Below are 57671 nucleotides of genomic sequence, written 5' to 3'. Positions count from 1 at the left end.
GCAGCATCTGGCGCGGCCAGGGGGCGACCGGCGCCCTCCGCTGTTCTCGGTAGGGTGCTCCAGCCGCACGGGTGGTCGGCGTGACCGCCGGCGTGGCGACGTCTTCACACTCAGGAGGGTGGCCGTCGTGACGAAGGAGCCTGTCCCTCAGGGCACCTCCGGGGTGGCCACGGTGGTCGCGCTCGGCTTGATGTCGTCGTTCGGTCCGCTGTCGATCGACCTCTACCTACCGGCCTTGCCCCAGGTGGCGCGGGATCTGGGCGTCTCTCCGGGTGGCGTGGCCCTCACCCTGACCTCGTGCACGCTCGGACTCGGTATCGGCCAGCTGGTCGTCGGGCCGCTCTCGGACCGCTGGGGGCGGCGCCGGCCGCTGGTCGCCGGGATCGTGCTCTTCACCGTCTTCTCGCTCGTCTGCGCGGTTGCCCAGACGCTCCCGCTGCTCGTCGCCGCGCGGTTCGTTCAGGCCCTGGGTGGATCCGCCGGGATCGTGCTCGCCCGCGCGGTGGCACGCGACCTGCGGTCCGGTGCAGAGCTGGTGCGGCTGTTCTCGCTCATGCTCGCGGTGAACGGCCTCGCGCCGGTGCTGGCGCCGGTGCTGGGCGGTCAGCTGTTGCGGGTGGTGTCGTGGCGGTACTCGTTCGTCGCCCTCGCCGTTCTCGGTGCGCTCATCCTCCTCCTCGTCTGGCGGGCGGTTCCCGAGTCGTTGCCCCCCGCCAAGCGCCGGGTCGGCGGCCTGGCCGATGCGTTACACAGCTACCTCTTCCTGATCGGCGACCTCCGCTTCGTGGGCCAGGTGCTCTCCGGGGCGTTCGCGTTCGCAACGCTGTTCGCGTACATCTCGGCGGCACCGTTCGTGCTGCAGAACCACTACGGCTTCTCCGCACAGCTGTTCAGCCTGGTGTTCGGCACCAACGCCGTCGGGCTGATCATCGGCACCCGCTGCGCGGCGTACGTGGGCCTCGCGCGAGGCCTGCTGCTCTTGACCGTAGGCGCGGTCGCCGTCTGGCTGAGTGGGCTCACCGGCGCCGGGCTGCTCCTGCTGCTACCGGGCTTCTTTCTCGTGGGTACGGCGTTCGGACTCTGCATCCCCTCCATCAGCGCCAACGCGATGCAGGCCCACCCGCACAGTGCCGGGGCGGCGTCGGCGCTGCTGGGCGCCACGCAGTTCGTCATCGGCGGTGGGATCGGTCCGCTCGCAGGGCGCGGCGCCTCAGACGGGCCCCTCTTTCTCGGGACGGTCATGACCGGTTTGGCGCTCATGGCGCTGGCCGTGGGCTGGGCGAGCCGTGGCAGCCACCCGCTCGCCGAGGGCCGGTAGTCGCTACGGCCGGCCCGTTGCGTCGCTGGGGTCTGGGACCGGCAGAGGTCGGTCAGCCCGGGCGGCGGAGGTCGAGCACGTTCGGGAGCCTCTCGAAGCCCGCCGACACGTAGGCCGCCACACCGCCGAGGTTGCTGCTGGGGGTGCACACCGTGACGCTCGATGACCCCATGTCGCGCAGCGCAGCGGCCGCGGCCACGGTGATGGCTCGGCCGTATCCGTGGCCACGGTGGTCTCGGTGCCCGCCCAGCGGCTCGATCAGGCCGGGACGGCCGGGCCCCGCCGACCACACCGTCGCGGCCGCCACGGCGTTGTCGTCGTGGTCGTAGGCCACCAGGCAACGAGCCCGGCGGTATGCCGCGGAGCCGGCCATCGCACTCCAGCGGTCGACGGTGAAGGTCGAGCTCGGGAAAGAAGCACGCTGCACCGCGACTCGATCCCGCACGATCTGATCCCGCACGTGATGCGCGTCGACCGCCTCGATGCGAAGGCCGCAGTCCTCTACGGCTTCGGTCAGGTCACGCCTGAGTGGGGTCCAGGACTCGTCGGCGACCCAGCCGCTGCGGCGTAGGAGTGAGCGGAACGCGGTGCCGGACCGGGCCTCGACAGACCCCTGAGTGGCGGGCAGCACCCCGCGCCCCGGATCCGACAGGTCGGCCAGAAGCTCGCCGGCGAAGGTCTCGTCGTCGTTGACGGTGGGGGCGATCGCCATCCGGATCAGCCTGCTCTCGTCGTCCACCATGCCAGCGGCCAGGATCTGCCCGTCACGGCGCCACACCCGAACGACGTCGGCGAGTGCCTGGGCGCCGAAACGCCAGTTCCAGCCGAGGTCACCAGGGTGAACCTGGACCGGCGCCCCCTCCTGCTGCCAGCTCGCGACGGCGTCGACGACTTCCTCCAGCATGGCGGCCGTACCGGACTGGAAGGTGGTTGCCATGCGCCCATCAAACCCAACGCCTCGCTAGCGCGCACATGGGTTTTCGGCCGATCAGTGCCTAGACCTTGCCCGTGAGGTTCACGCGCCGGTGGAAAGAGCATGGACCGGCCCTCGGCAGGCGCGACCAGAACGAGAACGCGGGTCAAGCGACGAGAGCGAGCACCGCGACGCGGTCACCGGTAGGGTCCCCGAGCATGGACATGCTGAGGGGCGAGGAGATCACCGGGGCCAGGCTGGCCGACTGGCGCAAGCTGGCCCAGGGCCTGCACGCCCGCTTCCTGGTCGCCGACTTCAGCACCGGCGCACGGTTCGTCACCGCGGTGGGCGAGGCGGGCGACGCGATCCGACATCACCCGAGCGTGTCGATCGGCACCGGCTACGTCGACCTCAAGCTGGTCAGTCCCGACGCCATCTACCGCGACGACGAAGGCACCGAACACGTCGTCGAATGGGTGACCCAGCAGGACATCGACCTGGCCCGACGGATCACCGAGATCGCCGCCGACCACAAGATCGGCGCCGACCCGGCCTCGGTCAGCGTCATCGAGCTCGGCCTCGACACGGCGCACTCTGCGACCATCGCCCCGGTGTGGGCTGCCCTGCTGACCGGAAGCGCCGAGGCCCAGGGCCACGGGTCGCCGAGCGATGAGATCAGGGACGCCACGGGGCGGGTACCGAACCTGTGGTTCGGCGACGCCGACGAGCACGAGACCCCGCGTCAGCGGTTCCACGTCGAGGTCTACGTGGCGCCCGAGGCAGCCGAGCAACGAATCGCCGCAGCGGTCGCCGCGGGTGGGACCGTCGTCGATGACAGCGACGCACCGTCGCTCACCGTGATCGCCGACCAGGACGGCAACACGGGAGTCGTCTGTGTCGCCGAGTCCCCTGCGTCGACGGACTGAACCCGCCGACCCCGCGTAGCAGCATCCGTGCCCCACTCAGCTGAGGATGTCAACCCTACGGAAGCGCCGGTAGGCCAGCATCGTGAACGCGACCGTCCACACCAGGGCCCACAGCGACCCGTGCAGCATGTTGCTGTAGTCGGGGCTCACGGCCAGGGCGTCCTGCCAGGATCGCCCGTAGTGGCCCGGGAAGGCGTTGCGGTAGGGCTCGAGAGCGTCGAGCTGGTCGAGGATGTTGAAGACGATCGAGACGAGCACCGCCCCCCCGACCGCAGCCAGTGGTGCGTCTGATCGCACCCCCAGCCAGAAGGCGATGGCCGCGATCGGCAGCAGCGTGACGAAGATGTAGGCCATCGCCAGGGCGAGCCGGGGCAGGAACTGGCCCCAGGTGAGGTTGTCACCGAGCGGGTTGGTGAGCGGGTCCCAGCCGTAGGCCACACCCCCGACGAGCAGGCCCCACGCCGGCAGCAGGAACGTCGCGAACAGGGTCGAGGCGACGCCGATGAACAGCTTGCTCGTCAGCAGCCGGGCCCGTCGCACGGGGGCGATGAGCAGGTAGCGCAACGATGACCACGACGCCTCCGCCGGCACGGCATCCCCGCAGAAGAGGGCGGCGAGCAGGATGAGCAGCAGCTCGGACGCGAGGAACACGAGCACGAGGCTGAAGTTCGCGGCCCCGCTCTGGGCGAGGTCGAAGATGCGGCTGCTGGGGCTGCTGCGGTTGGGGTTGCCGTTGCGGTCACCGAACGCGAAGGAGGCGACGAGGATGAGCGGAAGGGCGAGCAGGAGCCCGAAGGCCCAGAGGGTGCGACGCCGACCCCACTGCCGCCTCAGCTCGGCCCGCCACGAGAGCGGGTCGTGCACCTGCACGATGGGCTCGGTCGCCGCGTCGGTGAGAGCCGGGGCCGACTCCATGACCTCGAGCAGCGCTTCGCCGGGCCGGTGGTCGGTTGAGTGCCGGGAGCCTGGGTTCTGATCGGCCGCGTCGTCGGTCGAACCGCTCGTCTGCTGGTCGGTCATCGGGCCCTCACCTGCCTCAGTCGCTCGACGAGCGAGATGTTCTCGTCGATGGGTTCGCCGCCCGGTGTCGCGGACGCCGACGAGATGACGCCGAGGAAGACCTCCTCGAGGTGACGCCGGCTGCTGACCCCCACCACGGGCAACCCGGCCGCGACCGCGGCCTGCACGACCGCCACGCGCGACAGCTCGCCCACGACGACGAGCCGGGATGCCGTGTCGACCCTCACCTCGTGGATGCCGTCGTGCCGCTCGAGCGCGTGCACCCCGGCTCGCACCAGCGCGGCATCCGCGTCTTCGGGCAGGTCGAGGATCGTCGTGTCGTCGGAGTCGACGAGGTCAGCCACGAGGCCCTGCGTGACGACCCGGCCGGCGTGCATGACCACGACATGGGTGCAGGTCATCTCGACCTCGGCCAGCATGTGGCTCGAGACGACGACCGTGCGACCGGTCTCGGCGTAGCGCCGCAGGATCGGGCGCATCGCGGCGATCTGGGGCGGGTCGAGTCCGTTGGTGGGCTCGTCGAGGATGAGCAGCTCAGGCAGCCCGAGCATGGCCTGGGCGATACCGAGCCGTTGCTTCATGCCGTGGCTGTAGCTCTTCATGGGCCGGTCAACGGCTCCCCCTAGGGCGGCCACGTCGAGGGCCTCGTCGAAGTGCGCCTCCTCGGGTGCCCGCCCCGTCGCGGCCCAGTAGGCCTCGAGGTTGGCCCGGCCGGTGAGGTGCGGCAAGAACCCCGGCCCCTCGATGAGCGCACCGACCCGAGCGAGCACCGCGGAGCCGGCCGACACCGGCTCGCCCAGCACGTGCACCGAACCGGCGTCGGAGGAGATCAGCCCCATGACCATGCGCATGGTCGTGGTCTTGCCGGCGCCGTTGGGCCCGAGCAGGCCCACCACCTGGCCCTTCTCGGCTCGCCACGACACGTCGTCGACGGCGCGGTGACCGTCGGAGTAGGTCTTGACCAGCCCCTCGATCACAAGCGGGATGTCCGCGAGGTCGGGGCGCGACGGCAGCAGGCGGCGACGCCGCCGCCGCACGAGGAAGCCCCCGAGCGCGAGCAGCAGCAGGGCGCCGAGAGCAGACAGCGCGAGCACGACCTCGGTGTCGACCACCGAGACGGTGGTGCCCGGGGCGGCTCCGTCGAGCTGCGACACGGGCAGGATGAGGCTGCCACCGGCCTGCACGGCGATCTGGCTGGGTTCGCGCGCGTTCGAGAACGTCGACTCGGTGCTCGTCAGCAGCACCCGGAGCCGGCTGCCCGACGGCAGGTCGTAGGTGGCGCCAGGCAGCGACAGGGTCACCGGCGTGGGCTGCCCGGGGGTGACCTTCAGCCGAAGCGGCGCCACGAGCGGGTTGGCCAGGGTGACGGACGAACCGGTGACCCGCCACACCGACCCGAACAGCGTCACGTCGGCGGTGTCGGAGGTGACCGTCATCGTCAGGGTCGGTGACCCGACCACGGTGCGGGCCTCGGTCAGCGGCTCGGTGTCGAAGGCGGTCGACTGTCCCGGCAGCGCGGCCACCTGGTAGGTCGAGAGGCTGATACCGAGGGCGGCGAGGCCGGGCACTGCGATGATCGAGGCCGGCAACCCGCCGGGAGGGTGCACCAGCGCTCCCTGCTTCTGCGCGAGAGGGACGCTCTGGGTCGCCAGACTCGTGCCCGACAGGCCTGGGTAGGCGGGCAGGGTGTGCAGCGTGGACGGCTGACCCGCCCGGGTGGCGGCGATGGGGTAGGTGAACTTCGCGGTGGGCAGGGCCGAGTCGCGTGGGGCCTTGTCGCGGACGTAGTGGTCGAGCCAGGCGTAGGAGGCCTCGGTCTCTTCGGCCTCGTGGGTGCTCGGGGCGTCGTGGCCGCCATCGCTCCAGCGCACCGCGTAGGGGGTGCCACCGGCGTCGAGGGCGGCGGCGGTCGCGTCGGCCTGGTCGAGCCCGAAGAGCGAGTCGCCGATGCCCTGGATCAGCATCGTCGGCGCCTTCACCCGGGCCAGGCTGGGCTTGGGGCTGTGCGCGGCCAGCAGCGTCAGCAGCTCGGGGCTGGCCACTCCGGAGTCGGAGGCCTTCAGGAAGAGCCGGCACAGCGCCGTGTCGAACCGGCCGCACGAGTCGGCGGCTGTCGGCGCCCCGGTGGCCGGGCCACGGGAGGCACCCGACCCAGCCGCTGCTCCCGGCGCGGGCGTGGCCTCAGCGGTGGTGGCACCGGGGGGCTGACCCCCGGGTGCACCCGTCGCCGCCCCGGCGCCGCCATCGACAGCTCCGGCGCTGCCGCCCCCTCGGGCCGAGAGGAAGAAGGTGCTGGCCCAGACCTGCTTGAACGGGCCCGCGACGGCGATCGGGTCTCGCCCGGCGGCCGTCGTCGGAGCGGCAGCGAGCGCCGACTGGGGGAAGAACGCCTGGGCCAGGTCGTTCCACGTGATCGCCGACACGACGGCATCCACGCGGGGGTCGGCGCCGGCCAGCATCAGCCCGAGCGCGCCGCCGTACGAGCCGCCCATGACGCCGAACCGCGGGTCTCCGGCGCCGTCGAGCTCGACGTCGGGTCGCTTGGCGGCGAGGTCGACGAGTGCCTTCGCGTCGTTCACCTCGTAGTCGGGGTCGTCGAGATGGATGCGGCCTCCCGAACTGCCGTGCCCGCGAGCGCTCCACGTGGCCACCACGTAGCCGCGCGCCTGCAGCGCGGCGGCCTGGCCGGCGACGGAGTCCTTGCTGCCACCGAAACCGTGGGCCAGCAAGACGAGCGGATGCCGGGTGCCGTCGGACTGTCCGTAGAAGGAGATGTCGAGCTGGACCGCGGATCCGTCGGGCTCGGCGCGCACCGGGAGCTTGGCCGCCACGGGGGCCGGCTGGTCGGCCTGCGGGCGCAGCGCCGGCACACCGAGCGCTGCTCCGGGTCGGCTCACGCTGGGCGAGCTCGCGGCGTGGGAGTCGACCGCGCCGGCCGCGTAGGCCGTCGCCGGGGCCACGGCCGACACGGTCGGTGCCGCCAGAGCCGCGGCGGCGAGCCCGACAACGACGAACGACCGGGCCATCACGCGACGGGCCGGCCGATTTCTGAGTGATCCGCCCCGCGGCCCGACCGGCATACCACTATCAGATCACGGCAACCGTGCTCGGCGTGCGGGCAGTCGACGGGCAGGGCCCCCAGCCGGGCGGCGGGAGGGGCCGCGCGCGCCGCCCTGGTTCGTTCCCGGCTCAGTCGTCGTCGGAGCCGCGCTCCAACCAGTAGGCGACCGCGATGCACACCACGAGCACCATCACCGGTGGGATGAACCGGGCCCCGCCCTCGAGCGCAAGCCAGCGGTAGGGGGCGTCGCTGAACGCGAGGATGTCGCTGTCGAGCAGGTAGCGCAGCACCGCCAGCGCCCCGAACACCAGGCCGATGACACCGACGATGTTGATCACGAACCGACGGCCCGCACCCGAGGTCTCCGCTGGGCCTGCCACCGGCTCAGGCCTGTTCGCTGTCGGGATTGTCAACCGGCAGCTCGAGCAGGCCGGCACGGCCGAACATCGCGGCGGTCTCGCGAGCGCTCGGGCTGCCGGAGTCGAGGTCGGCGCCGGCGGCCACCAGGGCGCGCACGACCTGCTCCTCGCCCTTGAAGATGGCACCGGCGACCGGAGACTGGTTGCGGTCGTTGGCCAGGTCGACATCGGCCCCGTGCGAGATCAGCGCGTCGACCGTGTCGGGGTGACCGTGGTAGGCGGCCAGCATGAGCAGGGTGTTTCCCTGCGCGTCGCGGGCATCGACCGGGAAGGAGTGCTCGAGAAAGGCAACCAGCTCGGAGGTGTTGCCCTCGCGGGCGAGATCCATGGCGACGGCCACGATGCGGGCTTCGTCATCGGCGCTGATGGGTGGCTCGGTCATTGTCCAAACCTACGCACTGGCGCCCCGCGACCGCTCTCGCGCTCATCCCGTGGCGCGGAGGTGGTGCGTGGCGGACCGCTCCGACGTGCGCCGCATCCGGATGCTAGAAATGCAGCATGGCTACCACTGCACTCGGAGATACTCCCGCCCACACCGTCGGCGACCTTCCCGCCGTCGGCGATCAGGCTCCTGACTTCACGTTGACCGGCGTCGACCTCGGCGACGTCACGCTCCCCACCGGAGGCACCCGGGTGGTGCTCAACATCTTCCCGAGCGTCGACACCGGGGTCTGCTCGGCGAGCGTGCGCAAGTTCAACGAGCTGGCCGCCGGCCTCGACAACGCGACGGTCCTCTGCATCTCGAACGACCTGCCCTTCGCGATGAACCGCTTCTGCGGCGCCGAGGGCATCGAGAACGTCACCGTTGCCTCTGGCTTCCGCTCGTCGTTCGGCGACGACTACGGCCTCACCCTCACCGACACCGGCATGCGGGGCCTGCTGGCGCGCGCCGTCGTGGTGCTCGACGAGACGGGCAAGGTGACCTACACCGAGCTCGTGCCGAGCATCGGCCAGGAGCCCGACTACGACGCAGCCGTGGCCGCCCTCGGCTGAGAGCGGCATCCAGACCTCGCTCAGGCGCCGGCTGGGGGCGCCTCGGCGTCTTCCGGTCCGGCGATGTTGACCATCCAGGAGTTGCCGAACTTGTCGGTGACCATCCCGAAGTGGTCTCCCCACATCTGCTCCGCCAGCGGCATCGTCACGGTTCCGCCGTCGGACAGCTTGGCGAAGTAGCCGCTCAGCTCGTCGACGTCATCGCCGCTCAGGCTGACCGCGATGGTGTTGCCGGCGGTCACGTCACCCATGGCCTCCGGGGTGTCAGACGCCATCAGCGTGTAACCGCTCGGGGTATCGAGCTGGGCGTGCATGACGCCGTCGGCCGCCACCCCGTCGGTGGGACCGAACTCGCCGAACGTGCTGATCGCCAGGTCGCCGCCGAAGACCCCTTGGTAGAACTCCATCGCCTCTCGGGCGTTGTCACGAAAGCTGAGGTAGGGGTTGAGCCGGGATCCCATGGCGTGCTCCTTCGCTGTGCTGTCGTCGACCATCGCAGACTAGGCCCAGCGAGACCCCGCCGACGGGGTTTTCCGCGAGAAGTTCACACTGAACACATCTGGTGGGCTCAGCGGGCCCGCGGTGATCGCTTCGTGCTGCCCTCCGAGCCCAGGGGTCGCTGGCGGTTGCCGTCATCGGTGGGCCCCAGCCCGCCCTGGCACCCGGGGCAGTAGAACATCGTGCGTTCCTGGGGTGGCCGACCGATCGGGGCGACCCGCACGGTCGCTCCACAGCGGCGACAGGGTCGCCCACTTCGGGCGTGCGCGTAGTGCGCCTCGCCCAGGCGGTAGGAGCCGGTGCTCGACTGCACCGCATGGTTCTTGCCGTTGTCGATGAGCCGGTGGGCGCGCGCGACGATCCGCTCGAGACGCCCACGACCCAGCTCGGATGCCGTGAGCCACGGGTTCACCTTCTCGAGGAAGAGGGTCTCGGCGCACCACATCGTGCCGACCCCGGCGAGGTTGCGCTGGTCGAGCAGTGCCTGCCCTACCGGCACCGCCGCGCGGGCCAGGTTGTCAACGGCCTGAACGGCATCCCAGTCGGGGCCCAGCACATCCGGCCCGAGGTGGCCGACGAGATCGTCTTCGCGCGACGTGGGTACGAGGTCGAGCATTCCGAGGCGCAGCCCGAGCGCCGTCCAGTCGGAGGCCGCGACCAGCGCCCGGAGACCCGAGTTGGCGCGCCACCGCCTCGGCAGCCCCGGCGTCGCCTCCACTCGCCACTGCCCCTCCATCCGAAGGTGCGAGTGCAGGGTCAGTCCACCCTCGAAACGGTGCAGGATGTGCTTTCCTCGGCTGACCACCTCGAGGGTGTGTCGGCCGGTGAGGTCTGCGGTCGAGATCTCGGGCCAGCGCAGGTCGCTCTCGACGGTCTGTTTTCCGCCCAGCGCCTGGTGCAGGCGCGTAGCGGTGCGCCAGACCGTGTCACCCTCAGGCATCTGGCTCCGCTCTCGCTCGGTTCGAATCCGTCCGTCGCCATTGTCTCAGTTCGTCGAACGACGGGTTGATGAGCGAACGACGCGGTACACCAGCGCGTTCGACCTCGAACGAGTCGTTCGCGGGGAAGCGGGGGGGGTGGGGTCAGCGGCGCAGGCGCAGGCCGCGCGGGGTCATGTGGAACCCGGCTTGCGAGAGAGCCTGCACCAGAGGGTGGTCGGAGCCGAGCAGAGACGCGCCGTCGGCCTTCTCGACGGTGAGGCGACCGAGCGCCCCTTCGCGCACCGACAGCGCAAGCGCGTCGGCGGCGGCCTGCAGCTGTTCGACGTCGTCAGACCAGCACAGCATCGTCTTGCCGCCGCGCTCGACGTAGAGCACGAGCTCACCGTCGACGAGCACCACGAGCGCGCCGGCCTTGCGCCCCGGCTGATGGCCCTTGCGGCGTGACGTTCGCCGCACTGGCCCAGCGTCGGATGCCGCTGCCACGGCGGAGCCGCTCGAGCCGGCACTGACCTCAGGCCCGTCGTCGGGGTCGGTGGCGTCGGTGGCGGGCCGCTCGGGCCAGCCGAGCGCGGCCCCGTACGGGTTGGCCGGGTCGCTCGCCGCGAGCACCAGCGCGGGGAGCCGGGACGCCTCCCGTCGGCTGTCGTGGTCACGACCGGTGCGCGGCGGCGGCCGGAGCCATTGGTCGTCGGGCCCCGAACCTCGCGACACCCCGTCGCGGCCCTCCGTCGACCCCGCACCCGATCCCGATGTGGCGCCGGGCAGTCGGGTCAGGGAACGCAACCGGTCAACAGCTCCGGTGGGGGCGAACTGAGAGGCGCCGAGCCCCTCGACGAAGTAGCCGCGTCGCACCTTGCCGGCCTCTTCGGCAGCGGCCAGCACCCGGTAGACGGCGGCGAAACCGCCGGGCACGTCCTCCGACATCACCGACCCCCGGGTCAGCACTCCGTAGCGGTCGAGCAGCAGCTCGGCGGTGGTGACGGCCCGCACGGTCGGGTCACTCTCGGCCACGGGAAGCAGCGCCCATCTCCCGACGCCGGATGCCGGACCCGAGCTCGCTGCCCGACCGGCATGCAGGCTGGCAGCCTCCGCCTTCGACTCGGCCGCCCCGACCTGCTCGGGGGTGGTGCCGGCGAGCGCACCACGCAGCGAACCGAACCGCCCCAACGACCCCCGACGCCCGGAGTACCGGGTCGACCTCGGTGCGGTGACGGTGCGCTTGTGGGCGGTGCGGCCGCCGGCGAGCAGCGCTCGCAGGGGCGCCGCCGTGTCGTTCGTGACGCGCCCCGACCACACCAGCGACCACAGCGCCTCGAGCACGTCGGCATCGCCCCGGTCGACGCGGCTGGCGAGGGCGCGGAAGAACCACGCGCCACCACCGGCAAGAGCGTCGAGCACGGCATCCTCGGCGTCGGTGAGATCGAGCGACTCGGGCGGGGTCAGCGTGAGATGGGCCGCGTCGGCGAGGTGCAGGCTGACCCAACCGTCGTCGCCGGGCAGCGAACCGTGGCCGCGCCAGACCACCTCGCCCGCGCTCATCACCTCGTCGAGCAGCGACGGACGGTAGTCGGCGACCCGAGCGGGCAGCACCAGGGTCTCGAGGGCGCTCGCGGGCACCACCGCTCCGGTGAGCTGCTCGACGGCGCGCAACAACCCGTCGCGCCCGCGCTGGCCGCCGCCGACGCCCTGCCACTGCGGCAGGAAGCGCGCGAGGTCGGCCTGGTCGACCGGCTCGACCTCGTGACGCAGCGCGGCGAGCGACCTACGCCGCAGCAGCCGCAGCACCTCGGCGTCGCAGAACTCGGGGCCGTGGCCACCGCCGTTCTCGGTGGGCAGCAGCTCGCCCTCGACCACCCGGCCCGCCGACACGAGCCGGCGCAACGCGTCGTGCACCACAGCCGGCCCGAGCCCCCACCACGACGCGACCGTGCCCACCGCAAAGGGCCCGTGGGTGCGGGCGAACCGCGCGACGAGGTCACCGAGGGGGTCGGGCACCGACTCGAGGAACGCCCTCGGCACGCCGACCGGGAGGGCGGTGCCGAGAGCGTCACGCAGCCGAGCGGCATCCTCGATGGCGGCCCAGCGCTGCTCACCGCCGACCCGCACCGCGATGATGCGCCGGGCCGACTCCAGGTCGGTCAGAGCCGCCTCGACGGCAGCAGGCGCGAACCCCTCGGCGGCCCGCGCCACGATGTCGCTCATCGACAGCGGCCCGAGCACCCGTACGAGGTCAGAGAGGTCGTCGGCATCGCGGGCTCCCCGTTCGGGGGTGAGCCGTTGCAGCTCGGCCTCGGTGCGGGCCACCGCCTGAGGGTCGAGCAGGTCGCGAAGGGCGAGCACCTCGCCCTGGCCGAGCAGCTCGGCGAGCAGCGACGGGTCGAGGGCGAGAGCAGCAGCGCGGCGCTCGGCCAGCGGGGAGTCGCCCTCGTAGAGGTACTGGGCGACGTAGCCGAACACGAGCGACTTGGCGAAGGGCGAGGGTTGGCGTGACTCGACGTCGACGAGCGTGACCGCCCGCGAGCGCACCTGGGTCATCAGCTCGACGAGGCCGGGCACGTCGAACACGTCTTGCACGCACTCACGCACCGCCTCGAGCACGATCGGGAAGGTCGGGTACTGGCTGGCGACCTCGAGCAGGGCCGCCGACCGCTGGCGCTGCTGCCAGAGCGGCTGACGGCGGTCGGGACGGCGCCGCGGAAGCAGCAGAGCACGAGCCGCGCATTCCCTGAACCGGGCTGCGAACAGGGCCGATCCGCCGATCTCGGTGGTGACGAGCTCGCTCACCTCGTCGGGCTCCATGCTGATCAGCTCGATCAGCTGCTGGCCGATGGCGCCACCGTCGCCCGAGGCCTCTTCGAACTCGAGGTCGGGCAGGCGAAAGACGATGCCGTCGTCGCCGTGCATGGCCTGCACGTCGACGCCGAAGCGCTCGCGCATGCGCGCCGCCACGCAGAGGGCCCACGGCGCGTGCACCTGCCCACCGAACGGCGACAGCACGGCGACCCGCCAGTCGCCGATCTCGTCACGGAACCGCTCGACCACGATGGTGCGGTCGTCGGGCACGTGCCGGGTGGCCTCCTTCTGCTCGTGCAGGTAGCCCAGCAGGTTGTCGGCGGCCCACTCGTCGAGCCCGGCCGCGGTGACCCGCTCGCGGGCCCGCTCGGGCGTCAGGCCGACGATCTCGCGTACGAACGCGCCGAGGGCCCGGCCCAGCTCGGCGGGCCGACCCTGCTGGTCGCCCTTCCAGAACGGCAGCTTGCCCGGCTGCCCCGGCGCGGGCGTGACGAGCACGCGATCGTGGGTGATGTCTTCAATGCGCCAGGTGGAGGTGCCGAGGGTGAACACGTCGCCCACCCGCGACTCGTAGACCATCTCCTCGTCGAGCTCGCCGACTCGGCGTCCCGGACCCTCGCCGGTGGCGAGGAAGACGGCGTAGAGGCCGCGGTCGGGGATGGTGCCGCCACTCGTCACGGCCAGGCGCTGGGCACCGCGCCGACCGGTGAGGGTGTCGGCGACACGATCCCAGACGATGCGAGGGCGCAGCTCGGCGAACTCGTCGCTCGGGTAGCGCCCGGCCAGCATGTCGAGGGTCGCCTCGAGCACCGAGTGGGGCAGCCCGGCGAAGCTGGCCGACCGGCGCACCAGCGCCTCGAGGTCGGCCACGCTCCACTCGTCCATCGCGCACATCGCCACGATGTGCTGGGCGAGCACGTCGACCGGGTTGGCCGGGATGCGCAGGCTCTCGATGGCGCCGGCCCGCATCCGCTCGACGACCACCGCAGTCTGCACGAGGTCGCCGCGGAACTTCGGGAACATCACCCCCTGGCTGACGGCGCCCACCTGGTGCCCCGCCCGACCGACCCGCTGCAGGCCGCTGGCGACGCTGGGCGGGCTCTCGACCTGGATCACGAGGTCGACGGCGCCCATGTCGATGCCGAGCTCGAGGCTGCTCGTGGCGACCACGGCGGGCAGCCGACCCGCCTTGAGGTCGTCCTCGATCGCGGCGCGGTGGTCTTTGCTCACCGAGCCGTGGTGGGCCCGGGCGAGCACCGCAGGGGCCCCGCGCGAGGTGCCCGCCTGCGCCATCACCACGGCGGGGGTGCGCACCGATCCGGCCGGATGCCGCTCAGCGCGCTCTGCGGCATCCGCCAGCTCGATCGGTGACCCGTCGAGAGCGGCGGCCTCGAGCTCGGCGGCGGCGAGGCGGTCTTCCCAGATCTCGTTGAGGCGGGAGGTGAGCCGCTCGGCCAGGCGGCGCGAGTTGGCGAACACGATGGTCGAGCGATGGCCGGCGATCAGGTCGACGATGCGCTCCTCGACGTGCGGCCAGATGCTCGCCTGGGGCGCCTGACCCGCCGCCGGCCCGCTGAGGTCGGGCACTCCCGGCGAGATCTCGGCGGCGGCCCCGGCCAGCTCGCCGAGGTCGGGCACCGGCACGACGACCTCGAGGTCCCACTGCTTGGTCGACACCGGCTGCACGATCTCGACGGGGCGGCCGCCGGCGAGGAAGCGGGCCACCTCCTCGACGGGGCGCACCGTCGCCGACAGGCCCACCCGCTGGGCGGGCTTGTCGAGCAGCGCGTCGAGGCGGTCGAGACTGAGGGCCAGGTGGGCTCCGCGCTTGGTGCCTGCGACCGCGTGCACCTCGTCGACGATGACGGTCTGCACCCCCTTGAGCGCCTCGCGCAAGGCCGAAGTGAGCATGAGGAACAACGACTCGGGGGTGGTGATGAGGATGTCGCTCGGCGTGCGGGCGAACTGGCGTCGCTCGATGGCCGGGGTGTCACCCGAGCGCACACTGACACTGATGTCGGGTGGCGCCACCCCGAGGCGGGCGGCAGCGTGACCGATGCCGACGAGCGGGGCGCGCAGGTTGCGTTCGACGTCGACGGCAAGGGCCTTCATCGGGGAGATGTACAGCACTCGGCAGCGGGCCAGCTTCTCTTCCGGCGCCGGCTCGGTGGTCATGCGGTCGATGGCCCAGAGAAAGGCGGAGAGGGTCTTGCCCGACCCCGTGGGCGCCACGACGACGCAGTGATGGCCCGAGCTGATGGCGTTCCAGGCCCCCTCCTGGGCGGGGGTGGGCACGCTGAAGCTGTTGCGGAACCATTCGGCAGTTGCCGGTGAGAACCGCGCGAGCGCGTCTGTCTTCTTGACCTTGGCCATCTCCACCACCCTGCCACCCGCCGCCGACAGCGGCATCCATCGTGTTCTTCAACGGCAGGCCCGCCAACGCCGCGCTCACGCCTCGGCGACAGCACCCACCTGCTCGTCCGGCGGCCCGAGGCGCTGATTTCGTCGCCGGAACTCGGAGGGCGAGTCGCCGTAAGCCGACCGGAAGGCGCGATTGAACTGGTCGGGCCCACGAAACCCGGTCGCCAACGCTACCCGGCCGATCGGGAGACTCGGTTGCATGAGCAGGTTCTCAGCAGCGCGCTGCAACCGCACATCACGGATCAGATCGCCCACGCCCAGGGGCTCGTCGGTGAAGAGCGACTGCAGGTAGCGGCGGCTCGTGCCGATGTGGGCGGCCACCTGGTCAACGCTGAGATCGGGGTCATGTGCCCGCCTCGCCACATGAGCCCTCGCCCGAACGCGAAGCGCTTCGCGGACATCCGCCGGAGCCGGCTGCCCACCCTGCATCTCGAGGAGCATGCCGAGACCGAGCTCGAGCAGGGCTCGAGAGACGGCTCCGGCGGACATCGCAGACACCGGCCCCGACGAGCCACCCGACAGCGACGTGAGGAACTGACGGGTCGCCAATCCGATCGGAGAAGGCTCGCCCCCGAAACCGGCCAGGTCGCGAGGCGACAGTCCGTGCTCTGCCAAGAAACTGACCGGGAGGTAGAACTGAACCGACTCGGCGGGCTCGGTGACCGTGACCGTGAAGGGGTCGCCCGGAAAGAGGATCGCGACCTGCCCGGCTTCGGTGGTGAACGTCCGGCGCTGGTGGTCGGTGTGCATGCCGCCGGCGACCAGGAAGTCGATCTGCAGGTGCTCAGAGACGGAGTCCTCGACCATGTCTTTCTCTCGGACGGAGACCAGGTGCTGCGCACGCGTGCGCGTCACGTGGAGGTCGTCGAAGGCAAAACTATGAATTCGTGCGCGGAAGAGGTTCGGCACCGGGCTCGTCATGCGACAGGAGAGGGACATCAGATCGAGCCCCTCAGGGCCCCCGACGGTGAGGCCGGAGTCGAAGGTGTGGGCCCACCGACCTTGCCTCACGTCGCTGACCATTCCGGAACGCGACCCTGGGACGAGAACATCGACCACCCCTTTGCACCGACTGCAGGACCGCTAACCAGATTAGCGGAATGGTGAGACCGAGATATCGTCTGGCCAGGCACCATACTGAGGACATGTTGAGCACCGTGGCGGTGATCGTCCAGGAGCCCGTGGCTGTCTTCGAGCTCGGGGTCATGTGCGAGATCTTCGGTGTCGACCGCACGAGTGACGGCGTTCCGGCCTTCGACTTCAGGGTCTGCTCACCCACCCCGGACATTCCCCTCAAGACCCCGTCCGGGATCTCCATCGTCGCCTCCCACTCCCTGGACGGCGCCCGCGACGCCGACCTCGTGGCCATCCCGGGTGGTCCGGTGCGGGGGCCCTTCAACGACGACATGCTCGACGTGCTTCGCGACTGCGCCAGCCGAGACGCGCGGGTGATGTCGGTGTGCTCCGGCGCGTTCACCCTGGGCGCAGCAGGATTGCTCGACGGACGCACCTGCGCCACCCACTGGCGCTTCTCTCGACTGTTGTCGCTGCTCTACCCCGACGCCGTGGTCGACCTCGACGTGCTGTACGTGCAAGACGGGCCGGTGCTGACCAGCGCCGGCACCGCGGCGGGCATCGACGCCTGCCTGCACGTGGTGCGGAGCGAGCTGGGATCAGAGGTCGCCAACGTCATTGCCAGACGCATGATCGTGGCTCCTCACCGGATCGGTGGCCAGCGGCAGTACATCGACTACCAGGTGCCGATCGAGACCGGCGACGCAGGTCTCCAAAAGGTCATGGAGTGGGCGGTCGAACATCTCGAACGCGACCACGCCGTACCGGATCTGGCCGCGAGGGCCCACATGTCAGAACGCACGTTCACCCGCAAGTTCAGCGAGCAGGTCGGAACGACCCCCCACCGCTGGCTCACCGTGCAGCGGGTGCTGCGGGCTCGGCATCTTCTCGAGGCGACCGATCTGGACATGGAGGGGACGGCGCGACGGTGTGGCTTCCCGTCCAGCACCGCGCTCCGGCGGCACTTCGTCCGCGAGATCGGCCTGACACCGCACGAGTACCGCCGCACCTTCGCCGTTTGACTGCCTATCTCAGCCCGCCACCGTTGGCCGGAAGTGTCGGACGGTTGACGCCGAACTAGGTCGACGATGGCCCGAGATGACCCGAATGATGGACGTGACAAGTCACGACATCGAGGGACATCACGATGACACGCAACTCATCGCACCACCGCCACGGCAATCCATGTGAGTCGTGGTCCGACGATTCCGGCACGGCTTCTCGACGAGAGACTCTTCGGTCCGCACAAGGCGCGCGCTCCGGTGCCGACAAATCCGGAACTCCTGGTTCCGTACTTCACGGGGATCGGTCAGTGTCAGCGCCGTGATAAGTCACGACATCGAGGGCACCGGCCAGGGCGGCGACACCGTCGTCGGTCCGGGATCGGTCACAGACGCCTTGGCCCAGGTCACGGCGCGAGGCGAAGAGTGGCAGCACCTGGTTCGGTTCGACGCTGTCGAACGACTAAGGATCAGGCTGGCAGACGGAGACGTCGAGGCGTGGCTGCTGACGTGGTTGCCGCAGCAGGCGACAACATGGCACGTCCACCAGAACGCGGGGGGGTTCGCGGCGGTTCGAGGTGAGCTGACGGAGCAGGTCGCGAACTACCCCTCTGCCGTCGACCTCGACTCTCCCGCAGCGACTCCGTCACGGGTTCTTACCGTGCCAGCCCCGGAGCAGGTGGTCTTCTTCGCCCGACACCTCCACCGGGTTGTGAACCTGGGGAGCGAGCCAGCGGTCAGCCTGCACGTCATGGAGTCGTCGCGGCCACCTGCGTCTTCGTCGTCCGGAACCCATCGCGACGGGCAGGACGCCATCTCCGAGGCTGACGAGCAGCTGCTGACGCCGGGTGAGGTCGCAGCGTACTTCCGGGTGCATCCCAAGACGATCACGAGATGGGCCGAGAGCGGTCGTCTGACCTCGGTGCGCACGCTCGGCAACCACCGCCGTTTTCTGGCCAGCGAGGTGCGGGCGCTCCGACGCGACCCTCACGAATGAACCCACCGCCCGATTGCCACCGACCCCTGACTCGCCTGTTCCGCCGCTCCACCACTGCCCCGCCCACCTTCGCCCCCTCCGACGACCTCGAACCCCGAAAGGCCCCTCCATGTCCAGCGAGACCACGCCCATCCTCAAGCCGACCGCCACCCGACAAGCGGTGGCCGAAGCCGTGGGCACCTTCATCCTCGTCTTCTTCGGCGTCGGCTCAGCCGTCTTCGGCATCGACCGGCTCGGCCCGGTCGGCGTCGCGCTCAGCTTCGGGCTGGTCCTGCTCGCCCTGGCCTACTCCATCGGGCCGGTCTCCGGCTGCCACGTCAACCCCGCCGTAACCCTCGGGGTGCTGCTGAACAAGGGAATCACCACCACCGAGGCCGCCTACTACTGGGTGGCCCAGCTCGTGGGGGCCATCGTGGCCGCCGCGCTGATCAAGCTCATGGTGTCCGGGTTCGGGGGCGTCACCGACCAGACCGGCGGGCTCGGCACCAACGACTGGGGCAAGAGCATCACTGCCGGCGGCACCTTCGTGCTCGAGGTCGTGCTCACCTTCCTGCTCGTCTTCGTCGTGCTGCTGGTCACCAGCCGGGCCGCCGCCCCCGGCTTCGCCGGCCTCGCCATCGGGCTCGTGCTCACCGTCATCCACCTCGTCGGGATTCCCCTGGACGGCACCTCGGTCAACCCCGCCCGCTCCATCGGCCCCGCCCTCTTCGAAGGCGGCACCCCCCTGACCCACCTGTGGATGTTCATCGTCGCCCCCATGATCGGAGGCGCTCTCGCCGCCCTCGTCGCTCCCCTCTTCGAGACCGCCGTTCCCAAGGGCGACAAGGACCCCACCAGCGCCTCGGTACCGCAGTAGACCCGCGCCTTTGCGCCCCCTCTCCCTTCCTCCCCCTTAACCTCAATCGGGAACCTGGACATGACTCAGCCGCTCACCCCCACGCAGCGCGAGGCCTCATCAGAGGCAGACGCCCCGTCACCAGCGCCCAGCGCCGCAACCGCATCGCCCGCTGACCCGGGCAACGGTGGTGCCTCGCCGGCGTTGACGCCCACCTCGGCCACGCCACACCGTCGGGCTGGGATGTGGTCGCGGCTCGGCATCCAGTCGAAGCTGCTCGCGATGCTGCTCGGCGTCAGCATCGTGTCCATCCTGGCCACGGGGCTGATCAGCTACCGGTTGGCCAGCACGGCGCTCACTCAGGCGGCCAAGGACAAGGTCATCGCGGTGGGTGACGCCCGGCTGAAGCAGATCACCGCCGCCGAGGCGTCGCTGCGCACCAACACCATCCTCAACAGCACCGGCATCGCCCAGGACGCCATGCGCGACTTCGAGACCGGCTACCAGAGCCTGAACCGGCAACCGGTGGCCCCCGCCGACCGGGCCGCGGTCGAGAGGTACTACCAGAACGTGTTCGTGCCGAACCTGGCGCCGCACGTCAACGGTGAGGTCGCCCCCCCGGCCTTCTACCCGCGCAGCAACGCCGGCTGGTACCTGCAGGCGAAGTACACCGCACCCTTCACCGACTTCGACAAGGCCGTCGAGAACACCGACGCCGGCGATGGCAGCGCGTGGTCGACGGCCCACGCCAAGTACCACCCGTTCTTTCGCAACGTCACCGTGCAGAACGGGTTCGAGGACGTCATGCTCGTCGACCCCGATGGCAACTCGGTCTACACGACGTACAAGGGCGCCGACCTCGGCGTCAACCTCCTCAACGGGGCCTACCGCGACTCGGCCCTGGCCACCGCCATCAAGGACGTGTTCAAGGCCAACTCCGTCAACGCCTTCGCCGTGGTCGACTACGAGGCCTACGCCCCCAGCTACAACACGCCCACCATCTTCGGCGTCTCCCCCATCGGGGTCGACGGCAAGCTGACGGGAGCGCTCGTCGTGCAGCTGCCGGTCGACACGATCAACAACACGATGACCGGCAAGGGCACCTGGGCCACCAGCGGCCTCGGCCAGAGCGGTGAGGTCTATCTCGTCGGGCCCGATCACACCATGCGCTCAACCTCCCGGATTCTGCTGCAGAAGCCGAAGGAGTACCGCCAGCTCACCATCGACAACGGCACACCGGCGGCCGTGGCTGACGCCATCGTCAAGGAGAAGAACCCGATCCTGTTGCAGAAGGTCGACAGCCCCTCGGTGTCGATGGCCCTGGCCGGCAAGACCGGAACGGTCACCGAGACCGACTACCTCGGGCGCCGCGTTATCACCGCCTACGCACCACTCACCGTCGACGGGCTGACCTGGTCGGTGCTCGCCCAGGTGGATGAGGACGAGGCGCTCGCGCCGGTGACGAACCTCTTCCGGGTGCTCGCCGCCATCACCATCGGGGCGGTGCTGCTCATCACCTTGCTGTCGACCCTGCTGGCCCGAGCCTTCACGCGACCGGTCAAGCGGTTGCTCACGGCCGTGCGCGAGGTGGCCGGCGGCAACCTCGCGGCTCGCGTCGTGCCCAAGGGTGACGACGAGTTTGCCGACCTGGGCCTCGCCTTCAACGACATGGCCACCAGCCTCAGCACGAAACAGGAGCTGCTCGACGAGCAGACGCAGGAGAACGACCGCATGGTCTCCACGCTCATGCCCGAGAACGTGGCCCGCCGCTACCGCGAAGGTGAGCAGAACATCGTCGAGGAACACATCGACGTGTCGGTCGTCTACGGCACCATCGACGGCCTCGACGAGGGCACCCGCGACCGGTCGGCCGCCGAGTCGCTGGTGGTGCTCAACGAGATCGTGGCCGTCATAGACCGTGCCGCCAACAAGCACGGGCTGGAGAAGGTGCGCACGCTCCGTTCCGGGTTCTCGGCCACCTGCGGCCTCGTCGTTCCGCGGGTCGACCATGTCGGGCGTTGCCTCGACTTCGCCAAGGAGGTGCAGCGCGACGTCGCGATGGTCGGCGCCCAGCACGGCATCACGCTGGCGATCAGGGCTGGTATCGACAGCGGACCGGTGACCAGCGGGCTGGTCGGAGGCTCGGCCGTCTACGACCTCTGGGGCGACAGCGTGAACCTCGCCTTCCGGGTGCAGTCCGACAACCAGCCCGGCGTCTACGTCACCCAGACCGTGTACGACACCGCGCGGGATGCCGTGCCGTTCACCGAGGCGGGCCAGTTCCAGACCAAGACCGGGCCCCAGCAGGCGTGGCTGCTGGCGGAGGGGGAGCAGTCGTGAGCGTCTGGAGCCAGTCGTGGCTGATCTGGTGCGGTGTGGTGGTCGTCGGGCTACCCGTGCTGAGCATCTTCCTCGCCGAAGTGGAGACCAACCTCGAGCGACGACGCAGCTCGATGACCCGGCCGCTACACGTGTTCCGCACCTATGTGCTGCCGCTCGCGGCGCTCGTCGTGCTGCTCGCAGTCATCCCCGACGACATCGTTGCCAACGACTCGAACTGGTTCAAGATCGCCGCCACCGGTCTCGGGCTGCTGCTTCTCAACTTCGCCATCTCCAGCCTGAACACGGCCCTGTTCGTCAACGCCGACCGCGGCTCGTGGCGCAAGAAGCTGCCGTCGATCTTCATTGACATCGCGCGCATCATCATCATCGCCATCGGCCTCGCCATCCTCTTCTCGTGGGTGTGGGGGGCCGACGTCGGAGGCATCTTCACCGCCCTCGGGGTCACCTCGATCGTCATCGGCCTCGCCCTGCAGACCGCCATCGGCTCGATCGTGGCCGGGCTGCTGCTGCTCTTCGAGCAGCCCTTCACCCTGGGTGATTGGCTCGACGCAGGAGGCGTCAAGGGCCGCGTCGTCGAGGTGAACTGGCGAGCGGTGCACATCCAGACCGACGCCGGGCTGCAGATCGTGCCGAACTCGTCGCTGGCCGGGGCGTCGTTCACCAACCTCAGCCGGCCCAACGCCACCGTCACCGAGACCATCGAGTCGGCCTTCGCCAAGGAGGACTCCCCCGCCGTGGTCATGGCCACCCTGCAGGGGGTCGCCGACGCCATCCCCGGGCAGCTGCCCGGCAGCCGACCCGACGTGAGCTTCGTGGGCGCCGGCCGTTTCACCACCAGCTTCACGCTCGGCACCTTCGCCGCCGCCGGAGAAGCCAGGGCCCAGTTCCAGCTGCGGCTCTGGTACGCCGCGAGACGAGCCAACATCGCGCTCGATGGCGCCGACATCTGGAAGGACGAGAGCGCCGACGACGTGCTGGACCTGCTGCGCCAGGCGGCGAGCCGGCTGCACATCAAACCAGAGCAGCTCGACGAGCTCGCGCCGCGCCTCGACCTCGAGCGGTTCGCACCTGGTGAGATCATCGACCAGATCGGCCGGGTTCCGGGCACGGTGCGATGGATCGCCGACGGCCAAGCACGAGTCACCATCCCCTACGGTCGCGCCGGCACGATCAGCCCTCTCACCCTGAGCCGCGGCGACCTGACCGGGCTCACCGCTTTGACCAAACAGCCGAGCGCCTACACCTGCGTCGCGGCGACCGAGCTCACCGTGCTGACGGTTCCGGCCGAGGTGCTCGACGAGCTCGCCCGCCACAACGTACGACTCTCGCGCGACATCGGTCAGGACATCGACCGCCGGGGCCAACAGCTCACGGCAGCCGTGGAGAACGCCGACCGCCAGCTGACGACCAGTTCGACGTCGCCGTCCTCACCGCCTGCGACCGCCGGAATCGTGCGGAGGTGACCGGATGGATCCTGGTGTGCCGAGAGTCCGGTCGAGGTCAGCTCGCTGCCTCGACTCTGCCCTCATCGCGGTCTGCACGCTCGCGATGAGCAGCTGTGCGCTCGCGCCGGAACCGCCGGCATCCAGAGCTCTCTCCGGCGCCACCGGTGATACAGCAAACTCGCCCAACCGCTCAGGCCTGCAACAGCTCGCCGGTACCCCGCGGATCGTGTTCCCGCTCACCGTGGTACGCACCGGTGGGGTGGCCGGGTTCGACGACCATCTCGTCCTGGAGGCCAACGGACGCGTGCACGTCGACTCCCGCGTGGTGCGCGGCAGGGTGTGCGCCTTGACGCCGGCGCAGCAACGACTCCTGACGCTCTTGGCCGTCAGCCCGGTGGGCAACGTAGCGACGCGATCAGCGCCACCGACATCCAACGGCACGTCGCAGCAGGCCGGTGACGGCGAGCGCAACGACCCACTCCTCATCACGATCGAAGACGGGCAGTCCCGGCTGATCGATCTCGACCATACGTCCAGCGCCGAGGCGCACGACCTCCTCGACGCTCTGCTCGGCGACGTCACCTTGTCGACCCCGACCTCCACCCGATGCACCACCGCATCCCCTGGCCCCTCGCAGGCGGCGCCCTCCACAGGAAGTGTCACCTCCCATGGCTGACCACCGCCCGCACCGCACTCGCCGCGCCTCCCCAGCCGGGCGAGCCACGCGCCCGAAACGAGGACGGATCCTCACCGCCGTCGTCGCTGCGCTTGGGCTCGTACTGGCCCCGATCATCGCCGCGGCTCCCGCCGCGGCCGAGAGCCCCGGGTTCTTCACCATCGACAAGCGGATCGTCGGCCGAGCCGACAACGCACCCGTCGCGCCAGGCGAACGCCTCGTGTACAGCATCGTCGTCACCTGCAGCAACACCGACGCCACCGGTGGTTGCACCAACGCGGTGCTCACCGACCCGCTGCCGGGGTACCTGTCGGTGACCGGGGCGATCAGTGTCACCGGTGCACCCGGCACTGCAAACGTGAGCGGTCAGGACGTCAAGGTCGTCTTCACCGAGCGCCTGTCAGACCCGCCCGGTGCGGTCGGCCTTCAGGGCGGCTCGTCGGTCACCATCTTGGTGCCGGTCGTGGTGTCTGCCGACATCCCGGCCACCGAGAACGGTCGACCCCTGCGGAACGTCGCGACGGTGGACGGCACCAATACCGACGCGAAGAGCGACGACTTCACGGTCGTGCCCGAGGTCGAAATCCTCCTTGCGGCGGCGACGACCAAGGCGTACTCGCCGGCCTCGGGCATCGCGTCGCCGGGCACGCCGGTTCAGCTCTCGCTCACCGGCCGCAACACCTCGAACGTTCCGGTCGACTCCCTCCAGATCGTCGACCCGGCCGACCCGGCTGCCGCTCCCAACCCGTTCGACTCGCTCGCCTTCACCGGCGCCATCACCGCCCCGCTGCCCGCCGGCGCCGAGCAGGTGCAGGTCGACGTGTGGGTGGGCGGCGCCTGGGTGAACGGCCCGCCCGGCGCCACCGCGACTCTGCCCCCGGGCATCGACCCCGCCGACGTGCGCGGCTTCCGGGTCACCTACGCCAGCATCGGTGGAGCGCCCATCGAGGCGGGTACCACCGTCTCGCTCGGCCTTGGCCTCGAGCAGTCGGATGCCGTCGCGGTCGGCCCGGTCGACAACACCGCCGCCACGACCGTCACCGCGGGCGGCGCCACCTCGGAACCGGCCACGGCCAACGCGCGCTACACCGTGCTCACCCCCGACCTGAAGGTCACAGCCGCGAAGTCCTTCGACCCCGCCACCATCGCCGCCGAGGGCACGAGCACGGTCACCCTCAAGGCCAGGAACAGCAGCGACCGCACCCTCGGCTCGTTGACCATCACCGAGCCGAGCGGTGGAACCAACCCGTTCACGAACGGACTGACGTTCACCGGCTGGGCGAGCGGCATCCGCTGGCCCTCCGGAGCCACCGGTGCCTCGGTGACCTACACCCTCGCCGGTGGCGGCGAGGTCACCGTGCCCGCCACCGGCCCGAACACCCTGCCGGACCCGCCCGCTGGCGAGGTTGTCGGCTTCACCATCCGCTACACCGGCCCCATCGTCGCGGGCTCCGCGGCCACCGCCCCGTTCACGGTGAGCAGCGACGCCGCCCAGACGGCCGACTCCGTGGAGCGCCCCAACACGATCTCAGCCGACTCCACCGCCCCCGGCGGCTTCACGGGCACCGATACCGCCACCGCCACCCTGACGACACTGAAGAAGCGCCTGGCGGTCGAGGTCGGCAAGACCATCTCGCCGAAGAGCCTGCTGTCGATCCCGGGTGAGACCGCCACCGTGCGCCTCAGCGGCACCCTCAAGCCCTTCCCCGACTCCACCACCGCCGCGAACGAGCTCATCGTCCAGGACCCCGCCGACTTCGCGACCGACGGCTGGTGGAAGGCGTTCGCGCCTCGCACCGTGGCCGCGACGCCCATCCCGGCCGACTCGACGCTGACCGTGCAGTGGTGGAACGGCAACGCCTGGGTCGACGTGTCGAACATGACCGACCTCGCCGGCCCGCAGGTCTACTCCGGCGACCTACCCGCCGACGTGCAGGCAAAGGCGCAGGGCCTGCGCTTCGTCTACCGCAGCGACGCCGGGTTCGCCCCCGGCACCTCGGTCAAGCCGAACCTCTCGTTCGCCCTCAAGCCGGCGTTGGCCGGCCAGGACATCACGATCGAGGACTGTGCCGCCTCGGCCGCCACCGCTCCCGGGGTCGACCCGACGGGCGCCGCCCTCGCGCCACCGAACTGCCCGGTCATCCAGCTCGTCCCGCCCGAGCCGGGCGTCGGCAACCTCATCACCAAGGACTGGGACGCGCCTAAGACCATCGGCGAGCGCACCGGCGCCAACGCCGGTCTGACCATCCGTTGGTCGACCGGGGGCCGCTCGGGCCTCGACCAGGAGATCGTCAGCGACGTGCCGAACCCGTCGGCCGGCGCCGTGGCCGGGGCCGTCTTCGACAGCTTCGACCTGGCACGGATCGACGCCATCACCCCCGCGCTGGACCCGCTGCTGACCTACGACCGGGTCAACCGGGTGGAGCTGTTCAACGCCTCGACCGGCGCCTGGACCACGGCCTCGGCCGACCCCTGCCCGGGGCGCTGCGACGGCACCTTCCCCGGCGTCGCCCTGAGCGGGGCCGAGCGCGCCTCGACCATCGCCTTCCGTCTCGTGTTCGAGGAGAGCCCGACCCGCGCGAGCCGTATCGGCAACGACCCCACCGCTCCCCCGGTGGGCAGCGGCGTCGCCCGCTCGTTCGACAACGACCGGCAGATCCACCCGGTGTTCACCATTCGCGACGACCGGCGCAGCGCCGCGACGAAGCCGGTGCTCGCGACCTCCGTCTACAACGTCGCCGGCGCTCCCGGTGACGTCAGCAACACGGCGAGTGCCGACGGGCTCGTCGCGGGCAAGGTCATCGTCAGCGACACCGACTCCGACATCATCTCGATCGTCGACGTGCCGGTCACCGCCAACATCACCAAGAACTGGGCTGGTGGCCCGCTCGGTGTGCCCCCGGCCGGCTCGCCTGTGGGCGACTACCCGTCGGGCCGGGCCTCGATCGCCGCGAAGAACACGACTCCGCGCAACGTCGACCGGCTGACGATCACCGACCCCGTCGGTGCCACCAACCCCTTCGACACGTTCGACCTCAAGGGGTTCGTCACCATCACCGACCCGACCACGATCGGGGCGATTGGCGTGGCGATCACGCTGAGCGCCGCCGACGGGTCGACGCGAACACTCACCCGCGCCGAGGCCCTCGCTGCCACCACGGCATCCCTGGCCGACATCGTCGGTCTGACGATCGTCTACACCGGGCGCATCGTTCCTGGTGCCGTCGCGAACCTCGTGCTCGACACGCGACTGCGTCCGACCCTGCGCAGTGACGGCTCGCCGGTCAAGACGGGCACCGTGGGCAACGATGCCGATGTGCTGGTGGAGGATCTCGTCAACTACCCGGGCACGCCGATCGTCTCGGCCACTGACGACGACTCCGCCAGCATCGCGCTGATCACCCAGGGCATCGGGGTGGTGGCGACCAAGGCCTTCTCGCCCGGCGTGCAGGTCGAGCCCAACCGCTCGCCCGTCACCATGACCCTCACCTCCACCCCCAAGGGCCCCTCGCGCACCAACCAGATGGTCGTGACCGACGCCGACACCTCGTTCTTCGACCAGTACGACTTCCTCAGCTTCGGCCCGAACTTCACGCTCACCGCGCCCATCAACCGGGTGCAGGTCGACGCGTTCACCGGCGGTACGTGGAGCGTCGGCGGCGGCGAGCCGGTGCTCACCGGCGGCGCCTGGGTCACCGGCACAGCGGCGACGACGCCGACGCTGCCGCCGGGGGTCACCCCTACCCAGGTGCAGGGTATCCGCTACACCTTCACCCGCGCCGACGGCACTGTCTGGGAGAACCCGGCCACGCCCCAGGCCTCGATGCCGATGCAGGTGCAGCGCCGCGTCGAGCTCAACACTGGCGGCCCCGTCCCCTCCGACCTCGCGGGCAACACCCCCGCGCCCGGTGAGACGACCGCGGGCCTGGCCACCAACACGATCCAGAGCGCCGTGCGCGGCGCCGCCCTCGTGGGCGGCCAGCCGATCACGGCCGACACCACGGCCGAGAACACCATCCGCTACCAGCACGCGAAGAACTCCGTCGTCGTCACCAAGGCGCCCACGGGAGCGCGCCCTCCCAGTGTGGGAATCCCGTACGTGCTGACGTTCCGCAACGACGGTGACGTCGCGATCACCGACCCGTTCATCAACGACCGCATCCCGAGCGATGGCTCCGGCCCGCTGCTCGTGATCAACCCCGACCTGCCCCCGGGTCAGAGCCCGTACACCTACGGACTCGAGGGAGATGCCCCCAGCCCGCCGAGCGGTCCGCCGATGCCGACCACCCAGACCGGGGTGACGGTGGCGGCGACCCCGACCTTGCTGACCTTCAGCTTCCCCACGGGGACGGTGCTCGAGGTCGGCCAGACCTACACGATCACGACCGACCTCGTCTTCCGCCCCGGCCTGGCCGGCAACACCGACGTCACCAACACCACCGGCATCGTCGGGCAGCGGCCGTGGGACGGGTGCAAGGCCACCCTCGACGACGCCACCGGCGAGTGCCGCGCCTCGGCCACCGTCTACCCGACGGTCGCCGGCGCCATTCGAGGGGTCAAGTCGGTCAAGGCTACCGACGACGCCCTCGGCGTGCTCAACATCCGCGACGACCCCACCGGCTGCACCCCTGACGCGGCGGGCTTCTACCAGGGCGGCTGCGTGCCGGTCACCAAGCCCGGTGGCGACGACGTGTGGCGCCTGACCTTCAGCAACAGCGGCAACCTGCCCATCGACCAGGTGCGTGCCATCGACCGGATGCCCGATGTCGGTGACACCGGCGCGTTCGTGACCACGCCGCGCGACTCGAAGTGGCGCCCAAACCTCAAGGACGTCAAGCTCGTCGGCACGACGAGCGGCACCGTCTCCGACTTCCGGGTCTACTACACGAGTGACCTGCCGTTGTGCGTCGCCGAACTGAGCAACAAGAGCTGCCCGGCCGGCAGCTGGAAGCCCTGGACCACGGACGTCGACCCCGCCGACGTCGTGGCCCTGAAGTTCGAGACCGACTTCGACAGCCTGTGGCAACCCGGCGCACGGCTGTCGATCGACATCACGACGACGGCCCCGGCCGAGTCGAAGACACCCGGCGCCGACACCATCGCGTGGAACACCGTGGCCCAGGCCGCGCGTACCCGCAACGGGGCCGGCTCTGGCTTCGCACCTCGCTCGGAAGGCAACAAGGTCGGCGCGGCGCTCGCCACCGGGCCGATCAAGGTCACCAAGAAGGTGCAGGGCCCGGCCGCGGTCAACGCACCGGTGAGCTTCGACCTCGTGACCACCTGCACCTCGGTCGGCCAGGCGGTGACCCTGGCGAACGACGGGAAGATCACCCTCGCCGCCGACGAAGAGGCGACGTTGAGCGACATCCCCTGGGGTTCGAAGTGCACGGTCAAGGACGACCGGGCCACTTCTGGAGCCTCGCAGTTCGAGGCCACGACCGTCACGGTGGCCCGCGATGGCCAGACGGTGCCCATCGTCATCGCCACGAACACCTACGAGTTCGCCTCGCTCGTGCTGTCGAAGAAGGTCACCGACTCGGCGCTCGACCAGAACGGCAAGCCGGTCGTCTACGGCCCGTTCGGTTTCGAGGTCGCCTGTACCTTCCTGGGCGAGCCCATCTATGCGACCGGCTACTCGGCCGACCAACCGATGACCGCCAGCTTCCTCGCGGGCGAGACTGCTCGGTTCGACGACCTGCCGGCCGGTTCCGAGTGCACGGCGACCGAGACCGACACACGCGGAGCCAAGACAACGACCTCGACCGGCACGATCGCCGACCAGACGGTCACCGGCACCGACGTCATCACGCTCGCGCTGACCGCCGACGACGCGCAGGGTGGGGCGACCAACGCCGTGGCCTTCAACAACACCTTCAGGGTCGGCAGTCTGCAGATCACGAAGAAGCTCGCCGGCGCCGGGGCTGACGATCCGACGGTCGGCACGTTCACCGTCGAGGTGTCGTGCACGCTCGACGACGTCACGGTGTACCAGCGCACGCTCACCCTCAGTCGCGACAAGCTGACTGAGGAGATCAAGAACCTGCCCGACGCCGCGAAGTGCAATGTCACCGAGCCGGATGCCGGAGGGGCCAGCAGCACCGCGATCACGCCAGACATGCCGGTGACCATCGACGGCGACTCGGCCGAGCCCCTGAAGGTGACGATCACCAACACCTTCCTGCTCGGGTCGGTCGAGGTCACCAAGAAGATTGAGGGCGACGGCGCCGACCAGGTGAACCCAAAGCAGGAGTTCACGGTGCGCCTCTCCTGCGAGGTCACGGTCAACGGTGAGGTCAAGCCCATCGACCTGGGCAAGGACGCCGAGCGCACGCTCTCGGCCGCCGCCGGGCTGACGACGACGTGGGGCGACCTGCCCGACGGCGCCATCTGCAAGGCCACCGAGACCGACGACGGCAGGGCAAGCGCAAGTGACGTCGCTCCCGACTCAGTAACGGTCGACGCCAAGGCCAAGACGCCGGCCCTGCTGACGGTGACGAACCGGTTCGATGTCGGGTCGGTCACGGTGACCAAGGTCATCGACGGCCCGGCCGCCGGCCAGGTCGGCGACGACCGCGTGTTCACGGTTGCGCTGTCGTGCACCATCGAGGTCAACGGCAAGCCCGCCCCCGTCACGATCGACGCAGACGGCATCCGTCAGCTCTCGAGGGGCAGCAGCCTGTCGACCACCTGGGAAGGGTTGCCCGACAAGGCCCTGTGCAGCGTGACCGAGACCGACAACGGTGGGGCCACGGGAGCCGTGCTCACGCCCTCGTCGGTCACGGTCGATGCCGCGGGCACCACCCCGGTGGCGTTCACTTTGACGAACACCTTCGCCGGCGGATCGGTCGCGGTCGTCAAGGAGATCGACGGTGACGGCGCAGGGGCGGCGGCCGACAAGACGTTCACGGTGGCGCTGTCGTGCACCTACCTGCTGGGCGACACGACCACGCCGGTCGTGCTGCCCGGCGGCGGGCAGGCGACGGTGTCGAAGGACAACGGCTACCGGGCCGTCTTCGATGGCCTGCCGACGGGGGCGAAGTGCGATGTCACCGAGCCGGATGCCGGTGGGGCCGACCGCACGACGATCGACCAGCCCACGGTGACCGTGGGTGACGGCACGGTGGTGACCGTGACGGTGACCAACACGTTCAACGGTCCGACGCCGACGACACCGCCCAACACCACCCCACCGATCACTGGAGCGACCACTCCGCCGGGCGCCGGCAAGGGTGGGAACGGCAACGCAGGCAACGGCAACGCAGGCAACGGCGGACCGGTGTCAGACACCGGTGGCCAGCTCAGCGGATCGGGCACCCGACTGCTCGTCGGCTCCGGGCTCGCGGCCCTGCTCGCCTCCCTGGGTGGCGCGTGGCTCGCACGACGGCGTCGAGGCGGGTCGACTCCCTGAGCCGGGCACGAGTGGCGCCGCGACGATGGGTGACCGTGGTGATCGCCACGGTCACCCTCGTCGCCGCCATCACCTCTGGGCTGCTGCTGCGCGCCGGGCTCGATCGCAACACTTCTCCCCCAGGGGCGCAGGTCAGCCGAGACCTCGACGGGAACCGGGTGGTCTGGCAAGCCGCGCCCGAGCTCGACCGAGCGAAGGCCAAGCCCACCGGGGGTCGCTTCGTCGCCTCCCGTCAGAAGCTCTCGGTGCCACTGCTCGCTGCCTCGGTCGTCGACGGCGTCATCACGCCACCGACGTTCACCGACGCCTTCGTCATGCGTGACTACGGCCAGGTCGGTGACCCGAGCACCGGGCTGGTCGTGGTCACCATGCACTCGGTGCGTGGTGGTCGAGGGCCGGGCAACGCCTTCATCAACCCGCCCACGGATGCCGCCGACGACGCCTCAGCCGGGCGGCATCCCCTCGTCTTCGCCGGTGACCCGTTGACGGTCGACGGGGTCGCCTACGTGGTGACCGGAACAGCGATCGAGACCAAGGGCGAGGCAGCGCGCGATCCGCGAATCTGGCGCGACCGGAAGTCCAGAGGCGACCAGCTCGTAGTCATCACCTGCCTGCTCTCGCCCGCTGTGACTATGAGCAGTCAGGACAACCTCATTGTTTTCGCCAACCGGGCCTGAGGCGCCTCCGGAACAGCCCGAATCGCTCAGTCGTGACCGACTCCCGTCGGGACCGCCAGTCGGGTCTGGTCGCGCAGCAGCTCGGAGAGCAGCCAGACCCAGCCGCCGGTCGCCGTGATCGCGCCGACTCCGATGAGCACCGCACTCAGGGTGAACAACGCGTCGGAGTAGCCGAACAGCTGCGTCAGCACCGTCTTGTCGCTCTCGGGTGCGTCGGTGAAGTCGTACATGAACAACCCCACGACGAACAGGCCTGCCCACGTCACCAGCTGTGCTCTCACCTGGCGCGCCGTCAGGGCTCGCGGCGCCGGCCGACGACGGAACGACAGGAGGGTCGTCAGCGCGAGGGCAAGCGCCACGACCGGGATGACGGTGACGAGCAGGATCAGCGTCATCCATCCGCCGTTCCCGAAGGCGGCCCGCCCGATCCACACCCACCCGAGGATCAGCAGATGCACGGGGATCATCGCGAGGAAGACCGAGCGTGTGCCGGATGCGCGCATCTGGCGATGCTAGAGCGAAAGACGTGCCCACCGAACGCACGATCCACAGTCGTGTCGGCGCCGGGAACGCAGCAGGTTCGGCCGTCCTGTGCACATGGCCACCAAGCGCTCCTATGCTGAGCGGCAGGTCGAACAGCACCGCACCCCTCCTCGGCCTGGGAGTCGCGGATGGTCAGGTCGTCGCAGCACGAGGTACCCATCGGCCGAGACGCGCAGATCGGTCTCGTCGACGAGCTGCTCCATGCCGTCCTCCGCGACGCAGAAGAGCACGCAGACGCGGACGTACAAGAGGGTGAGCCCAGGGTTCGCGGCCTCCTCATCGGCGGTGACGCCGGCATCGGAAAGACGACCTTGGTCCACGTCCTCGTGGAGCGATGTCGCGCGATGGGACTGATCTGTGCGGTCGGTCACTGCCTCGACCTCGCGACGGGCGCACCGTTCGGGCCCGCCGTCGAGGCGTTGCGCGACGTTCACACCCAGCTGAGCACCGCCGACTCCAACTCCACGTTGGCCCGCACTGGCTGGCTGGTATCCGAACCACGGTGGATGTCCGCCTCTCTGGAGTCTCTCCTCGCGGCATCCGAGGTGCTCGCAGGCCAGGCGCCTTTCGTGCTCGTGCTCGAGGACCTCCACTGGGCCGACGCCTCGGTGCGGGACTTCGTGCTCGGGCTGCTGCGCACCGGCCGCGCACCGCTTCTGCTCGTTCTGACCTTCCGGGCCGACGACCTGACCAGCGGTCACCCGTTCGGGACGGCGCTGGTGGAGCTCACCAGAAGCCGGGGAACGGTGCGCCTCGACCTCGAGGGCCTGGCCCGGCACGACGTTCACGAGCTGGTCGTTCGCCGTTCGGGCCGGCCCCCCGACGCAGACGAGCTCGCCAGCCTGCTGACCCGTTCAGACGGCAACCCGCTCTACATCGAGGAGCTGGTCGCGGCCGATGAACCGGGTGTCCCCGCCCTCCTGCACGACCTGCTGCTCCGCCACGTCGAACGGCTCTCACCGAGCACGGCCCGGCTCGCCCGACTCGCCTCGGTGGGCGGCAGCCACCTCGATCTCGAGGTCCTTCAGGAGGCCTCCACCCTCGACGGGGAGAGGTTCACCTCGGCGATCACCGAGATGCTCGAAACCAATGTCGTCACACGTCGCGGCGACCATTTCACCTTCCGCCACGCCCTGCTCCGGGAGTCGGTGCACGACGACCTACTGCCCGGAGAGCTCGTCGGGCTGCACGAAGCGTACGCGCGGGTTCTCCGCGGTCGGGTCGAGACCGGGGCGACCGACCGCCGTTGGCGCTATGGCGCCTCCCTCGCCCTGCACGCGACGGGCGCCCACGACTGGCCCCTCGCCCTCGAGGCCTCGGTCTGGGCCGGTGCGGCAGGCAAGCAGTACGGCTCGGCTGCGGCGGCCGACCACTTCGAGCGCGCCCTCGAGCTGTGGGACCGAGTGCCCAATGCTGCCGCGCGCACGGGTCTCGCCAAGGCCGACCTCCCGCGCCTGGCAGCCCGGGTGCTGGCCAACGAAGGGGTCCGTGACCGGGTGCACGGCCTGCTGCGACAGGCCGTCGACCTGCTCGAACCAGACGGTGACCCCCTGACGGCGTGCCGGGTCTACACCGCCATCGGAAGCCAATGGGGTGACGTACCGGCCCTGATGAGTCGTCGTACGGCTCTCGACCGTGCCGTGGGGCTGGCCGGCGTGACGCCGAGTCGTGAGCTCGCCGAGGCCCTGCTCGCGTCGGCCTTCCACGGATGCCGCGTCAGCCGTTACGTCGAAGCCCTCGGGTTCGCGACGCGGGGACTGGACGCCTCCCGGGCGATCGGGGCCGATGACCTGGTCAGCGAGGCGCTGTGGGAGCTCTCCGAGCCACTGTGGTTTCTCGGCCGATGCAGCGAGTCGCTGGACGTGCACAGGCAGGCCGTGCGCGCGGCCAAGAGGGCCGGCGAGCTGGGCGCCGCGCTCGAGGCCTCCGGCGAGCTGGCGCTCTACCTCTTTCTCTCCGGTGCGCTCGACGAGGCCGCCGCCCTCTCACGCCGGGTCCGCGAGGATGCGACGCGAGCCGGGGTCTCTCGCTTCGTCGCGTTCGGCGCCGAGCAGGAGGTGGCGATTCTGGTAGGCCAAGGCCATCTCGACGAAGCGGAGGCCCTGTTCGAGACCCACTGTGTCTCGCCAAGGCTCGAGTGGCGACTGCGGTGGACGCGGTCGCGCCTGCGCATCGCGCGGGGAGACATGCGCGGTGCCCTGGCGCTCGAGGAGGCGGCCTTCGCCGACCACGCCAACGAACCGGGGGTCCATCACTCACCGCGCCTCATCGAGATCTGCGAAGCCCTGAGTGACCCCGGTCGCGCGTTGAGCGCGGCCGAGTCCATGCTGGCTGAGGTCGGCTCGAGCGACTCCCCTCTGGAGCAGGCGCTGGCCTGCGACTATGCCTACCGGGCGCTGGCGCTGGCTGCGGCCACGAGAACCGCACCGAGCGCCCAGCTCGTCCGGTTGGCGGAGACCTCGCTGGAGCTGGCCAACAACCACGCCACCACCGACTGGACGAGCAGCCAGTACGGGATGCACCTGTTCATGGCGCAGGCACAGAAGACCAGGCTGACCGGCCGCTCGAGCATCCCTCAGTGGCGACGGGCCGTCGAGGTTGCGGCCCGCTTCGGTCGGTACACCTCGTTGCGGCCAAGACTCGAGCTGGCTCGGGCACAGCTGGAGCACGGCGAGCGCGACGACGGCAAGGATCTGCTCGCCGTGGTCTGGCATGAGGCCCGGTCGATGGGTGCCGGGTGGCTCCAGGGGCAGGCCGCCCTCGCGGCCAGACGGTTCCGCGTGCCACTTCCCCTCGAACATGACGCCCCCGGACCCCTCGACCGGCTCACCCCCCGAGAGCGTGAGGTACTCGCGCTCGTCGTCGGCGGTGCCACGAACCGCGCCGTCGCCGAGGCGTTGTTCATCACTGAGAAGACCGCGAGCACGCACGTCGGCAACGTGCTCGCGAAGCTGGGCGTGGCCAACCGCGGCGAGGCGGCCGCCCTGGCTCGAGCGGCGGAGCGGCAACGCGACGGCTGACGCTCTCGTCAGCCCGATGCGTCCGGCGGCGGATCGGCCCACAGCCGACCACCGGCCCACAGCCGACCACCGGGCGACGGTGGCACACGGCGAGGATTGGGGAGGTCGGAGGCTGAGAATAGGGATTTTGCCCGATGCGGCCAAGGGGTGGCGTCAGCGAACGTGGAGGGGGGTCGATCGTCGCCTCGAACGCATCGAAGGGAGCTCGAAATGACCACAGGTTCACTCACTCGCCGCGGCCTTCTGGCCGGAGGGACCGCTGCCGCCGGAATGTCGGTCTTGCAGGTCTCGGGGTCGGCGCAGGCCCTCGGCACCGGGAGTGCTGAATCGGTACCGTGGCTGCGAAACCAGGGAGATCCGCCCGAGAGCTTTCCTGGCGGCCCCGACGACGAGGTTGTCCTCTGGGAGGACCAACCGCCTCCCTTCCCGCCGGGCAACGGCATCGGCCAGCAGCTGGTCTGGGACGAGCTCTCGACCCGTCTCACACCCACTGACAACTTCTTCTTCGTCAGCCACTACAACCAGCCGGTGATCGACCCGGTCACCTGGCGACTCGGCATCGACGGCCTCGTCGCTCGCCCTCGCTCGCTGTCGCTGGCCAGCCTGACGTCGCGTCCGCGTGAGCGGGTGGAGTTCACGTTGGAGTGCGCTGGCAACACCGCCTTTCCCCCGTTCATCGGCGGCATCGGCAACGCCGTGTGGGGCGGGGCACCCCTGGCCCCTCTGCTGAAGAGCGCGAAACCCATGGCATCGGCCACGGAGGTCGTGTTCTGGGGAACCGACGCCGGCGCCGTCACGATCCGCGACGACTCGGGCGTCATCAGCCCGGGGTCCACGGGCACCGGCACACCGGACCCCGACAACCCCGACCGCTGGGACATCACCATCAACGAGCAGTTCGCGCGCAGCATGACCGTGGCGGAGGCCATGGCGCCCGGCAACCTCCTCTGCTACGAGATGAACGGCCGGCCGCTGCCCATCGAGCACGGCTACCCGGTGCGCCTCATCGCCCCTGGCTGGTACGGCGTCGCGAACGTGAAGTGGCTTTCGCGCATCGAGCTGATCGACCATCGCTACGCCGGGCGGTTCATGGCCCGTGACTACGTGACGTTCCGCGAGCAGACCGACGCCTTGGGCAAGGTGACGTGGAGCTTCGAGACCGTCGGCCGCTACCGGCTGAAGTCGGCACCGGCCAAGGTCACCCGAAACAGCACCGGCGGACGGAGCCGGTACCAGGTCATCGGGGTCGCCTGGGGTGGCACCATCGCCCGCGTCGAGGTCTCCATCGACGGTGGCCCGTGGCGCCAGGCCCGTGTGGTCAAGGGCGGTCGACACGGAGACCCGGACCAGGGACTGGCCTGGAAGCTGTGGACCTTCGACTGGGGTCGGGCCCGATCCGGGCGCCACACCGTCGCCTCCCGCGCCATCGACGTGAACGGAGCGGTTCAGCCGAAGCCGGACGACCCGGTCATCGCCGACCGGCGTACGTACTGGGAGGCCAACCAACAGATCACTCGTACCATCGTCCTCCCCTCGTAGTGGGCGCCTCGATGCGGCGGCTCACCCGATCAACGCCCAGCCGGCCAGGCCGAGGTAGACCGCGCCCCTCGCCACGGCAGACCGGCGGGACCCCTCCCCCAGCCAGGACAGCCGCGTCGCGGCCGAACGGCGCACGAAGCCGCTCGTGCAGGCCACGACCCAGGCCGTGTCGCAGACGACCGCGAGGCCGAGCACGCACAATCCGACAACAACCATCGAGCCGGGCGCCGGCGCCGGCTGACGCGAGGTGAACTGAGGCAGGAAGGCGAGCAGGAGCAGCAGGGTCTGCGGGTTGAACAGGTCAACGACGAAGGCGTCACGGGCCAGGACCCACCGGCCGGATCGGTGCGCGGCCGTCGTGGCGCCACCGACGGCGACGGGCGCGAAGATCTGCCTCAGCCCGAGGACCACGAGGCAGGACACCCCGGCCGTGCGCAGCACCGTGAGCGCCGGGCCGGAGGCGGCCAGCAGGGCACCGACGCCGACGGTCACCAGTATGACGTGCACCATCAGCCCCGCCTCGAGCCCGATCAGGCAGAAGAAGCCGGCCGCCCGGCCGTGCGAGAGCGCCCTCGTCACGACGAACACGACGGACGGCCCGGGCACTGCCAGCAAGGCCAGCGTCGCGACAACGAAGTCGAACGACACCGGTGTCGTCATTCCGCCCCCGTCCCCGTCCGCTTCGCCCGCACGGGACCGCAGCCGCGGCCCCATGAGCCAGAGCGCCGTGAGCGCCCGGCTGATACCCACGCCCTTGCAGGGCTGGTGGTGGCGAGGTCGGATCGACCGTTTGGGAGCCGGCGTCGGCGGGGCGGCATACTCACGTGGTGAAGAACCTCAGCGAGCGCATCCCGCGGGACCCCGACCCCGACGCGCTCTACGAGCGGTTCACCGCGTGGACGACCGAGCGAGGCCTGACTCTCTACCCCCACCAGGACGATGCCTTTCTCGAGATCCTGAGCGGCAGCAACCTCATCCTGGCCACGCCGACCGGGTCGGGAAAGTCGCTCGTCGCCACGGCCGCTCACTTCTACGCCCTGGCCGAAGACCGGGTCAGCTTCTACACCGCCCCGATCAAGGCGCTGGTCTCGGAGAAGTTCTTCGCCCTCTGTGAGCAGTTCGGCGCCGACAACGTCGGCATGATCACCGGTGACGCCACGGTCAACGGCGATGCCCCGATCATCTGCTGCACCGCCGAGATCCTCGCGAACATCGCTCTGCGCGAAGGCAGCTCGGCCGACATCGGCCTCGTCGTCATGGATGAGTTCCACTTCTACAGCGAACCCGACCGCGGCTGGGCGTGGCAGGTGCCGATCATCGAGCTCCCGCAGGCGCAGTTCGTGCTGATGTCGGCCACCCTCGGCGACGTGACCATGTTCGAGGACGACCTCACCCGCCGCACCGGCCGCTCGACCGCGGTCATCGCCGGCACCGAACGGCCCGTGCCGCTGGAGTTCTCGTACGTGCTGACCCCCATGCACGAGACCATCGAGAAGCTGCTCGCGCAGGATCGCGCGCCCGTCTACGTCGTGCACTTCACGCAGGCGTCCGCACTCGAACGCGCCCAGAGCCTTCTCGCCGTCAAGATCACCAGCCGGGAGGAGCGCGACGCCATCGCGGCCCGCATCGGCGGTTTTCGGTTCGGCTCGGGGTTCGGCCGCACCCTCTCGCGGCTGGTGCGCAACGGCATCGGGGTGCACCACGCCGGGATGCTGCCCAAGTACCGGCGGCTCGTCGAACAGCTCGCCCAGGACGGCCTGCTCAAGGTGATCTGCGGCACCGACACCCTCGGCGTCGGCATCAACGTGCCGATCCGCACTGTCGTTCTGACCGGCCTGACCAAGTTCGACGGCACGAAGCAGCGGATGCTCAAGGTGCGCGAGTTCCACCAGATCGTGGGTCGTGCCGGCCGGGCCGGGTTCGACACCCGGGGCTGGGTGGTGGCCCAGGCGCCGGAGCACGTCATCGAGAACCACCGGGCCGTGGAGAAGGCGGGTGACGACCCCAAGAAGCAACGCAAGATCCAGCGCAAGAAGCCGCCGGAGGGTTTCATCAGCTGGTCGGAGGAGACGTTCGACCGCCTCATCAACTCTGACCCCGAACCGCTGCAGCCGCGCATGCGCGTTTCGCACTCCATGTTGGTGAACATCCTTGGCCGAGAAGGCAACCCGGTGGCCCACATGTCGCGCCTGCTCACCGACAACCACCATGAGCCCAAAGACCAGCGGCGCCTGCAGAAGCACGCCCTCGTGCTGGCCCGCGAGCTGCTCAGCTCAGGGGTCGTGGAGCGGCTGCCGGTCGCCGAGGCGTCGGGCCGTCGCCACGCCCTCACCATCGACCTCCAGCGCGACTTCGCCCTCAACCAGCCGTTGGCGCCGTTCGCCCTGGCCGTCATGGACACTCTCGATCCCGAGTCGGAGAGCTACGCCAAGGATCTCGTGTCGGTCATCGAGGCGATCCTCGAGAACCCCCGGCAGGTGCTGTGGGCCCAGGAGTCGAAGGCGCGTGGCGAGGCGGTCGCCGCCATGAAGCTCGACGGCATCGAGTACGAGGAACGGATGGAGCGCCTCGATGAGGTCAGCTGGCCGAAGCCGCTCGCCGACCTGCTCGAGGCCACCCTGGGCACCTACCGGCAGACCCACCCCTGGATCTCGCCCGACGCCCTGTCGCCGAAGTCGATCGTGCGCGAGATGTTCGAACAGGGCATGACCTTCAACGAGTTCGTCTCGGTCTACGGGCTGTCGCGGTCGGAGGGGCTGCTGCTGCGCTACCTCACCGACGCCTATCGCACGCTGCGTCACACGGTGCCTGAGACCCACCGCACCGACGAGCTCGAGGACGTCATCGAGTGGCTGGGTGAGCTGGTTCGCCAGACCGACTCGAGCCTGCTCGACGAGTGGGAAGACCTGGTCAACCCGGATGCCGCCCTGCCGCAGGCGGGCGACCTCGCGCCACCCACGCGGCCGCTGACCGGCAACGTGCGGGCCTTCACCGTGATGATCCGCAACGCGATGTTCCACCGGGTCGAGCTCGCGTCGCGCGACCACTGGGAGGCTCTCGGCGAGCTCGAGGCCCGGGTGGCCGAGCTCACCGACCCGCCGCAGAAGGTCGTCATGACGACCGAGGCCTGGAACAACGCCCTCGGTGCCTACTACGACGACCACGACTCCATCGCGACCGACCAGGCGGCGCGCTCCCCGGCCCTGCTGCAGATCGAGAAGACCCCGACGGAGTGGCGGCTGCGGCAGGTCGTCGTCGACCCCGACGGCGACCACGACTGGGCGGTCGTCGCGCACGTCGACCTCACGGCATCCGACGATGTGGGGGCTGCGGTGCTGATCGTGACCGGGTTCGAACGTCTCGGCGGCTGACCGAGAAACTCTGTGGCGGCACCAATCCGCCCTTCGCACTGCTCCGAACGGACTATGGGGGCAGGACCACGGGGCGACGGCGGGAGGGACTCAGGCGTCGCCCCGTGCACACCACCAACCGGCGCCACTGCCTGCCGTCGCGTCCCGTCACCGCTTCAGCGACGCACCTCACGATGGGTGCCGTCGAGGCGCCTGGTCCAGCCGCGCCCGTCGAGGTGCTCGAGCAGGGGCACCACGGTGCGCCGGGTCGAGTCGAGGGCCTGACGGGCCTCGCTCGTCGTGAAGGGCTGAGGCAGGGCTGCCAGCACCCGCATCGCCCGGGCCGGGGCCGAGGGAAGCAGCACGACCTCGCCGGGCAGCCGGAGAACGCGTCCGGCCTTCTCGGCCGCAGCCAGCTGTCGGGGCCCCAGACCGGCGGCGTCGAGATCGTGCTGCTCGGGGGCCGCGTAGGGCGCGCCCTGTAACCGCTGCTCGATCGCCTGGAGGCCGGCCTCTGTGCGCGGGTCGAGGGCCGCCCGGACTCCCGGAAGCCCGACCCGGCCGTCGACCACCTCGAGGCCCGACTCCACGGCCAGCCTCGCCAGCAACGCGCGGTCGGGCACGCCGACCGCGGCGCGGGCCGCCTCCAGCGAGAGGCTGGGTTGAAGTGGGTCGGTGCGGGCCTGGTTCTCGGCGCCGGCTCGAAGCGCCTGTACCCAGTCGAGCCACTGTGCGGCGTCGACGAGCCAGGCCCCTCGACGGTGCACTTTCGACGCATCGTCGAGCGCACCGGCGGCAGGGCCCGTCTCTTCGTCGGGAATCGTCTCGAGGCGGTGGCCGAGGGTGAGGGCGTCGGCGACCGTCATCGCCCCCCGTCGCCCGACCTCGCGATCGAGGTCGGGCCCCGCTGACAGGGCGGCGAGGTCGAGGGCACGCCGGGCGGCCGATCCTCGCCGAGAAAGGCCGGGTGGGTCGGTGTCGAGCACACGGGCCCCGGCCAGCCCCCGCCGAGCTCCGGCGTCACGCAGGATGAGCCGGTCACCGGGGCGCAGCGGCAGGGCCCGACCGAAGGTCAGCCGCGCCGTGCTGCTCGAGGAGGTCGAGAGGCTCGTCGAGCTTGGCGCGTCCGCTGGTGCCAGCGGGCGTACCCGCGCCTCGATGGCCAAGGTTCCCACGTGAGCCATGACGTGGGTGGGCAGCGCCGTCGCCTGACCTCGTTCGACCTGCCCAACCTGCAGCCCAACCGGCTGCCCGACCTGCCCTGCTCCCGAACCTTCGTGCCCTCCCCCGGCGCCGACCACGGTGAGCTCGACGTCGACCACCGCTGTCGTGTGCCAGGCTCCGGCGCCGACCAGCCGATCGCCCCGGCCGATCTCGTCGGCACTCACTCCACGCAGGTTGAGGGCCACCCGCGCCACCGAGGACACCTCCTCACGCGGCCGCCCCAGTGACTCCAGGCCGCGCACGGTAAGCACGCGCTCCGTCTCGTGCTGGGTGACGAGCCGCAGGCGGTCACCCACGCCGATGCGTCCCTGGCCGAGAGTGCCCGTGACGACGGTGCCGCTGCCGCGCACGGTGAAGCTGCGGTCGACCCACAGCCTCGCCGGAGCGTCGGTCTCCGGCTCGGGCAGGCCTGCGACGAGACGGTCGAGGGCGGAGCGCAGCTCGGGCAGCCCCTGCCCGGTTCGCGCCGACACCGCCCTCGCCTCCCACCCGCCGAGACCGGCAGCCTGCAACCGCTCCGCTGCTGCACCGAGGGCGGCGTCAGGGTCGGCGAGGTCGGAGCGGGTCACCACGAGCAGCCCGTGCTTCAGGCCGAGAGCCTCGACGGCCGTGAGATGCTCCTCCGACTGCTGGCGCCACCCCTCGTCGGCTGCGACGACGAAGAGCACGGCCGGAACCGGCCCGAGACCGGCGATCATGTTGCCGATGAAGCGCTCGTGGCCCGGCACGTCGACGAAGGCCACCTCGGCGCCGGAGGGCAGTGTCGTCCACGCATAGCCGAGGTCGATCGTCATGCCCCTGCGGCGCTCCTCCTGCCACCGGTCGGGCTCGATCCCGGTCAGGGCCCGAACGAGAGCCGACTTACCGTGGTCTACGTGGCCGGCAGTGGCGATGACGGCCACGCTCAGCCACCGCTGTCGGGAGCGTCGAGCACCGCGCGGATGGCGCTTTCCACCAACAGGTCGTCGTCGGCCGGGACACAGCGCAGGTCGACGAGACAGCGTCCCCGCTCGACCCGCGCGACGACGACAGGACGGCGGAGGCGAAGGGCCTCGGCACATCGGGAGGGAAGCTCGACCGCACACCCGGGCAGCGGCATCCCGGGAGCAGCGCCACCGCCGACGGCACCGACGACGTCGACGACCTCGCGACCCAGGGCGGCAGCGAGGCGCTCGGTGCGGGCGCGCACAACGGCGGAGTCGGCGTGCAGGTAGGCCTGTACCGGCACCACCGGCCCCCGCAGGGTGGCCTCGAGCGCCGCCAGGGTCAGCTTGTCGACGCGCAGGGCGCGAGCGAGGGGATGCCGGCGCAGTCGCTCGACCACCTGCCGGTCGCCGAGCACGAGCCCCGCCTGCGGACCGCCGAGCAGCTTGTCGCCGCTCGCGGTCACGACCGTGGCACCGGCGGCGAGCGCCCTTGTAGCGTCGGGCTCCTCGGGCGTCGACGAGTCGAACGTCAACAACCCGCTGCCGATGTCCATGACGACCGGCACCCCGAGCGTCGCCAGCTCGGTGAGGCCCACGGCGGAGGTGAACCCCGCGACGCGGAAGTTGCTCGGGTGCACCTTGAGGATGCAGCCCGTGTGGGGGCCGACAGCAGCGGCGTAGTCGGCCAGGTGCGTGCGGTTGGTCGTGCCGACCTCGCGCAGCCGCGCGCCGGTCGACTCGATCAGGTCGGGCAGCCGGAACCCGTCCCCGATCTCGACGAGCTCGCCGCGGCTGACCACCACTTCGCGTCCTGCGGCGAGGGCGGTCGTGGCGAGCACGAGGGCCGCGGCGCCGTTGTTCACCACGAGGGCGTCACCCGCCGTCGGTACCTGCTCGAGCAATGCCTCGAGGGTGCCGCGGCCGCGGCGTGCCCGCGCGCCCGTCGCGAGGTCGAACTCGACGTCGACGTAGCCGGCCGCCCGCACGAGCGCCGCGACCGCCCCCGACGACAGGGGGGCGCGACCGAGGTTGGTGTGCACCACGATGCCGGTGGCGTTGAGCACTGGCTCCAGGGTCGTCGAGCTCGTCGGCAGCCCGGCGCGGGCAGCGTCGGCGACCGCCTCGGGAGCGATCTGGCCGTCGCGAGCCTGCTGCTGAGCGGTCACGATGGCCGCCCGCACCACCGCGTCACCGAGCCGAGCGGCGGCCTCGACGAACACCGGGAGGGCCAGCAGCGTGTCGGTGCGCGGGATGAGTCGGCGCGGGTCGGGCTGCGACACTGCTGCCTCCTCCGCGGAACCCGAGATTCCGCGTCATCCGTTACCCGTCAGTCGTCATGGCGGAGGTGGACGGGAATCGAACCCGCCAGGCCGAGATGCTCGGCCTCACCGGTGTTGAAGACCGGGGGGACCACCAGGTGCCCAGACACCTCCACCACCACACCGTACCCACCCGTACCCACCCGCGCCCGGCCTCCCCCGCCGGCCATCCGACGCGACGGCCTAGGGTCAGGTCATGGATGCCGCACTGCAGGCCGCTGTCCGACTGACCCAGTTCGCCAAGGGCGGTGGCTGCGCCTGCAAGATCCCCCCGGGTGACCTCGAGCGCATGGTCCAGGGTTTGACCGGTGTGGCGCATCCCGACCTGCTCGTCGGTCTCGACGACGGCGACGACGCCGCTGCGGTGCGCATTGCCGGTGGTGTCGCAGTGCTGGCGACCGCCGACTTCTTCACCCCCGTCGTCGACGACGCCTACGACTGGGGGCGGATCGCGGCCGCGAACGCGCTCTCCGACATCTACGCCATGGGCGGGCACCCGGTGCTGGCCGTCAACCTCCTCGGCTGGCCCCGCGACGTGCTGCCCCTGGAACTGGCGGCAGAGGTGCTCCGCGGTGGCCTCGACGTCGCGGCGTCCGCCGGCTGCCCTGTCGCTGGTGGTCACAGCATCGACGATCCGGAGCCGAAGTACGGCATGGCGGTCACGGGCATCGGCGACCCGGATCATCTGCTGCGCAACGATGCCGCCCGCCCCGGGCTGCCGATCAGCCTCACCAAGCCGCTCGGCGTGGGCGTGCTCAACAACCGCCACAAGGCCACCGGCGAAGTGTTCGACCATGCGATCGCCTCGATGGTGGCCCTCAACGACCAGGCCAGTGTGGCCGCGCTGGCCGCCGGGGTGCTGGCCGCGACCGACGTCACGGGCTTCGGCCTGCTCGGGCACCTCTTCAAGATGGCTCGTGCGTCGGGGGTGACTGCCGTCATCGACGCGGCCTCCGTGCCCTACCTCGACGGGGTGCGAAGCTCGCTGCGCGACGGTTTCGTGCCCGGCGGCAGCCGCCGCAACCTCGACTGGGTGCGGCCGCACCTCGACGCCTCCGTCGGCGAGGACGAGCTGTTGCTGCTCGCCGACGCGCAGACGAGCGGCGGGCTCCTGATCGCCGGAGAGGTACCCGGCGGGGTCGTCATCGGTGAGCTGGTCCCCCAGGGGGCCCACATCATGCGTGTGAGGTGAGACCCGGCTCCCCGCGCCGACGCAGAGCCAAACCGGAGAGCCAGGCCCGACGAGTCAGCTGACGACCGGGTCGCTGCTTTGGTGCTGCCTGGGGGCCGGCTTCTTGGTGATGAGCGGGAGCACCATCCCGACGAGCGCGATGATGCCGATCACGGTGAAGCCGACGGTGTAGGCCTTCTCCTCCCCGATGAGTGCCGCGATGAGGAGCGGGCCGAAGATGCCGCCGAGGCTCCAGCCGATGAGCATCAGCCCGTAGATGCCTCCGGCGTTGCGCACGCCGAAGAAGCGGCCTGCCGTGGAGGGCATGGTGCCGAAGGCCCCGCCGTAGCAGGTGTAGATGAGGGCGGCGAGGATCGCGAAGATCACGGTCGAGGAGATGTGCGGGATGAGCAGCAGGCAGACGCCCTGGATGCCGAGGATGCCCATGAAGGCCGGCATCTTCCCGATGCGGTCGGACACCCAGCCCCACAGGATGCGGCCGCCACCGTTGAAGATGGCCAGCACACCGACGAGGCTGGCCGCCCCGGTCGCCGAGAAGCCCGCCACGTCGGTCGCACTGCTGGCGGCCACGGCGATGAGGGAGATTCCCGCAGTGACACTGAGGGTGAGGATGCCGGTCAGGAGGTACCACTGCGGCGTGCGCAGTGCCTCCTCCGTGGTGTAGTCCGCATCGGCCTGAGCTTCCGTCTTCGGGCTGGATGCCGTGGCAGCTGCGGTGCTGCCAGCGGGAGGCGCGGCTGGGTTACGGAAGAAGCTGGCGCCGAGCACGATCGCGACGAGATAGCCGATACCTAGGGGGAGGAAGGCCTTGGTCGGCATGGACGGGTCGCGCGCGATGAGGCTTTGACCCAGGGGCGAGGTGATCACGGCACCGAAGCCGAAGCCCGCGACGGCGATGCCCGTGATGAGGCCGGGCTTGTCAGGGAACCACTTCTGCAGCATGGCGATCGGCACGATGTAGACCATGCCGAGACCGAAACCGCCGAGGATGCCGTAGCCGACGATCAGGATCCAGAAGCTGTCCTTGTCGGCGAAGGAGGCAATCACGATCCCGACGCTGTAGATGACGCCGCCGGTCAACGCGACGACCCGGGGACCACGCTTGTCCTGGATCCGTCCGCCGATGAAGCTGCCGAGAAAGATCATGCCGATGGCCACCTCGAAGGGAACCGCCGCCTGCGACTTCGACCAGCCGAACGCGTCTGCGCTCTGCATCGCCTTGGCGAAGACGCTCCACGCGTAGACCGCGCCGATGGCCAGCTGCACCAGCACCGCGGCCACGAGGATGACCCACCGGTTGCCGCCCGTGGCGTTGGTACCGGACTGCTGCACGTCTTTGCTGCTCACGAGCTCTCCTTCATCGAGGGGGAAATAACGCGGCTCAGCGGGCCGTCGTGATCGAGTCGTGAGTGGCGCCGGCGGCCCGGCGGCGCTCCAACCGCTCGCGTTGAGGTTCGACCGTGTACTTCGGGTCGATCGCCGACACGATCCCCGCGTCGAACACGCCGAATCGCGTAAGGGCCGAGGCCGCCATCAGCGACAGACCGCTCACGGCGGCCACCACCCGGTTCGAGCCGAGGGTGACCGCGCCGACAGCGCCGCCCACGGTGAGGGCACGGCTCAGCCGCAGCAGCTTGCCGGCCTTGCCGGTGCGCAGCGGCTCCGAGAGCGTCGCCCCCATCCGGTGCTGCATGACTTCGAACGCGGCGAGCTCGACGACCGCCGAGAGCGCGGCCAGCTTGCGGGCCGGGCCGTTCTGGCTGGTGGGAACGGCGATCAGGGCCAGCCCGGCCGAGGCGAGGTTGGCCGAGCTGACGAAGACCAACGGCAGCTCGTGGTACGACTCGTGCCACGTGGGCGTCGCTGTGTCGGAGAGCAGCACGGCGGTGTAGGCCGCGAGGGGGGCACCGAACAGGGCCGAGCCGACCGTGGCCGGGCCGTCGGCCAGCTTCAGGGCCCGCGAGAGCAAGGCCACCGCCGAGCCACCCGTGGGGTTCTCGCCGGAACCGCCGTCGAGCAGGATGCCGCCCAGCTCGGACGCGAGCGCCACTCCCGAGAAGCCACCGAACGCGGTGAGGATCCAGGTGCCGACCGACATGGGCGAGGTGAGCTTGACCGTGCGCATCATGTTCAGCGCCCGGCTGGGCTTGCCGAGGTCCTTGGCCAGGGCCGCGCCGCCGAGCGCCGCGCCCGCGACCGCGCCGAGGCGTCCAACCCGACGCAGCGCGGGGTAGTTCAGGGCCGAGCCGCCCGCGGCGAGCAGGGCCGAGCCGCCGGCCACTCCACCGAGGAACAGATAGGCCGCGACCTCCTTCTCCCACGGGGCCGGCTTGACGATGTGCCGGCCGTAGTAGCTGTCGAAGCTGACCTCGGGCACCATCACCGACTCGTCAGTGCGTCGGCGACCAGCCTGACTGCCATTCGAGTCGTTGCTTGAGGCCCCCGAACCGCCTCCGCGTCGGCGGCCACCGCCGCGTCGGCTCTGACGCTCCGGCGGACGGTCAGCGTCGAACGGGTTGGTCGTCATGGCCGCCTCCTGACGAAGGCGGCTGCGGCCATGGCCATCATGGTGAGGGCGGCGTAGCCCGCCTTGCGGAACATGTCGGGCAGGTCGGCCGTCGTCACCCGTGGGTCCGGGGGCAGCCCGTAGACCTCGGGCTCGTCAAGAAGCAGGAACACCGATCCGGTGCCACCGACCCCGTCGTTGGGGTCGGCGCCGTAGAGCCGCGCCTCGGTGAAACCCTGACCGTGCAGCTGCGCCACGCGCTCCTGCGCGGCCGCCCGCATGTCGGCGAGGTCACCGAACTTGATCGAGGTCGTCGGGCACGCCTGGGCACACGCCGGTGTCTGGCCGTCACCGAGACGGTCGTAGCAGAGCGTGCACTTCTGCGCGATGCCGACGTTCTTGACCTCACCATTGTTGGCGAAGCCACTGTTGGCGGCGTGGGCCGACCCCACCGACTGGGTGGTCGACGTCGTGGCGTCAACCACCGACGCGGACGACGAGCCCCGGATGCTGATGCCGTGCGACTGCTTGCCGTTCTCGTGCCCCTCGTCGCCCTTGCGCCGCTCGATCACCCCGAAGGGGCACGCTGCCACGCAGTAGCCACAGCCGTTGCAGATGTCGTCCTGCACGACGACGGTGCCGAACTCGCTGCGGAAGAGAGAACCCGTCGGACACACGTCGAGACAGGCGGCGTGCGTGCAGTGCTTGCACACGTCTGACGACATGAGCCACCGCATGTCGGGAAGGGCGGGCACGTCGGCCACCGCGAGGCTGCCGTTCGTCTGCGGCATCGTCGCAGCGGTACCCAGCGGCGAACCGCCCGGCGCCCCAACGGCATCCGAGCCCTCGCGTGAGCGCAGTGACGGCATCCCGAGCTCGACGAGGCGACGACCTGACTCGCGGGCCTGCTCGATGCGGTCGCTCGACTGCTCGACGAAGGCGACGTGACGCCAGGTGCTCGCGCCGAGCGCGCCGGTGTTGTCGTACGACTGGCTCAACATGTCGAGCCCGTCCTCGGGGATGGCGTTCCACTCCTTGCAGGCCACCTCGCAGGCCTTGCACCCGATGCAGATGGACGTGTCGGTGAAGAAGCCCTTACGGGGCTCTCCGTCCTTCCAGGCCGCGTCCACGGAGGGGTTCGTCGGGCCGGACAGCTGGTTGCGCCAGAAGTCCATCAGGCTCAGCCTCCCATCGTGTCGGGGGTGGATGCCGGGTGACCGGTGCGCAGCTGGTTGCCCGTCTCGGTCGTCGTGCCGGAACGCGACTGGTACTCGGCGACCAGCCGCAGCAGCGCCTCACCGGTCGGTCGACGACCCGGTTGGATGTCGCAGGAGCCGGCCTTGCTCTCCTGGATCTGCACGTTGGGGTCGAGCGCCACCCCCAACAGGTCATTGGCGGCGTCGCCACTGACGACGGCGCTGTTGCCGACTCCCCAGTGATAGGGCAGCCCGATCTGATGGACGGTGTGCCCGCTGATCATCAGGGGCGTCATGCGCTCGGTGACCATCACCCGGGCCTCGATCGCCGTGCGGGCCGACACGATGGTGGCCCAGCCGCCGTTGGTCAGGCCGCGCTCCTGCGCGAGCTCGGGAGATATCTCGCAGAAGAACTCCGGCTGCAGCTCCGACAGGTAGGGCAGCCACCGGCTCATGCCGCCGGCGGTGTGGTGCTCGGTGAGCCGGTAGGTCGTGAACACGAAGGGGTACACGTCTGACCCGGGCTCCCCACCCGAGGGGCTCCAGAGGTTGTCCTTGCGCGGGAAGACCTTGCGCGCCGGGTTGGACTGCTGCGCGTAGAGCGGGTTGCGAACCGGTGACTCCTGGGGCTCGTAGTGGCTGGGCAGGGGGCCGTCGAGCATCCCCTTCGGCGTGAAGAGCCAGCCCTTGCCGTCGGCCTGCATGATGAACGGGTCGTCACCGGCGAGGCCGTCCGGCCCGCCCGTGCCCGGCTCGGGCCGATAGCTCGGAGCCTTCGTGACCGGGAAGTCCGGCACGTCGTTTCCGGTCCACCTGCCTTCGTCGGCGTCCCACCAGACGTACTTCTTGCGCTCGCTCCAGGGGTTGCCCTCCGGGTCGGCCGACGCCCGGTTGTAGAGGATGCGCCGGTTCGCCGGCCACGCCCAGCCCCACTCGAGGGCCGTGAGGTTCTGCTCCCGGCCCGGCTTGCGGTTGGCGGCCTGGTTGACCCCGCCGGCGTAGACACCGGTGTAGATCCAACACCCACCCGAGGTCGAGCCGTCGGCCTTCATCTGGGTGAAGGACGAGAGCGGCTGCCCGGCCTGGTCGCCGGTGAGGTGATAGCCGTTGATCTCGGCGAGTACGGCTTCCGCATCGGGCTCGCCGTGCTCGTCGACCGGGTAGTCCCAGGTCAGGTCGAGCAGCGGACGGTCGCGCTCGTCGGTCGAGTCGGCCAACAGCGCTCGGAGGCGCTGACCCAGCTCATGGAAGAACTGGAGCTCGCTGCGGCAGTCGCCCTTGGGCGTCACCGCCTGGTGGTGCCACTGCAGCATCCGCTGGGTCTGGGTGAAGGAGCCGCTCTTCTCGGTGTGCGCCGCGGCCGGCAGGAAGAACACCTCCGTGTCGATGTCTTCGGTGACCAGCTCGCCCGTCGCGATCTCTGGGCCGTCCTTCCAGAACGTCGCCGACTCGATCATCGCGAAGTCACGCACCACCAGCCACTTCAGGTGCGACATGGCCAGTCGCTGCATGCGGCCGTGGGCCGAACCGACGGCCGGGTTCTGCCCCAGCAGGAAGTAGCCCTCGACCTCGTCGTCGAGCATGGCCATCGTCGTCTGGTAGGTGCCGTGGGCACCGGAGAGCCGCGGCAGGTAGTCGTAGGCCCAGGAGTTGGCGGCCGTCGCCTTCTCGCCCCACCACGACTTCATGAAGCTCACGGCATACGTGTCGGCGTTGGCCCAGAAGCCCTTCTGCTGCTTGCTGCCGATGGCAGCGATGTAGTCGTCCCACGTGTCGTGCAGGCCGGCGACCGGCATCGCGAGGTAGCCGGGCAGGATGTTGTAGAGCGTCGGGATGTCGGTCGAGCCCTGGATGCTCGCGTGCCCCCGTAGCGCCATGATCCCACCGCCGGGACGGCCCATGTTGCCGAGCAGCAGCTGCACGATCGCCGCCGTGCGGATGAACTGGGCCCCCAGGGTGTGCTGGGTCCAGCCCACGGCGTACACGAAGGCCGTGGTGCGTTCGCGACCGCTGTTCTCGGTCACCGCCTTGGCCAGGTAGGCGAAGTCGTCGACCGAGATGCCGCACGTGTCGCGCACCATCTCCGGGGTGTAGCGGGCGTAGTGCCGCTTGAGGATCTGGAAGACCGTGTTGGGGTCTTGCAGCGTCTCGTCGCGCTTGACCCGGGCGTGCTCCAGAGGCGGACCGCCGGAACCGTGCTCGTGACCGGCCGCACGATCCGACGCGACCTCGCCGTCTTCGTGCTGCGCGGCCGGACCGCCGATCGTCCCGAGGGCTCCAGCCGAGTCGTCGCCCGAGCCGTCGTCTGTCGCGTAGGCCCACGTGTCCTGCGAGTAGCTGCCCTTCTGGTCGTCGTAGCCGGAGAAGAGGCCCTCGAGGTCTTCGGTGTCGCGGAAGTCGTCGCTGACGATGGTCGCCGCGTTGGTGTAGGAGACGACGTACTCCTTGAAGTACAGGTCGTTGGCCAGGATGTGGTTGATGACGGCGCCCAGCAGAACGACGTCGCTGCCGGCCCGGATCGGAATGTGCTTGTCAGCCGTCGCCGAGGTGCGCGTGAAGCGCGGGTCGATGTGAATCACCTTGGCGCCCTTGAGGCGCGCCTCGGTCACCCACTGATAGGCCACCGGGTGGCACTCGGCCATGTTGGAGCCCTGGATGACGATGCAGTCACTGTTGGACAGGTCCTGCACATACTGCGTCGCGCCGCCACGTCCGAACGAGGACCCCAGACTGGGGACCGTGGAGGAGTGTCAAATACGCGCCTGGTTCTCGATCTGGATCGCTCCAGCTGCGGTGAAGAGCTTCTTGATGAGGTAGTTCTCCTCATTGTCGAGCGTCGCTCCGCCGAGGGAGGCGATACCCATGGTGCGTCGTAGCGGGCGGCCGTGCTCGTCGGTGTCCTGCCAGGTGCGCTTCCGGCTCTTGACGAACCGGTCGGCGATCATCGACACAGCGGTCTCGAGCTCGATCGGCTCCCAGTCGTGCCCGCCGGGCCGACGGTAGAGGGCCTGTTTCTGGCGGCCGGGGTTGTTGACCAGCTGCTCGGTCGCTGAACCCTTGGGGCACAGGCGCCCTCGCGACACGGGTGAGTCGGGGTCGCCCTCGATCTGCACGACGTGGTCGTTTTTGACGAAGACCTTCTGCCCGCAGCCGACGGCGCAGTACGGGCAGATGCTCTGCACCACCTTGTCGGCAGTGGACGTGCGGGGCGTGAGCTCGCGGGTGGCCCTGGAGGTGACCGACGGCCCTCGACCGAGGTAGTCACCCGACCTCAGCTGCCGTACGACGGGCCACGACAGGAACGTCTTCTTGGGATCCATCGACCTCATCCTTCTTCATCGAAGTACGTCACCATCACACCACGCCGGGAGGCGCCTGGCCAGAGCGGGTTACCCAGCATCCTGCTCTGGCAAACATACTGGTGTTCAAACCCGCCCGCCCGCTGCGCGACACACCAACTTACTCAGCGCCTCGGCCGAGGCGGTGCGGCTCGTGCCCCCCTCGTATCCGGGCCCGAGTGGGTATGGTCCTGGAAGCCCGCACGGGCCGGACCACAGGAGAGGATCCCGACCCATGGATTCCAACGATGTCAAGGCGGCGTCACGTACGGCCGGCGACCACCCTGCTCTGGAGTCGGCCGCCAAGGTCGGCTACGCCGTCAACGGGCTGCTGCACGTCATCATCGGGGTGATCGCCCTGCAGCTGGCCTGGGCCTCTTCGGCGTCGAGCGCCGACCAGTCGGGCGCCCTGGGAACCCTGTCCGAGAACCTGTTGGGCAAGGTGGTGCTCTGGGTCGCAGTCGTCGGCTGGCTCGGGTTGGGGCTGTGGCAGGTGACCGAGGCCGTCACCGGTTCGTCAGAGACCAGCGACCGCGTCAAGGCCGCGGCGAAAGCCGTCGTCTACCTCGTGCTCTCGTGGTCGGCCTTCACCTTCGCCCGCGGAGGGTCGAGCTCGAGCAAGAAGCAGTCGACCGACTTCACCGCCACCCTGATGGGCAAGCCGTTCGGGGTCTGGCTGGTCGGAGCCGTCGGAGTCGCTGTGGTGGCAGTCGGCGCTTACCTCGTCGTCAAGGGTGTCAAGAAGATGTTTCTCGACGACCTCGAGTCGCACCCAGGCCGATGGGTGGTGCGGGCCGGGCAGTTCGGCTACGTGGCCAAGGGCGTGGCGCTCGCCATCGTCGGGGGCCTGTTCGTGGTCGCCGCCGTGCGGCACAAGCCCAGCGAGGCCAAGGGACTGGACGGCGCCCTGCGCACGCTGCTGGCCGCGCCGTACGGTCAGCTGCTGCTCACGGTGGTCGCGCTCGGCCTGGTCGCCTACGGGGTGTACTCCTTCGGCCGGGCCCGCTACGCCGACGTGTGACGGTCCGGGGAGCGTGAGGCCCGACGGCCCTCAGGCTGGGCGGCGGCGGAGGTAGTTCCAAGCGAGCAGGGCACAGACGATGCCGTTGAGCGCCCCGACTGCGATGTCGCTGAGGTGGTGCATCCCGCGGTAGAGGCGGGCGAAGGCGACCAGGAAAGGCACCACCACGCACACGGTGGTGACCAGCCTGCGCAGCCAAGCACGTTGGATCCCCTGAGCCATCAGCGCGAGCGTCAGGTAGAGGGCGGTGGAGGCGCCGACATGTCCGCTCGGGTAGCTCGAGGTGGGCGGGGCCGGGTCGAGCTTGTCGACGTCAGGTCGGTCACGGCCGACGATCGCCGAGGCCGCCACGAACACGCTGGCCTGCACGGCGATGGCGATCGCGGGCACCACGGCGTACCACCACTGCTTGGTGCGCCACCAGACGGCAACCACCACCACGACACACACGCCGATGATGATCTCCGTGTTGCCGATGTGCGACCAGACCGCCGTCACCGAGTTCCAGAGCGAGGTTCGCGACTCGGCGATGGTCTTGCTAAGCGCGTTTTCGCTCTTGAGGCCGCCCAGCGGGCCGACGATCACGAAGCCGAGTCCGAGAATCAGGGCGAAGAGCGCGACGGCCGGGGCGAGCACGCGCACGGCGACGTCGCGCAGGGCCTCCCCCACCGCCGGTCGCGAGTCGTCGGCCGCGTAGCGCCCAACGAAGCTCGGCCGGGAGTCGGTGTCGCGACGCTTCACGTTCGTGGTCATGGTGGTCCCTTCGGAGTTCCCTGCGGGTAGGCAGACGTGCGTGGTGGTGCGGGTTCGGTGGGCGGTGGGTCATCCGGCGCCACGGGGTTCCACCCGCGGTAGCCGAGGTACGAAGCGGTCACGAGGCCCACCCCGAAGAGCACTCCAGCAGCGGTGTCAGACGGGTAATGGACCCCGAGGAAGACGCGGTCGAGGCAGGTGACGACGACGAACACCACGCCGCCCCCCACCTTGGCCGCTCGCCCCCGTCGCCCCAGGAACGGCCAGAGCAGCAGCACCATCGCTGTCGCGATGGCCGCCGCGTTGGCCACATGGCCTGACGGAAAGCTGAAGCCGGGAGCGTGCTCGATCGGATCGGCGACGATCGGCCGCGCCCGCCGCACGACCTCCTTGAGCACGAGCTGCAGGTTCCAGGCCACCATCATCGTCACGAAGGCCCACGCGGCCCGCGTCGGGCTTCCGCGCCGCTTCCACACGACGACGCAGACCGCGGTGGCGGCGATGTAGAGCCACTTCGGCTGAGTGGCCTCCTGCCAGCCGATCAGAAACGTGCGCAGCCAGGGATTGTCGCGCGTGATGTCGGTCGCAGCCGACACGAGTCGCTCGTCAAGCTCGATGACCTGGCTGACTCGCTCGCGAACGACGAACGCCAGCACGGTGACGGGCACCGCGAAGGCCAGCCCGAACCCGACGGCCTTGAGCAGGCGGCCGACTCGGCCTCCGCGCCCGATCCGCTGCTCACCCGTCGACGGATGCTGGGAGGGTAGCTCCTGGGCGCCCCCATCGGAGGCACGGCGCTCAGCCACTGCGCACCACCAATGCGTCAGGAAGCACCCGCACCGCGAGAGCTCGGTGCTCGCCGATGGGGTCTCCGTCGATCTCGGCCTCGACCGGCCGCTTGGCCACGACGGTGAAGGCGGTGCTGCGCAGGCGATCCAGACGCCGGTGCCCGATCCGCCCCCGGGTGGCGACGGCACCGACCACCGAGAGCCAGCCGAACGGCCCTTGCGGTGCCACGACGACGAGATCGAGGATGCCGTCGTCGGGGCGCGCGTCGGGCATCAGCTCGACGCCCCCCTGCAGCGTGCCGCAGTTGCCGACGAGCACCGTTCGGCAGTGGCGCACGACGGTGTCCTCCGACCGCGCGTGGTCGACCTTCACGACGAAACCACGACCACCCAGGCGCTTGGCCGCGGCGATCGCGTAGGCCGGCCAGCCGAGCACGCCCTTGATCTTCTCGTTGGTGCCGGCCATGACCTCGCCGTCGAGCCCGAGCCCGCACATGACGAGAAACACCTCCTCGTCGTCGGCTCGCTCCTGGCCGTCGGCGACCGCGAGCTGATTCACGCCGGGGCGCACCAGCCCGACGTCGATCCGGTGCTGAGAGCCGCCCACCATCGCCTCCGCCGCCTGGTCGAGCGAGTCGATGGGGAGCCCGAGGTTGCGGGCGAGCAGGTTGCCCGTACCGGCCGGCAGCAGACCCAGGGCCACGTCGGTGCCCACCAGCCCCGCGGCGACCGCGCGCACCGTGCCGTCGCCTCCGAGAGACGCGACGACGTCGGCGCCGGCCGCCACTGCGTCACGGCTCTGCCGCTCGCCGGTCTCATCCTCGGTGGTCTCCACCCAGTTCGGCTCGTGCCACCCGTGGCGCTGACACACCTCGGCGAGCAGGGCCTGGGCCGCCTTGAGGTCGTCGACCTTCGTCGGGTTGACCACGACGGTGAGACTCCGTCGAGCGGGCGCACCACCGGGTGCTGCGGTCGGCTGCGCTGAGGTGGACGATGAGGTGTCGGGCATCCTGAGATCCTAGGCAGGGCACCGATTCGGCCGGATGCCGTCGGCGACGCTCCACGGGTCGTACCCCGAATCGCGCCGGGCTCACACCGCGGGCCCGAGGTGGCACTGCCCCCAGCGGGTGCGTCCCGGGATGTCCGCTAGAGATAGGGAGGCGCGCGGCCGAGGATAGGGAGTCCTCCGGATGTGGCGGGAGGGGCGCTCGACCGATCGTGGAGGTGTCGCCAGAACTGGCACCCTTCCAAGGAGAACCTCATGTTCCAGGTCAGCCGCCCATCCACCACCTCCACCACCCGCATGGTCCTCGCCCTCGCTGCGGCCTCCGCACTGGCCGTGGGCCCGATCGCCTCGGCCACCGCGAGCCCGGTGCCCGACCCCCCAACCAACCAGCACATCCCGTCCGACAAGATCGCGTGGCAGGACACCATGGCCGACCTCGCTGCCCAAGCGCGCAGCACCAGCTCACTGGCCGGCCGCCGGATGTTGCACAGCGAGCTGACCATCGTCATGCACAGCCACCGCGACTGGTGACGAGGTGGTGGCCCTGACGAGGTTCGACCCACCAGGCAGCATGAGATGCGCCCGCCCCGGTTGCCACCAGGGCGGGCGTACCTGTGCGGAAACTGCTCGTGCATCAACGACAACGGTCGTACTCTCGAAGAGCCGAGCGGCGAGCGGCCGCCCGGCTCACCCCGAAAGGGGCCCGAATGACCAGTGGCGACGACGCCATCTACGGGCGCGAGCGAGAGCTGGCGCGCTTCGACGAGGTCGTGGCTGAGGTTGCGGGCGGCGGGCGTCGCACACTGGTGGTCTGCGGAAGCGCCGGCATCGGCAAGACCACGCTGGTCGACGCGCTGGTGCGGCGGGCCCACGCGGCTGGGCTCGCGCCGCTGGAGGGGCACTGTCTCGACATCGACGCCGCCGTGCCGCTCGGCCCGGTGCTGCACGCCCTCGCCGACCTGCCGCCTGAACAACCCGCTGCCCAGCGCAGCCCGACGGCCGCGACCGGGCCGCCGCCCAGCGTCATCCTGAACGAGTCAACGTTCGACCGGCTGCGCGCCGAGCTCACTCAGGCCGCTAGGCGTCGGCCGGTGCTGCTGGTGATCGAAGACCTGCACTGGGCCGACCCGTCGACGCAGGACTTCGTTCTCGCTCTGGTGCGGTCGTTCCGTGAGCCGCTGCTGCTCGCGTTGACCTTCCGCGACGATGACCTGACCCGGGAGCACCCTTTCCGCCGGCGCCTGGCCGAGCTCGACGGGCGTGTGGGCGTCTCGCGACTGGACGTCGGCCCGCTCGACGCCGTCGCCACCGCAGCCTTGGTTCAGCGGCGCACCGCGGCGCCGGCCGACCCGCAGGTGTTGGTCGAGCTGGGCCGGCGGGCGCAGGGGAACCCGCTGTTCATCAAGGCGATCCTGGCCGACGGGGGGACGGGGGTGCCGGCCTCGCTGCGGGATCTGCTTCTGACCCGGGTCCGCACCCTCCCCGAGGATGCCCGTCAACTCGCGAGGGCGTCCTCGGTGGGCGGCAACCGGATCGATCTCCCCTTGCTCACCGACATGGCGGGGTCCGCCGGGCTGACCGAGGAGCGGTTCGACGACGGGCTTCGTGCCCTGGTCGACGCCAACGTCCTCGACCAGCGCGGTGACCAGTTGGTGTTCCACCACGCCCTGATCCGCGACGCCGTCTATCAGGAACTGATCCCGAGCGAACGGGCCCGTCTGCACGCCACTTACGGGCGGCTGATCGACGAACGGGTGGGCCGCGGTTCCGCCGTCAGTATCGGTGACCTGTTCGAGAGCGCTTTCCACTGGAACGCCTCGGGCGACCTGCCCCACTCTCTGGTGGCCTCCACCCGGGCCGGGATGGCGGCCTTCGAGCTCGGAGCCGACGAAGCCGAGGCACACCTGACCCGGGCCGTCGAGCTGTGGGACCTCGTGCCGGATGCCGACGCGCTGACCGGCCGCACCAAGGCCGAGCTCTGCTACACGCTGGCCTACCCCATGCTCGGCTCGGAGAACGGCACCAAGTACATCGAGATGGCCCTGCACCTGGTCGATGAGAAGACTCAGCCCGCGCTCGCTGTGCGGATCTGGTCAACCTACGCAATCGAGGAGTCCGTCTACGAGAATCTGGATGCCGCACCACCTAACGGGACCGCGATCGACCACGCAATGGCTCGGGCGATCGAGCT

38 protein-coding genes and 1 tRNA gene are annotated in these 57671 nt (G+C 70.2%); 18 read left to right on the top strand and 21 right to left on the bottom strand.

Annotation, left to right across the window (positions count from 1 at the left end; genetic code table 11):
• Nucleotides 1–127: 127 nt before the first annotated feature.
• A complete protein-coding gene (locus BA895_RS12395) occupies nt 128–1318 on the top strand; it encodes a multidrug effflux MFS transporter (RefSeq protein ID WP_070192237.1) in 1191 nt (396 codons plus the stop codon).
• 52 nt (nt 1319–1370) lie between these two features.
• Here BA895_RS12395 and BA895_RS12390 read toward each other — a convergent pair whose 3' ends face one another.
• Nucleotides 1371–2255, bottom strand: coding sequence for a GNAT family N-acetyltransferase (locus tag BA895_RS12390; protein ID WP_070192210.1), 885 nt, complete (start codon nt 2253–2255; stop codon nt 1371–1373).
• A 194-nt stretch (nt 2256–2449) separates the two neighbouring features.
• Here BA895_RS12390 and BA895_RS12385 point away from each other — a divergent pair, with 194 nt between their 5' ends.
• Complete coding sequence (locus BA895_RS12385) at nt 2450–3157, top strand: VOC family protein (protein ID WP_070192209.1); 708 nt, start codon at nt 2450–2452, stop codon at nt 3155–3157.
• A 36-nt stretch (nt 3158–3193) separates the two neighbouring features.
• Here the strand turns inward: BA895_RS12385 and BA895_RS12380 are convergent, their stop codons facing one another.
• From BA895_RS12380 to BA895_RS12365, 4 genes are all read right to left on the bottom strand, one after another.
• Nucleotides 3194–4177, bottom strand: a complete 984-nt coding sequence (locus BA895_RS12380) for an ABC transporter permease (protein WP_254666450.1) — start codon at nt 4175–4177, stop codon at nt 3194–3196.
• A complete protein-coding gene (locus tag BA895_RS12375) occupies nt 4174–7203 on the bottom strand; it encodes an alpha/beta fold hydrolase (RefSeq protein ID WP_175442311.1) in 3030 nt (1009 codons plus the stop codon). The genes BA895_RS12380 and BA895_RS12375 overlap by 4 nt, the downstream gene beginning before the upstream one ends.
• A gap of 163 nt (nt 7204–7366) precedes the next feature.
• Nucleotides 7367–7618, bottom strand: a complete 252-nt coding sequence (locus BA895_RS12370; RefSeq protein ID WP_083283283.1) for a hypothetical protein — start codon at nt 7616–7618, stop codon at nt 7367–7369.
• A gap of 4 nt (nt 7619–7622) precedes the next feature.
• Complete coding sequence (locus BA895_RS12365; protein WP_070192208.1) at nt 7623–8039, bottom strand: ankyrin repeat domain-containing protein; 417 nt, start codon at nt 8037–8039, stop codon at nt 7623–7625.
• A gap of 116 nt (nt 8040–8155) precedes the next feature.
• Between BA895_RS12365 and tpx the strand changes: the two genes are divergently transcribed.
• A complete protein-coding gene (gene tpx / locus BA895_RS12360; RefSeq protein ID WP_070192207.1) occupies nt 8156–8650 on the top strand; it encodes a thiol peroxidase in 495 nt (164 codons plus the stop codon).
• Nucleotides 8651–8670: 20 nt separating this feature from the next.
• Here the strand turns inward: tpx and BA895_RS12355 are convergent, their stop codons facing one another.
• The 4 genes from BA895_RS12355 to BA895_RS12340 form a co-directional block, all read right to left on the bottom strand.
• Nucleotides 8671–9111: a VOC family protein gene (locus BA895_RS12355; RefSeq protein WP_070192234.1), complete on the bottom strand. Its 441-nt coding sequence runs from the start codon at nt 9109–9111 to the stop codon at nt 8671–8673.
• A 107-nt stretch (nt 9112–9218) separates the two neighbouring features.
• Nucleotides 9219–10088 carry a DNA-formamidopyrimidine glycosylase family protein gene (locus BA895_RS12350; protein WP_070192206.1) on the bottom strand — a complete coding sequence of 290 codons (870 nt, stop codon included), beginning with the start codon at nt 10086–10088 and terminating at the stop codon, nt 9219–9221.
• A 142-nt stretch (nt 10089–10230) separates the two neighbouring features.
• Nucleotides 10231–15255 (bottom strand): ATP-dependent helicase, encoded by a 5025-nt coding sequence (locus tag BA895_RS12345; RefSeq protein ID WP_070192233.1) that lies wholly within the window; start codon nt 15253–15255, stop codon nt 10231–10233.
• A 75-nt stretch (nt 15256–15330) separates the two neighbouring features.
• Nucleotides 15331–16314: an AraC family transcriptional regulator gene (locus BA895_RS12340; protein ID WP_175442310.1), complete on the bottom strand. Its 984-nt coding sequence runs from the start codon at nt 16312–16314 to the stop codon at nt 15331–15333.
• Nucleotides 16315–16448: 134 nt separating this feature from the next.
• Here BA895_RS12340 and BA895_RS12335 point away from each other — a divergent pair, with 134 nt between their 5' ends.
• The 8 genes from BA895_RS12335 (at nt 16449) to BA895_RS12300 (ending at nt 31759) form a co-directional block, all read left to right on the top strand.
• Nucleotides 16449–17399 (top strand): GlxA family transcriptional regulator, encoded by a 951-nt coding sequence (locus BA895_RS12335; protein ID WP_070192204.1) that lies wholly within the window; start codon nt 16449–16451, stop codon nt 17397–17399.
• 301 nt (nt 17400–17700) lie between these two features.
• Nucleotides 17701–18375 (top strand): BldC family transcriptional regulator, encoded by a 675-nt coding sequence (locus tag BA895_RS24915; RefSeq protein ID WP_175442309.1) that lies wholly within the window; start codon nt 17701–17703, stop codon nt 18373–18375.
• A gap of 109 nt (nt 18376–18484) precedes the next feature.
• The gene (locus BA895_RS12325) at nt 18485–19231 is read left to right on the top strand and encodes an aquaporin (RefSeq protein WP_083283282.1); all 747 of its coding nucleotides are present in this window, start codon (nt 18485–18487) and stop codon (nt 19229–19231) included.
• Nucleotides 19232–19291: 60 nt separating this feature from the next.
• Nucleotides 19292–21550 carry an adenylate/guanylate cyclase domain-containing protein gene (locus BA895_RS12320; RefSeq protein ID WP_083283281.1) on the top strand — a complete coding sequence of 753 codons (2259 nt, stop codon included), beginning with the start codon at nt 19292–19294 and terminating at the stop codon, nt 21548–21550.
• A complete protein-coding gene (locus tag BA895_RS12315; protein ID WP_070192203.1) occupies nt 21547–23016 on the top strand; it encodes a mechanosensitive ion channel family protein in 1470 nt (489 codons plus the stop codon). Before BA895_RS12320 ends, BA895_RS12315 begins: the two co-directional genes overlap by 4 nt.
• 85 nt (nt 23017–23101) lie before the next feature.
• Complete coding sequence (locus BA895_RS12310) at nt 23102–23674, top strand: hypothetical protein (protein ID WP_175442308.1); 573 nt, start codon at nt 23102–23104, stop codon at nt 23672–23674.
• Nucleotides 23667–31082: a DUF5979 domain-containing protein gene (locus BA895_RS12305; protein ID WP_070192201.1), complete on the top strand. Its 7416-nt coding sequence runs from the start codon at nt 23667–23669 to the stop codon at nt 31080–31082. Before BA895_RS12310 ends, BA895_RS12305 begins: the two co-directional genes overlap by 8 nt.
• Before the next feature lie 35 nt (nt 31083–31117).
• Entirely contained in the window at nt 31118–31759 is a 642-nt protein-coding gene (locus BA895_RS12300) for a hypothetical protein (protein WP_175442307.1), read from the top strand.
• A gap of 26 nt (nt 31760–31785) precedes the next feature.
• Here the strand turns inward: BA895_RS12300 and BA895_RS12295 are convergent, their stop codons facing one another.
• The gene (locus BA895_RS12295; RefSeq protein ID WP_070192199.1) at nt 31786–32262 is read right to left on the bottom strand and encodes a hypothetical protein; all 477 of its coding nucleotides are present in this window, start codon (nt 32260–32262) and stop codon (nt 31786–31788) included.
• Between the two features lie 168 nt (nt 32263–32430).
• On the opposite strand from BA895_RS12295, the gene BA895_RS12290 reads away from it, so the two are divergent.
• Together BA895_RS12290 and BA895_RS12285 are read left to right on the top strand one after the other, a co-directional pair.
• The gene (locus BA895_RS12290) at nt 32431–35322 is read left to right on the top strand and encodes a LuxR family transcriptional regulator (protein WP_070192198.1); all 2892 of its coding nucleotides are present in this window, start codon (nt 32431–32433) and stop codon (nt 35320–35322) included.
• A gap of 210 nt (nt 35323–35532) precedes the next feature.
• On the top strand, nt 35533–36861 hold the full coding sequence (locus BA895_RS12285) for a molybdopterin-dependent oxidoreductase (RefSeq protein ID WP_217493896.1): 1329 nt from the start codon (nt 35533–35535) through the stop codon (nt 36859–36861).
• 21 nt (nt 36862–36882) lie between these two features.
• On the opposite strand, the gene BA895_RS12280 is transcribed toward BA895_RS12285, so the two are convergent.
• Nucleotides 36883–37521: a LysE family translocator gene (locus tag BA895_RS12280; protein ID WP_175442306.1), complete on the bottom strand. Its 639-nt coding sequence runs from the start codon at nt 37519–37521 to the stop codon at nt 36883–36885.
• 167 nt (nt 37522–37688) lie between these two features.
• On the opposite strand from BA895_RS12280, the gene BA895_RS12275 reads away from it, so the two are divergent.
• The gene (locus BA895_RS12275) at nt 37689–40232 is read left to right on the top strand and encodes an RNA helicase (protein ID WP_070192228.1); all 2544 of its coding nucleotides are present in this window, start codon (nt 37689–37691) and stop codon (nt 40230–40232) included.
• A 155-nt stretch (nt 40233–40387) separates the two neighbouring features.
• Here BA895_RS12275 and BA895_RS12270 read toward each other — a convergent pair whose 3' ends face one another.
• The 3 genes from BA895_RS12270 to BA895_RS12260 form a co-directional block, all read right to left on the bottom strand.
• A complete protein-coding gene (locus tag BA895_RS12270; protein ID WP_070192196.1) occupies nt 40388–42337 on the bottom strand; it encodes a SelB C-terminal domain-containing protein in 1950 nt (649 codons plus the stop codon).
• A gap of 2 nt (nt 42338–42339) precedes the next feature.
• Nucleotides 42340–43641 carry an L-seryl-tRNA(Sec) selenium transferase gene (gene selA / locus BA895_RS12265; RefSeq protein WP_070192195.1) on the bottom strand — a complete coding sequence of 434 codons (1302 nt, stop codon included), beginning with the start codon at nt 43639–43641 and terminating at the stop codon, nt 42340–42342.
• Nucleotides 43642–43698: 57 nt separating this feature from the next.
• Nucleotides 43699–43794: transfer RNA gene (locus BA895_RS12260), tRNA-Sec, on the bottom strand.
• A gap of 82 nt (nt 43795–43876) precedes the next feature.
• On the opposite strand from BA895_RS12260, the gene selD reads away from it, so the two are divergent.
• Nucleotides 43877–44872, top strand: a complete 996-nt coding sequence (gene selD / locus BA895_RS12255; protein WP_070192194.1) for a selenide, water dikinase SelD — start codon at nt 43877–43879, stop codon at nt 44870–44872.
• Nucleotides 44873–44926: 54 nt separating this feature from the next.
• Here selD and BA895_RS12250 read toward each other — a convergent pair whose 3' ends face one another.
• Genes BA895_RS12250 through fdh form a run of 4 tightly spaced genes read right to left on the bottom strand, consistent with a single transcriptional unit; the run spans nt 44927 to nt 51894 of the window.
• On the bottom strand, nt 44927–46219 hold the full coding sequence (locus BA895_RS12250) for an OFA family MFS transporter (RefSeq protein WP_254666449.1): 1293 nt from the start codon (nt 46217–46219) through the stop codon (nt 44927–44929).
• Between the two features lie 34 nt (nt 46220–46253).
• A complete protein-coding gene (gene nrfD / locus BA895_RS12245) occupies nt 46254–47399 on the bottom strand; it encodes an NrfD/PsrC family molybdoenzyme membrane anchor subunit (protein ID WP_070192193.1) in 1146 nt (381 codons plus the stop codon).
• The gene (locus BA895_RS12240) at nt 47396–48553 is read right to left on the bottom strand and encodes a 4Fe-4S dicluster domain-containing protein (RefSeq protein WP_070192192.1); all 1158 of its coding nucleotides are present in this window, start codon (nt 48551–48553) and stop codon (nt 47396–47398) included. Before BA895_RS12240 ends, nrfD begins: the two co-directional genes overlap by 4 nt.
• Before the next feature lie 5 nt (nt 48554–48558).
• Nucleotides 48559–51894 carry a formate dehydrogenase gene (gene fdh / locus BA895_RS12235; RefSeq protein WP_254666448.1) on the bottom strand — a complete coding sequence of 1112 codons (3336 nt, stop codon included), beginning with the start codon at nt 51892–51894 and terminating at the stop codon, nt 48559–48561.
• 253 nt (nt 51895–52147) lie between these two features.
• Here fdh and BA895_RS12225 point away from each other — a divergent pair, with 253 nt between their 5' ends.
• Entirely contained in the window at nt 52148–52933 is a 786-nt protein-coding gene (locus tag BA895_RS12225) for a DUF1206 domain-containing protein (RefSeq protein ID WP_070192190.1), read from the top strand.
• A gap of 30 nt (nt 52934–52963) precedes the next feature.
• Here the strand turns inward: BA895_RS12225 and BA895_RS12220 are convergent, their stop codons facing one another.
• Genes BA895_RS12220 through BA895_RS12210 form a run of 3 tightly spaced genes read right to left on the bottom strand, consistent with a single transcriptional unit; the run spans nt 52964 to nt 55483 of the window.
• Nucleotides 52964–53686 carry a phosphatase PAP2 family protein gene (locus BA895_RS12220; protein WP_070192189.1) on the bottom strand — a complete coding sequence of 241 codons (723 nt, stop codon included), beginning with the start codon at nt 53684–53686 and terminating at the stop codon, nt 52964–52966.
• On the bottom strand, nt 53683–54492 hold the full coding sequence (locus BA895_RS12215) for a phosphatase PAP2 family protein (protein WP_254666447.1): 810 nt from the start codon (nt 54490–54492) through the stop codon (nt 53683–53685). Before BA895_RS12215 ends, BA895_RS12220 begins: the two co-directional genes overlap by 4 nt.
• Nucleotides 54485–55483, bottom strand: a complete 999-nt coding sequence (locus tag BA895_RS12210; protein ID WP_083283280.1) for a diacylglycerol kinase family protein — start codon at nt 55481–55483, stop codon at nt 54485–54487. The genes BA895_RS12215 and BA895_RS12210 overlap by 8 nt, the downstream gene beginning before the upstream one ends.
• A gap of 252 nt (nt 55484–55735) precedes the next feature.
• Here BA895_RS12210 and BA895_RS12205 point away from each other — a divergent pair, with 252 nt between their 5' ends.
• Both BA895_RS12205 and BA895_RS12200 read left to right on the top strand, forming a co-directional pair.
• Nucleotides 55736–56011, top strand: coding sequence for a hypothetical protein (locus tag BA895_RS12205; RefSeq protein ID WP_070192187.1), 276 nt, complete (start codon nt 55736–55738; stop codon nt 56009–56011).
• A gap of 176 nt (nt 56012–56187) precedes the next feature.
• A partial coding sequence (locus BA895_RS12200; RefSeq protein ID WP_175442305.1) for an AAA family ATPase occupies nt 56188–57671 on the top strand: 1484 nt, incomplete at its 3' end.

It is taken from the genome of Humibacillus sp. DSM 29435, from assembly GCF_001758225.1.
In the GTDB taxonomy this organism is placed as follows: domain Bacteria; phylum Actinomycetota; class Actinomycetes; order Actinomycetales; family Dermatophilaceae; genus DSM-29435.
The sequence above is the reverse complement of the archived record's forward strand: the minus strand, read 5'-3'. Positions and strand labels throughout refer to the sequence as shown.

Bases quoted from the DNA above. Each gene is read 5' to 3' on its own strand.
- BA895_RS12225 (WP_070192190.1), top strand. From the start codon at position 52,148: ATGGATTCCAACGATGTCAAGGCGGCGTCACGTACGGCCGGCGACCAC.
- BA895_RS12320 (WP_083283281.1), top strand. From the start codon at position 19,292: ATGACTCAGCCGCTCACCCCCACGCAGCGCGAGGCCTCATCAGAGGCA.
- BA895_RS12295 (WP_070192199.1), bottom strand. From the start codon at position 32,262: ATGCGCGCATCCGGCACACGCTCGGTCTTCCTCGCGATGATCCCCGTG.
- selD (WP_070192194.1), top strand. From the start codon at position 43,877: ATGGATGCCGCACTGCAGGCCGCTGTCCGACTGACCCAGTTCGCCAAG.
- BA895_RS12310 (WP_175442308.1), top strand. From the start codon at position 23,102: ATGAGCAGCTGTGCGCTCGCGCCGGAACCGCCGGCATCCAGAGCTCTC.
- BA895_RS12355 (WP_070192234.1), bottom strand. From the start codon at position 9,111: ATGGGATCCCGGCTCAACCCCTACCTCAGCTTTCGTGACAACGCCCGA.
- BA895_RS12210 (WP_083283280.1), bottom strand. From the start codon at position 55,483: ATGCCCGACACCTCATCGTCCACCTCAGCGCAGCCGACCGCAGCACCC.
- BA895_RS12290 (WP_070192198.1), top strand. From the start codon at position 32,431: ATGGTCAGGTCGTCGCAGCACGAGGTACCCATCGGCCGAGACGCGCAG.
- BA895_RS12220 (WP_070192189.1), bottom strand. From the start codon at position 53,686: ATGACCACGAACGTGAAGCGTCGCGACACCGACTCCCGGCCGAGCTTC.
- BA895_RS12325 (WP_083283282.1), top strand. From the start codon at position 18,485: ATGTCCAGCGAGACCACGCCCATCCTCAAGCCGACCGCCACCCGACAA.
- BA895_RS12385 (WP_070192209.1), top strand. From the start codon at position 2,450: ATGGACATGCTGAGGGGCGAGGAGATCACCGGGGCCAGGCTGGCCGAC.
- BA895_RS12390 (WP_070192210.1), bottom strand. From the start codon at position 2,255: ATGGCAACCACCTTCCAGTCCGGTACGGCCGCCATGCTGGAGGAAGTC.
- BA895_RS12240 (WP_070192192.1), bottom strand. From the start codon at position 48,553: ATGGACTTCTGGCGCAACCAGCTGTCCGGCCCGACGAACCCCTCCGTG.
- nrfD (WP_070192193.1), bottom strand. From the start codon at position 47,399: ATGACGACCAACCCGTTCGACGCTGACCGTCCGCCGGAGCGTCAGAGC.
- BA895_RS12205 (WP_070192187.1), top strand. From the start codon at position 55,736: ATGTTCCAGGTCAGCCGCCCATCCACCACCTCCACCACCCGCATGGTC.
- BA895_RS12380 (WP_254666450.1), bottom strand. From the start codon at position 4,177: ATGACCGACCAGCAGACGAGCGGTTCGACCGACGACGCGGCCGATCAG.
- BA895_RS12280 (WP_175442306.1), bottom strand. From the start codon at position 37,521: ATGACGACACCGGTGTCGTTCGACTTCGTTGTCGCGACGCTGGCCTTG.
- BA895_RS12335 (WP_070192204.1), top strand. From the start codon at position 16,449: ATGTTGAGCACCGTGGCGGTGATCGTCCAGGAGCCCGTGGCTGTCTTC.
- BA895_RS12365 (WP_070192208.1), bottom strand. From the start codon at position 8,039: ATGACCGAGCCACCCATCAGCGCCGATGACGAAGCCCGCATCGTGGCC.
- BA895_RS12345 (WP_070192233.1), bottom strand. From the start codon at position 15,255: ATGGCCAAGGTCAAGAAGACAGACGCGCTCGCGCGGTTCTCACCGGCA.
- BA895_RS12375 (WP_175442311.1), bottom strand. From the start codon at position 7,203: ATGGCCCGGTCGTTCGTCGTTGTCGGGCTCGCCGCCGCGGCTCTGGCG.
- tpx (WP_070192207.1), top strand. From the start codon at position 8,156: ATGGCTACCACTGCACTCGGAGATACTCCCGCCCACACCGTCGGCGAC.
- BA895_RS12350 (WP_070192206.1), bottom strand. From the start codon at position 10,088: ATGCCTGAGGGTGACACGGTCTGGCGCACCGCTACGCGCCTGCACCAG.
- BA895_RS12305 (WP_070192201.1), top strand. From the start codon at position 23,667: ATGGCTGACCACCGCCCGCACCGCACTCGCCGCGCCTCCCCAGCCGGG.
- BA895_RS12285 (WP_217493896.1), top strand. From the start codon at position 35,533: ATGACCACAGGTTCACTCACTCGCCGCGGCCTTCTGGCCGGAGGGACC.